Here is a 56370-nt window from a genome sequence, read left to right as displayed (position 1 = left end):
GCAGGCGCGGGCAAAGACCGGCGAGAGGTCCGAAGCGGTGTTCGGGCGGCCGGGAGGCGCCACGTAGTAGGGGCTGCCCCCTTTGTCCACCTTGACTTCGATGGACACCTCGGGCGGGCAGCGCTCCAGCAGCATGGCCTTGACCTTGGCCACGATATCGTCCTCCTCCTGATCCGGCACCAGCCGACAGGTGATTTTGACAAAGGCTTTTGACGGGATCACGGTCTTGCTCCCCTCCCCCTGGTAGCCGCCGCCGATACCATTGAACTCCAGCGTCGGGAAAAAGCGCACCAACTCGAACGGCGTCGCCCCGCCGGGGCTGAGAAAACCGGGCACGCCCAGCAGGTCGCGGTACTGCTCCTCCGTACCGGGCAGGCGGGCCAGTTCCTCGCGTTCCCATTGGAGCGGTTCGCCCACCGCGTCGTAAAAGCCGGGCACATTGACCCGCCCGTCCCCATCGTGCAGCGAGGCGCACAACGTAGCCAACGCCTGAATCGGGTTGAGCACGGGGCCGCCGTTCACGCCCGAGTGCAGGTCCACCGCCGGGCCGGTCAGCGTGACTTCCATCCCGACCATGCCGCGCAGGCCGGTCGTGATCACGATTTGCTCCGTGCCGGGGCTGCCCGTATCCGAGACCAGGATCATGTCCGCCTTCGAGAGGCGATCAGCGTATTTTTCCAGAAAACCGGGGAAACTCGGGCTACCCATCTCCTCCTCGCCTTCGATCAGGAAGGTTATCCGCAGCGGCAGGTCCGGGTGCTTCTCCAGCAGGCGCGAGAGCGCGGTCAACTGCACGGCCTGCGGCCCCTTGTTGTCGGCGGTGCCGCGCCCGTACAAACGCCCGTCGCGCACCTCCGGCTCGAAGGCCGGGCTCTTCCACAACTCAAAGGGATCGGCGGGCTGCACGTCGTAGTGCCCGTAAATGACAATGTGTGGCACGTCGTCGCGATCCGGGCCGCGCTCGGCCAGCATGATCGGGTGCTTCGGCGTGGCGACTTCCTCCACCTCGAAGCCGAGCCCGGCGAGCGCGTGTTTAACGTAGTCGCGCGCGCCCTTCATCCCCGCCGAATAGGCGGAATCGGTCGAGACACTGGGAAAGCTCGCGTACTTGGTCAGAAAGGGAATCGGGTCAATAGCCATGGGAATATTCAGATAAGGCCGCTATCTCAGAATGAATCTGATCAACAGATATATATAGCGGAAGAAGGTTATGCACAGAATCACTGAAACGCCGACAAAAGTCCACAACGATGCCCTTATCACACAGGAAATATAAGCAACGTGAACATCCGTCTGCTCGACCGTCCGGAAGAACAGCTTCAGTTCCTCCTCGGGAGCATCCCATCCCCGAAGCATATACAAACTGACAATGGTCTGGTTCGGCGTAGCGTGAAAACCGACCCAGACCGTCAACAAGTAGAGGCAAAACGTGCAGGTTGCCATCCAGCACAAGCCGGTAATGGCCAAGACATACGGATAAATATCGTCCGTCAGACGTCTCGGCATTGACGTGCCTTTACTTCATCAATGTTTGAAATGCCGTTTACCGGTGAAGACCATGGCCAGGCCGCGTTCGTTGGCGGCCTTGATGACTTCCTCGTCGCGGACGGAGCCGCCCGGCTGGATGGCGGCGGTGGCCCCGGCCTCGGCGGCGGCGATGAGGCCGTCGGCGAAGGGGAAGAACGCGTCGGAGGCGACCACCGAGCCCTTGAGCGACAGTCCGGCCTGACCGGCCTTCCAGACGGCGATCTGGGAGCTGTCCACCCGGCTCATCTGTCCGGCACCGATGCCCAGCGTGCGCTCGGCCCCGGCGTAAACGATGGCGTTGGACTTGACGTGTTTGACGACTTTCCAGCCAAAGCGCATGGCCGCCCATTCCTCTTCCGTGGGCTGGCGTTCGGTCACGACCTTCCAGTCCGAGGGCTTGTCCGGGTACTGGTCGCGGTCCTGCAGGAGCAGGCCACCGACGACGGACTTGACCTCGGTCAGCGAGTCGGCTCTGAGGTAGTCGCGGGCGACCATCAGGCGCAGGTTCTTCTTTTTCCCGAAAACCTCGCGCGCGGCGGGCGTGAACTCGGGCGCGATGATGACTTCGCAGAAAATCCCGGCAATCACCTTGGCCAGATCGGCGTCGATGGTGCGGTTCGAGACGATGATACCGCCGAAGGGAGCCTGCTTGTCCGTCTCGAAGGCCTGTTCCCAGCAGGTGAGCAGGTCCATCTCGCTGGCCACGCCGCAGGGGTTGGTGTGCTTGAGGATGGCGACGGTGGGCTTCTCGAACTCGCCGATCAGGTAAGTGGCGGCGGTGATGTCGATGATGTTGTTGTAGGAAAGTTCCTTCCCCTGAAGCTGCTCGAAGCACTCGTGGAAGCGCCCGTAGAGCGCCGCCTGCTGGTGGGGGTTTTCGCCATAGCGCAGGACCTGGGCGCGGGGGAGCTGAAGGCTCAGGCGCTCGGGCAGGCCGAGGGCCGAGCTTTCGCCCACCTGGCCTTCGAGGTAGGCGGCGATGGCACCGTCGTAGGAGGAGGTGCGCTGGAAGACCTTGAGCGCGAGCTTGCGGCGCAGGAGGGTGAGCGCGTCGCCACCGGCGGCGAGGGCGTCGAGCACGGGCGCGTAGTCGTCCGCGTCACAGACAACGGTCACGCTGGCGTGGTTCTTCGCGGCGGAACGGAGCATGGAGGGGCCGCCGATGTCGATGTTTTCGATGGCTTCCTCAAACGTGCAGTCGCGGCGAGCGACGGTTTCCTCAAAGGGATAAAGGTTCACGCAGACCAGGTCGATCATGTCGATCCCGTGCTCCTTGGCCTGGGCGAGGTGGTCCTCCTTATCGCGGCGGCAGAGCAGGCCGCCGTGGACCTTCGGGTGCAGGGTCTTGATCCGCCCCTCCATCATTTCCGGAAAGCCGGTGTACTCGCTCACGTCGGTGACGGGGAGCCCCTGCTCCCGCAGGAGCTTGGCCGTGCCCCCGGTGGAGAGGATGCCGTAGCCGTGTTGTTCGACGAGGCCCTTCGCGAAATCCACGAGGCCGGTTTTATCGCTGACCGAAATTAGCGCCCATTTACTCATCCGAACTACCCTGCCCCGCCTTCCCTCCGGCGCAAGTCAAAAGCTCATCACTTGCTCACGACCAATCCGCCCTCCATATTAGCAGTGATATAACCAACCATAAGTCGCAAAATTAATGGCACATTCATGCCATTAAAACTCGACACGAAGCCACTCATCTTCTTTTAATCCAAACCATGAAGCGCCGCTGCGGCTCCGAATTCATGATCACCTGCACTTGCCTGCAGAAGATCATGGCGTGGTTAACGGCCGGGCGGAGGGCTTCCCGTCATCTCTCGCAATGCGATAGCCAAAAGTGACCCGGTTCCGCCCCGTCCATGCCTGAGCGGGCGGAACCGGGCCTTGGCTGGCGCGGGCACAGATACCACCCGAAAAATCACCACCACTCGCGCGTTACTGCTAAGCCCCTTTTGCCCCGGAGGATTTATCCCCCCAGCCTCGCCGAAGTGCCCGCTGGTCGATCTTTCCCCGTGCGGTCCGGGGAAGCACCTCCAACCGACGCACCTGCAGACGACGCCCGAGACGAGGAAAAGCCGCCCGCAATCCCGCCAGCACAGCCGCCACCTGCGCGTCTCCCTCATAGGCGAGCAAAAGGCGCTCCCCCTCCGGCTCGTAAAAGGCCACTGCTTGCCGGACCCCGTCCAAGGCGGCAGTCACCTGCTCCAGCCGGGCCAGATCGAGCCGGACGCCCGCGCATTTGACGATCCGGTCGGCCCGCCCGTGGATGACCACCCCGCCGGTTTCGGTAAAGCTCACCCGGTCGGCCAACGTGAACGCAGCGAGGCTTTTTTTGCCAGCCGACGCAGCTTCTCCGGTCAGTGACATTTCCCCACCAACGCTGCCATAAGAGCTGACCGCGGCGGAACACACCCGCAACCGCCCGTCCGGCATGCGCGTCAGACGCACCCCGTCCATCGCCGTGCCGACGCAGTCGCCCTTCAGCCCGGCATGCCCGTCCCGGTCGTAGGCGATGCCCCCGGTCTCGCTGGAACCGTAAAAATTATGCACCAGCAAGCCTGTCGCCTCGTAAAACCGCCGGGCCAGATCCGGGCTGAGCGGAGCCGCCGCCGAGATCACCAGCCGCAGGGGTTTCAGGGAAATCTCCCCACCCCGGCACAAGCCCTCCAACACCGCCGGAACCGTGGGCAACACCGTCGCCCGGTAGCGGGCCACTTCCTCGGCGATGACATGCGGGAAGGCCGCGCTCCCCACCACCAGCGGCACCCCAAAGGCCAGCAGTGGTGCGACAAGATTTCCCAACGCGTAGGAGTGGGCGAAGGGCAGGAGCGCGAAGTTCAGGTCGTCCGGGCCGAAGCCCATCGTCGAAAGAATATTGGCCGCGTCGGCGCACAGTTCGCCGCCAGTGAAGGGAATCGGCTTGGGCGCGCCAGTCGAGCCGGAAGTCAGCTTGACCAAGGCTGTACCCGCTTTCCAATGCCGGGAGCCGGACAGCGTCTCCAGCCCGCCCTCCGTCACCTGCAAGGCAGGCGCAAGCAGCCGCTGGGCGGTCGCCAACTCCTGCGCTGGAGCTCCGGCGTCGAGCGGGATGACCACCGCCCCGGCCCGCCGCAGCGCGATAAACGCCGCCAGCCAGTCGGCGCCGTTTGGCAGGCGAAAAACCACCCCCCGCCGATTGAGCTGATGCGGAGCCAGCCGTGTTTCCCAATCCCGCGCCCGCGCCTCCAGTTCGATAAAGCTCACCGCCGCGCCCGTAGCCGCATCGATCACCGCCAGTCGCTCACCCTGGCGACGCAGGACCGCTTCCCAGCCGCACAACAGGGGGTCGCTCGCCTCGCGTGTCTTTTTCTCCTGCTGGGTGCTCATGAGGTCAGGATGGTCAATTGCCCAGCCGCCAACCGATGACCGGAGGCGGCACTCAGTTGGCCGTCGAAACGAAACAGCCCCGCCTCGCTCCACGTACCCAGTTTTGAATACACAGTTAAAATTTCCCCGCCAGGTAGCGGCTCCGGCGAAAGTTCCCAGCGGACGACTTTAATCAACCGCCCCGAGCGCCAACCGCGCTCCCGGTGATGCCAACCGATGAAGGCCGCCGCGGCCTGCGCCACGATTTCCACCGACCACGCTTGAGATCCGGCAGCCCCGGACAGAACGCCCGCTTCCGGCGGCAGCAGGGCCTCGGCGGTGACTTCGCATCCGTCGAGCGCGACGATCCGCCGCAGCAGGCACATCGGGCCGCGATGCGGGATCAGGTCTTCAATGGGCGGAAACTCGGCAGGCATGGCGTCAATCATCCTCTGCTGTAGAAGCCCCACGTTGCAACCCTATGAACTCGGCCCCCATCCAGGCGAAAAAGACTGTCGCGGCTACCACGATGCCGAGATCGCTGACCGCCTTGATCTCGCTGAACCCGAGCACGGCGAAAGCGCCCGCGCTGGTCAGGGCGGACACGCGAACCGAGACCGGAGCGCGCCCGTGAAAGTGCACCGAAAACGCCCCGTAATCCAGCCCGAGGCAATAGGCCAGCACTGCCCCGATCACGGCGAGCAGGCTCAGGCTCCCGCCCAGCAGCACGGTCACGGCCAGCCCGAGCGTGACCGCCCACACCGGCAGCAGCGCCGCCGCCAACCCGCCCCGCCAGCCGAAGACCCACAGCAACACCGCCCCCACGCAGAGGAAGCCCCAGAGCGCGTTGCGCAGGACGATCTTCCGCGAGAGCGCCAGCGCCCGGTCCAGCGCGACGCGCTCGTCGAGGACGTATGTAGTGGTTTTTAATGACACTGGCACCTCGTCACGGTCTCGCACCCCGAATGTCCCCACCCAGTCAACCCCGTCGCTCATCAGCGCGGCCCGCATCGGGCCGCGCAGGCGCGAGGCCAGTTCGCGGATGGCTTCGTCCGCCGCCGGGTCCGCCACGCGGGCGGGCAGATTTTTCAAACCCGCGGCAAAATCTTCAAACGCTCCCTCGTCAAAACCAAGCGCCTTCAACTCAGCCAGCAGCGCCTCCCCAAACGCCTCCCGCTGCGGCTCGAAGGCCAGCCAAGCCTCGCTGCCCTGCGCCCGCCCCAGCAGGGAGGCGGGGCCGGAGAGTTCCACCCCGGAGGCACGGACATCGTTGAGGTTCTGAAGCAGGCCGACTGGTGACTCCGAAAAGGTGAACCAGCGGCTGCGTACCGTTTCGTCCGACTGCCCCAACACGGTCAGTAACGACTGGTAGCGCTCCATCTCGCCGGGCACCGGGATCTGGTAGCCCGCGATCCGGTCATCGAAGCGCAGCCACCCGGCCAGTACGGCGAGCGCCACCGTCCAGAGAAGCGCTGGCAGCAATAGCCACACACGCGGCAAGGGCCGTTTGCGCAACTGGTAAAGGAAAGCGCGCAGGGCGGGTTTTCCGCCACCCGCGCCCGCATAGGGCATGACCCAACGCACCGCCGCCAGCGCGGCCAGAAGCCCGGCGGGGACCATGACCCCAACCTGCCGAATGGACGGCAACGGGGCCAGCCAGAGGAAAGCCAGTCCGAGGCAGGACGAGAGACAACCGGCCAGTAGTGGTTTTTGGATACGCTTCCACGCGGACAGGAGACCATCCGCCCGGCGGTTGGCCAGCAGGTGCACGGCGTAGTCCACCGCCAGCCCGAGCACCACACTGGCGATGCCGAGGGCGAGCACATGGATGCGCCCGAAAACCAACAACCCAACCCCCGCCGAGCACAGTACAGCCGCCGCCAACGGGATCAGCACCAGCAGCAGGTCGGACAAGCGCCGCATGAGCAGCGCCAGGAAGAAAAAGATCACTGCCCCCATGACGACGTTCAGCAGCGTCACCTCGTGCCGGGTTCGCGTCTCGGTCGCGGCGGCGATTTCATAAACCCCGCCACTGGTGAGATGAGCCTCGGGCCAGCGTACGCGCAGGGAGGCCTTGACCGCTTCGACGGAGGCCCCGATGGCGGCTTGCCCCGCCGGGCTGAGCGAGTCCGCCCCGACCGGCAACCACGCCAGCACTGCGCCGTCCTCACCGGATGCGGCCTCGGGCAGCGCCTCCCGCGCCGTCGGGATGAGCAACAGCGGGTCGTCGGGAATCAGTTGGGCGTAGGCGGTCGCCTCGGAGCGGTCGAGAAAGGCGTCCAGTTCCCCCGCCGCCCGTCGCGCCAGCCAGAGGGTAAAATCCGATTCGGGCTGGCCGGTGCCCCCGAACTCCAACCAGCGCTCCTGCAACCAGCCGGGGAAAAAGAGTGTCTCGCGGTGCTCGTAGATGAAGCGGCCCAGCTCCTTCATCGTATCGGCATCGCCGGGGAAAAAGACTTCGCCAAAAATCGGTTGCGCGGCAGCGGCTTCACGGATGGCCGCGCGAACTTGCTCCGGTTCCGCGCCCGGCGCGTCCACCTTGAGCAGCACGCTGTTGGTGGCCTGCGCCTGAAGGGACTGGCGAATTTCACGCGCCTGGAGCGGTTCCGCCAGCTCGGGAATGGAGGCGCGGATGTCCTCGTTGAGCGCCTGGCTCCAGTCCCGCGTCAGCAGGTAGGCCAGCGGCAGCACTAGCAGGACCGTCAGCGCCAGAGCAGCGGGTCCGAAGCGACGGACAGGACTGGTTTTTTTTCCGCTCATGAGGATTTCGCGGGCTGGCCGAACTGCGCCAGCGGCACCCACTGGAGAGGGCCAAACTTATAACGTCGCACCACCCCGTCGCTGAGAAAGACCTGCACCGTACTCACCCGCCCATCCTCGACGCCGACCTCGACGCGCTTGAGCGTGCGGTCCATCTCGGGCGTTGCCGGATAAAGCGTAAACCCGCCAGACGCCAGTTCGGCCCGCCAGTCGCGGCGCAGCGCGGTCTGGTCACCTCCGATCAGGTCGCGCAGCACGCGCACATAACCGGCCTCGGCGGGGAGTTCACGGCGCTGGCCATCGGAGCCTTCAAAGTAGATCCCGTCGGCGAGGATGAGCAGGCGCTCGCGGCCCGGCTCGGTGTAGCAAAGGACAAGCTCTCCCTGAGGTGAACGATCCAGCGTGCCGCTGAAGCGCTTCGGAAAGCGGCGAAACGGGAACTGCCGCTCCTCGGTGAACGCGACCCGCGCCACCTCCTCGCCCTGCGGCCAGGCCAGCGCCTCCAGCGAGACGCGCGATGCAGTCGGGGCAGACACTTCGGACACTTCAGCCGGAGTGGTCGATGCGGGTTCAGTGCTTGGGCGGGAGGGCGTTTCACCCTCCACGGACAGACACAGGCAGCTCAACAGGAACACAACGGCCCGCCTCCACCGTCCTGCTGACGGCGAAAACGGCGGCTGAGTCGGGCGACGGAAAAGCATCGTGGAACAAATGAAAGCAACAGCCTGACATGGAGCCAGAGCATAAAGGCGTTGTCACGCAGATAGTGAAAGTGGCTCACCCCGCCCTCTTCGGCGGGCACATAGCGCACCGGCACCCGGCAGCGCAGCGGAGGCACCCCGGCCCAGAAAAGCCGAACCGCCACCTCGGGGTCGAAGTCATAGCGCCGCGCGAAGCGCGTTCCCTTAAAAACCTCCCGCAACGGCCCGACCGGGTACACGCGCATCCCGAACAAGGGGTCGGCCAGGCCGCCCCAGAGGGTTTCGAACTGAGTCAGCCCGACACTCAACTGCCGCCCGGCCAGTCGCACCCAGGGCGCGTCCGGGCCGAAATCCGGTTGCCCCATGACACACGCCTCCGGCCTTTGTGCAGAGAGGCTCATCAGTTCCGGCACCCGGTCAGCGGGGTGCTGCCCGTCGGCATCCATCAGCAACAGGTGGGTGAAGCCTGCCCGCGCCGCCTCATCCGCCGCCCAGGCCGCCGTTGCCCCCTTGCCGCGATTGGTTTGGCTGACAAAGACCCGCAGCCCGGGCCACTCCTCCGGTTTTTTCAAAAAGACCTCGTGCGCCCCATCGGTGGAGCCGTCGATAAAGAGCCAGAGCGGACGCCAGTAGCGCAGCGCCTCCCGCACCGTGCGCTCCAGGATGGGGCCGGTGTTGTACGAGGGCAGGACGAGCACGTGGGTCGCGGAATCATTCATGTGGCACCCACAGCATATCGGCATAAGCCCCCTCCGCGTCAACCACCTGCGCACGCCAGCCGCGTTTCTCCCGGCTCAGGCGAAGCTCCACCGTGCAGCCGGGGCGCAGTTCGCGCAGGAATTTCCCCTGACGCATTTCCCAGCGCTTGCCTGCCCCGGCTATGCGTTCGAGCGCGACCAGCGCCCACTGCGCCTGCGCCGCCGCCGGAACGAGGGGGTGACCGGGGAAATGCCCGTCGCAGAAGCCGTTGGCTTCGGTCACGGCGATGCGTTCGACGATCACTTCGGCCACAGGGAAAAATCCTCCTTCGCCAGTTGTTCGCGGTAAAAGTCCTCCATCCGTCGGGCAAAGAGCGGGGGCGGCTCATCGGGGGCGGGACGGAACTCACCCAGGTAGCGGAACTCGCAGGTAAAGGGAAAGGCGTAGCGCCCGAAAAGCCCCCCGCCCTTGCACAGCAGGCCCGAGGGGTTGCGGATGAGCAGGGCGCAGACGGGGACGCCGGTCTCCTTCGCCACCCAGCCGAATCCGGCCTTGAAGCGGTTCAGGGGCGGGACAGCGGTCCGCGTCCCCTCGGGGAAGACCAGCACCTGGCGGCCTTCGCCGAGGGCTTTCTCCATCGCGCGCAGCGACTCCATCCCGTCGCGATTGGCAATAAAGCCGCCCTGCCGGATCATGTAGCGGAAAAACGGGTTGCGGCGCAGGCTGGATTTAAACACGCAGACCATCTGCGGGCGCTCGATCATGAGAAAAAGCGCGTCGAGCAGCCCCGTGTGGTTGGCCACCAGCAGGCAGGGGCCGGCGGGGATTTTATCCAGCCCGGTGAAGCGCACCCGTCCCATTCCCATCATCGCCAGCAGTCGTGTGTAGCGGCGCATGGAGTCGGCCAGGATACGCCGGATGCTCCCCGGCGAACGCCTTTCCAGCCCCAGCGGCAGCAGGAGTGCGCACAGGACGTTGAGCGCGAAGGCCCACAGTCCGAACAGCACGATCATCGCCAGATAGCGCAGGTAAAGTCCGAGCGAGCGGGACGGCTTATAACTGGGGGTGGCAGACATGGCGGATCAGTCGCTAGCGGCCATACCGGCCCCGGACGAAAGCCCGCCGGCGGGTGCGGACGGGTTGAGCGGGAGAAAGTTGAACCACTGGTACGGGTGTCGGAGCAGGAGCTTTTCCAGCCAGTGCAGGACCATCTGGAAATGCGCCACTCCGGCCTGAACATCCTCCTGGCGGTGACGCCCTTCGGGGACGAACGGATCACAGGCATGCACGAGGTAGCCTGCTCCCGCCGGGTCCGGCAGCGCCACCGAGAACTGAACGGGACGCCCATAGAGCGCGGCCAGGTGGTAAATCGTGACCGGGAAAAGCCGACGCTCTCCCAGAAACTCGAAAGCCGCGACTTTCGAGGTGTGCTCCAACCGGTCGCACTGCATGGCCAGAGTCTTGCCCGCATCGAGGGCGTCGCGCAGGCCGAAAATAATGTCCCGCTCGTCATTGACCCAGATGACCTCGACCTGTCCCGCCGCCTGCCGCAGCAACCGGTCAATGTCCTCGGAGTTGCGCACGCGCTGGCGCACCATGCAGATCGAACGCTCGAACTTGTCCAGCCCGAAACCGAGCAGGTCCGAGGCCCCGACATGGAAAGTCCCCACCAGCATCGGCGTACGGCCCCGGATCAGGAGGCCGTTGCGGCTGCTCTCCTCGTCCGCCCACTCCATCGGGACGGGATCGCCGCGCCCGGCCCGCAGCTTGAGCCGGAGCATATCGGCCAGCGCCCGAAAATGCCGGTAGCTCTCCCGCCAGCCGACGGGATGACCCCGCAGTGTTTCCAGATAGGCGCGCGAATGGCGACGCTGCTCCCGCATCAGGGCGAAGGCGATAAATACCCCTGTCCGCATCGCTGCCTCCAGCAGCCAGCCGGGCAGCACGCGGTCGCACAGCGACATGAGCCGGTACCCGCCCCAGGGACCCGGATTTCTGGGTTCACTCAGGCCCATGACAGACGGAAGGTTCCCCGTTCGGGAGTGAAAAATGCCAGTGGCCGGCGCTCCGCCAGCGCGGCGTGAAACTCAGGCAGCGTCGGAGCAGTGGGCGCGTTCGCCAGTTCCTCCCCCGGCGTGAATATGACCTCCCCGAGCACCTGTTCCTGGGCGGCAGAGTCCAACCGCAGGTAAAAGGCAAAAGTTTCCTCCCCGCCCCAGCTATGGGCGGTGCACCAGTGCTCGTACTCGTCCCCACCGACTAGATGGACCGGCGTCTCCGGCGGCGCGATCAGAGCGGCCAACAGCGCGTCGGCCACCAGCGTCTCCAGTCCGCACAGCGGAGAAAACAAGGCCGAGCTTTGCCGCCGGGCGACGCTCACCAGGTCAAGCGCGCCGGGGTGGATCGAGTTCTGAAAATGCAGCGGGCTGGGCGCGGGAAAGCTGGCCAGGTAACGCTCCAGGCTCTGGGTCCCGCCAAAGCGCGAGGCGTAGATCCACTCGTCGTCCGCCCCGGCCTCCAGGCCATCCGTCACCTCGCCGATGAGCAGCGAGAGGTCGCTCATGCGCCGCGCGGCCAGCGGGCCGAAGTTTTTACGCAGGGCCTTGCGCCGTTCCGGGTCGAGTTCCCGGCCCGGTTCGGCCACGGCGAGACGGGTGATGAAGCGCTTAATCACGGGTGACAAGGTGCGCGGCCTGGGCTCCCCCAAAGGCGCTGCTTAAAAGGATGAAGCCACCGTAACCGGCGGCGGAAAAGTTGTCGCGGCTGACATTGCCGGTGAAAAACGGAGCCTCCGCCCCGACAGTGCCGGGGATTTCTCCCGTTCGCATCGCCTCCAACGCCACCGCCAGCTCGACCAGCCCGCAGGAGCCGAGCGTGTGCCCGAGCGAGCCCTTCCACGCGACCAGTGGACTCTCCGGCAACAAGCTGGCAACGGTCTCAGCCTCCAGACGGCCCGCTTCCAGCGTGCCCGTACCGTGGCCCTTGACCCAGACGCGCCCGGCGGGAAGAGCCGGGGCCACCCGCTCCAGCACCCCCCGAAAACCGGCCCCGGTCGGGTCGTTGGCAGTCATGTGGTAATTTTCCGACAGCGCAGCCGAAGCGGCCAACTGGAATCCGCCCGACTCACGGCTGAGCACGGCAAACGCGGCCCCGTCGCCCAGGCCGATAGAGCCGGTTTCCCGGCAGGCATAGGGCTGAGGGAAGTCCGCGTTAAGAATTTTCAGGGCGTGAAAGCCGCCCACAACGAAGTCGCTCAAAAAGTCGAAAGAAAAGACCAGCACCCGCTCGGCCAGCCTGGCTTCCAGCATCCGCTGGGCCTGAATCAACGCCAGTTGGGCCGAAACACAGGCGTTGGACACGATGAAACGGTTCGGCCCCCAGCCGACGGCCTCGGCCAGCATCCGCACCGCGCGGGTCGGGGTCGAGGCGGCATGGTAGCGCTCATCCCCCGTTTGGTAAGCGGCCAGCATCTGATCGATTCCGAAGTTGCTGCTCGACACAATCACCGGGTAGCCCGCCATCCCCCAGGGGGCCTCGGGGACGCGAGCCAGCAGCTCACGACAGGGGGCGAGCCAGCGAGGCGGTGTCTCCACCACACATGGGCCAGTCAGGGCCAGCGGGACGCGCTCCGGGCCTTCGCCCGGCGCGGAGTGAAGCTCCAGCGCGATCTCTCCCTCGCGCAGCCGGGAGCAGGTTGTGACGGCATCACCGAGCGCGGTCAGACAATCACAGGCATCGATACAGACCCGGATGCTCGCTGCGCGGTTTGCCATAACAAGACCAATATAGCCGCAAAGCCCGTCGGCTCAAGCCGAAGCCGCCTGTCGCTCGCGGATGAAGGCCGCCAGCGTGTCAATACTCTGCAAGGCGGCACGGGCCTCTTCGCTGTTCTTGATCTTGATCGAGAATTCCTTTTCCACGCTCACGACCAGTTCGAGCGCGTCAATCGAGTCGAGCCCGAGGCCCGAGTCCATCAGCGGGGTATCGTCGGTCAGTTCGTCCGGATCGACATCCTCCAGAGACAACGCCTCGATGATAAGCGTCTTCAAACGGTCTTTTAAATCGTCTCCCATAAGATAGAGCTAGCAATAGCGAACTGCGGACCAGCCTCAAGTCAAATGCTGTTGCGCTTCCAACGCCGCCAGACCAGCCGCGTTCCGATCAGGGCCACGGCCACAGCCAGCCCGCCCCAGAGGGCCTGGGCTCCGTCCTTGTCCATGACCCCGCGCGTGGTCAGCACCACGCCCGTCAAAAAGACAAACTGGACCGCCCACGAAAGCGCCAGGTACAGCCCGAAAGGCACCGCCAACACGCCCAGCAGATAGTTCTGCGCGGTGAAGGGCACCCCCGGCACGGCCCGCACCAGCAGCGTGACTTGGGCGCAGGCGTTGCGGTCGAGCGCGAACAGCCGGGGCCAGCGCGGCTCCAGACGCCGCCGCAGCGGTTCCCGCCAGACCGTGCGGGCCAGCAGGTAGCCGAGGCTCATGTTCGCGGCCAGCCCGACGCCCCCGGCGGCCAGCGCCACCGGCACGGAAAAAGTCAGCCCCGCGAAAACGTAAAAGGCCGAAATCGGAAACCCAACCAGTGGGAGCACGATCATCAGCCCGCAGAAAACTGCCGCCCCCGCCTCCGGGTGCGCCTCGATAAAGGCCCGCCAGTCCGCCCCCCACAGCACCAGCGCCCAGCACAGGGCCGCCAGCCCGAGCAAGGCGAGCGTCCAGGGCAGCCAGCGGACGGAGGTAGCGGGCGTTTTCATCAACTGCGCAGCTTGAGCGGCGGAGCGATCCGCCAGCGCCGGTTCAGCCGGGCAATGGTCAGGAAAAGCTTGTAGCGCCATTTCAGCCGGAAAGGCATCCGCGTGTATCCGGCGACCACGGCGTTGACCGCCGCGAAGAGGCTGAAACGGTTCGTCGGGCTCATGAAAACCGCGAACGACTTTTCGTCGTAATAAACGTCGATCAGGTCGAGCATAACCCGCATCCGGCCGCGCAGCTCGCGCTCGTAGCGGCCACGGGCGCGCCCGCCCAGCCCCTTGCCGGGGGCGGCACGCAGGATTTCGCCCACTGCGAGGTCGGCGGATTCCAGCGCCAGATAGACCCCGGAGGAAAACACCGGGTCGATGAACCCCGCCGCGTCCCCCAGCATCACCCAACGCTCCCCGGCGAACTGCCGGTTGACAAAGGAATAATCCGCCTCCACCCGGAAGCAGTCCAGCGTCTCGGCCTGAGCCATGCACTTGCGCATCCACGGGTTGGCGGCGACGCGCTGGTGAAAAAGCTCCTCCGGCGGCGTACGGTCCTCGCCGGGGATCAGGACCAGCCCTACTGAGGTGCGTTCGGTATCGAGTGGGATCGACCAGAACCATCCACCCGGGACCCGCGTGATGATGATATTGCCGCCCTCCGGCTCCGGTGCCCGGGCGACTCCGCGAAAGTGGTTGTAGACCGCGAAGCGCTTGGGAAGCGGGATCGGATCGGTCGGGATGCCCAACTGACGCCCCAGCCAACGCCCGCGCCCGGCGGCATCGACCAGCCAGTCCGCCTCGACCGTCTCCGTGCTGCCGTCCACGGCGAGTTCGACTTGCCAGCATCCGCCCGTCCAGCGGGCGGATTTTGCCTCCACCGGCTGGCGCAGCTCGCAACCGGCCTCGACCGCCCGCTCCAGCAGGAGCCGGTCAAAAACCGACCGCTCGACCTGATAGGTGTAGTCGAGTCCGGGGATCAAGCCGTCACGAAAGCGGTTGTGCACGCGCAAGGCCCCGGCCCCGCAGGTGAACTCCGCTCCCTCCTTGCGCACAAAACCGGCCTGCTCGACCCGCTCCCAGGCGTTCATCTTGCGCAGGACGCGGTTCGCCGCCGGGATGAGCGACTCGCCGATGTGAAAACGCGGATACTGCGCCCGCTCCACGATCAGCACCCGCTTGCCCGCCTGGGCCAACAAGGTGCCCGCCGCCGAACCCGCAGGCCCGGCACCGATCACGAGACAGTCATAACGGGTTGCAGACATGGGAAGAAGCTTTGGCCGCATCGCCCCCTCATGGCGAGTTTCAAGTTGATGGCTGAAGCTCCCCGGAGGAACTACGCCGGCATCGTGTCAGCCGACGGATTGAGCACATGCGCGGCCCAGGAAAGCTCGATCTCGACCAGCAGTTCGCGGCGGCAGATGTCGGCCTGCACGATCATGTACTGCCCGGCGTCGAACCACGGCTGTTTTTCTAGCCAGGCCTGCACCACAGGAACATCCTCCGGCCGGCGCAGGTACACTCGGCAGAAGGGAGCTTCCAGCCCGGCCAAGGTCTCCGCTCCGAGCACGCGCCGCCCCTGCGCGAGCATGCGCAGGAGGTTTTCGCCGGTGGAGGCGAGTTGTCCCGGCAAGTCGCCCGGAGCCACGCTGGCCGCTCCCAGCACCGCCGACGTGCCCGAGATATAAAAGACCGGTTCGCTCCCGGCCACGACGCTGGCCCGGCTAAAGCTCGGCGAACGCGGCCCGTACTCCGGCGGGTAATGGTAGGCCGGGCATTGGAAGGGGTTTTCCAGATGCTCGACGGAAAATTCCGTGGCCAGCGCGATCACGCTCAAGCGCGGCTCCACTGTTCCCACCGCCGAGGCCGCACAGAAATGCCGCTCAAACCCGGCTCCGGCGAAGGCGGCAAAAGCCTCGTGCCGCCCGGCGCAAAAGGCCCGGTAATTTTCCAGCCCCTCGGCCTCCTCATTGATGGCGGGGACGTAGTTCCAGATCCGCAGGCTATGGGCCGGGCCGAGCGCGGCCAGCAGGCGGGCATAAGCCGAGCGGGTCGTCTCGCGCATGTCCTGCGTCACCGGAACGCTCAACGCGACACAGCGCCACGGCCCCTCGGAGCCGGTCAGCAGATCGCCGTCCACACGTTCAAGTGTGCCCGGCCAGAGACGTTCGTCGGCGGTCCCGGCAAGCAGCGGGACGGCCAGCTCAATGCCCGCGTCCCCGGGATGCAGACGAGTGCGGCTCGCCCCAAATCGGAGGCTGGTCGGCATGGCGGATTCGTCCCTCGGACCTTAGCTGGCCTGAGCCAGACGGCGGGGGAAGTCCTTCTGGAGATTTTCCAGCCAGCCCAACGGCACCGCCTGGATTTGCTCACCCGTTTTCGGGTCTGTCATGGTCGAGTCGGAGTAGATTTTCACCGTGTCGCCTTCACGCACCATCGAGGCCTTGGCCTCGTAGCCGTTGTGGTTGAGCACCGCGGTCACCTTGTCCGAGGAGGACGAGACCACTGTCCAGTGGCGGCCCTGGAAGGTCGATTTCATCGCGTCTTCCAGCACGCTTCCCGACACGTCGGAGGGGATCGGCATGCTCAGCGGCTGGGCGTTGTACTCGGCCACGTCGGCATCCCCGCGGATCGCGGTATTGCAACCGGCCAGCGTGAAAAGGGCGAACGAGGCAAGGCAGGGAATGAGAGCAGCTTTAGTCATCATGAGAATCAGTTTACAGAATCGTTGCGGCTAGTTCAAGTGTTGCTGTCGGGTTTGTGAGGCGCACGTTTCCGGCGATCAAGGGCCGGATCAAGCGAAAGCCTTCATCCGGGTGAGCACGCGCTCGCGGCCAAGCACGTCCAGCAGCCCAAAGAGAGGAACGCCCCCGCCCTGCCCGCTCACGGCCAGACGCGAGATGGGGAAATACGCAGTCGGCTTCTGCCCGTTGGCCTCGGCCACCGCGCCGTATGCCTGTTCCAGCCCGGCCTCTGTCCAGGCATCGAGGGCTTCGAGGGCGGGCAGCAGCTCGGCCAACCGGGCCGCCGGGTCGCCCTTTTTAAAGATCTTCTCCCGCGCGGCGGCATCGGTCTCGAAGTCGTCCTTGAAAAACGGCACGACCAACTCGGGCATCGTCTCCAGCGAGCGCGCCTTGGGCTGGCACAGCGCCAGCACGCGCTGGAGGTAGTCCTCGTCGGTCGAGGCATCCACCAGCCCGGCGTTTTCCAGCACCGGCGCGGCCATCCAGACAAAGGTTTCCAGCGGCAGGGCGCGCAGGTACTCGGTGTTCACGTGGGCGAGCTTCTGCTCGTCGAAGCGTGCGCCGTCCTTGTTGATCCCGGCAAAGTCGAAGCGCTCGATGATCTCCTCGATGGGCATGATTTCGCGGTCGTCCTTCGGGTTCCAGCCCAGCAGGCAAAGGTAGTTGCGCACGGCCTGCGCCAGGAAGTGCCGGCTGACGTACTCCTCAATCAGCGCGCCGGACTCGCGCTTGCTCATCTTGCCGCGACCGTCGCTTTTGAGAATCAGCGGGATGTGGGCGAAAATCGGCGGCTGCGCCCCGAAGGCCTTGTAAAGTTCGATGTGCCGGGCGGTGTTGGAGAGATGGTCCTCCCCGCGAATGACGTGCGTGATCTTCATCGCCAGGTCGTCCACCACGTTGACGAAGTGGAAGCCAAAGTCGCCGTTGCTGCGGCGGATGACGAAGTCCTGATCGACCACGCGCTCGACGCGCCCGCGCACGGCGTCTTCGACCACAACCGGCTCGCTGCGGACTTTTTCCACCTCCGCGTTCTTGTACTTGTCAAACTCCGTGTAGCGCTCGCCCAGGAGTTTGAAAAAGACAGCGCCGTCCTGCTCGTAGGTGCGCCCGGCGGCGGTCAGGCGGGCGAGGTAGTCCTCGTACACGCCTGTGCGCTCGCTCTGGAAGTACGGCCCAAAGTCGCCGCCTTTTTCCGGGCCTTCATCCCAGTCCAGCCCGAGCCAACGCATCCCCTCCAGCAGCGCCTGCAGCGCCTCCGGGGTGTTGCGGACCGAGTCGGTGTCCTCGATGCGCAGGACAAAGGTGCCGCCGGTGTGCCGGGCGTAGAGCCAGTTGAACAGCGCGGTGCGGGCACTGCCGATATGGAAGAAGCCGGTCGGGCTCGGGGCGAATCGTACGCGGACGTCGGACATGGTCGAAAAGGACTGGATTAGTGGTGGTTGAAAAATGAATGCCGCAACCGGGGCGCGGGGCTCGGGTGAAGCAAAACCGCTGATACTGACGAAAAAAGCCCGCGCTGTAAAGGGCGCTTCGCGTCGAACCATGCGTCCACAAAAAAACCCGCCGGAACCGGTCCGGCGGGTTTGGAAAGAATCAGCGAAGCCTGCGGCGCGCTTACTTGGACAGGGTGGTGTCCAGGTAGGAGAGCTTGCGCAGTTCGGTGCTCACGTCGTTGGCTTCCTCGGGCATCGGCACGCGCATGCCGAAGATGTCTTCAGCCTTGATGCCGGGCACGCCGTAGAGGGCGGAGTTGATCTTCTCGCTGAAGTCAAGGGTGCCGCCGGAGAAGGAGACGCCCAGGGCGAAACCCTTCTTCACGCGATAGACGAGCACATCGGCATCCTTCCACTGCGAAGCAGCAAGGGTGCCACCGACCGGACCAGCCTTGACCGAGAAACCGACACCCCAGCGGATGGAGCTGGTGTAGAGGGCGCGCGTGGCCTTCTTGTTCATGAACAGGGCCACCATGTGGGTTTCGGTCGCGCCGATCTCGATCCCGAGGCTACCACCACCGACGGTGTACACGGCGGGCGGGCTCCAGTTATCGATGTTGTTCATCATGGCGATACCGGCACCGCCGTAACCGCCGACGCCAACCATGGCGGAGTCGAGCTTCACGATGAGGACGGCCTCGGACTCAGCCAGAATCTCCGAGGGGATGGCCGTCTTTTCATCAGCCTGAATGGCAGCCAGCACATCGTCGGACTGAGAGATGATGTCCTTGGCCTGAGCCAGTTCCTTATCGAGTGTAGTTTCAGCATTCAGCAGAAACGGTGCGAGCGAGAGAATAACTAGTGGTGTAAGTTTCATGATCTGTAATAATCAGTCCGACAGGCGTCTCCGTCAATGTCAAACGCAGCGTATATGAGGGATTGAGCGCGATCAGGCTCCGGAGGATTTACGGCGAATTTTCTCCACCAGCCAGGCAGCCAGCACCTGCGAAACCAGCAAGCAGACAAAAAACAGAAGAATCACCCGCATGACCATCCCTTCAAGGGCATCCGACACCGCCTCGGGCTGCTCCAACTCGTCAAGGAGCGGGCTGAGTTTCTTAAGCTCCTGAGCCGTCACGGCCATGCTTGCCAGGCTGCCGTCGATGGACGCGATCCGCTGGCCCAACGGCTGGCCTCCGGCATCATTGATAAGCGCGTCCAAGTCCCGCTCCAGACGCTCAAGCTCCTCGGACAGAGCTGCCGAACGGTTGGCAAAGGCAAGCAGTTCGGCAGGCAGTTGCTTGAACTCGGGCTTGGCCAACTCGTCGGCGAAGGGCTCAAAAAAATCGTTCAGGGTCGAGAAATATTCAGCAGTCTCGTTGAGGCGCATCTGGGTCTCGTCCAGCCCGTCCACGAAGGACATGAAAGACTGCCCGGCCTCGGAGTCCATCAGGTTGTAAACGCCGATCTCCGTCGTCCAGTAGGCGTAAACCGGCATCCAGTCCATCAGGACGTAGAAATTATCCAGCGTGCGGTTGGCCTGCTGAAGCTCGGTGTAGGTGTTGCCGAGGCCCTCCTCCAACCCCCCGAAAAAGAGGCTGCTCTCCAGCTTGACTGACGGCGGCGGAACGAAGCGGTCTCCGGCGAGCACGCCGATGTTCTCGCGCCCCATGAAGGAGGTCATCGGGTTTTCCTCACACCACTTGACCACCTCCGTGCGCAAGAGCGCATATTCCTTGTCGCCGAGCACGTAGTCGGCCAGCCACCAGGCCCACTCGTCAGCGGTTTTCATAACATCGACATAGGCCTGCTGGTACTCGCCCAGAAACTCCTTGCCGCCCTCGCTCGACACGTAGTCAAGAGCACGGGTCGTGTACGTGACAAGGTCGATCAGGGCGACGCGCGGGTTGGGCTGGATGGTGATGCTGTTGACGTTCGAGACGCAGGCATACTGCCAGATCACGGCGTCGCGCTTGAATTTAAAATCTCCACGCTCGCGGCGCAGGGTCACCCCTGCTGCCCCGATCAACCCCGGAAACCGCGTCGAGTACTCGCGCAGCAGTTCGCGCAGGCGCTCCTCGCCCACCGCAGCGCTTTCGCTCGCCACCTCCAGTAATTGCTTGCGTTCCACCTCCGGGATGCGCGGATTCTTCGCGCCCAGCCCAGCGCCGGGCTTAGGCGCGGAGTTGGCGGAGGCAGCAGCTTCCGGAGAGCCGGATGCTCCGCTCTCCTCCCGCGCAAGGAGTTTTTCCTGGGCCCGCAGTTCGCGCCCCTGCAACGGCGTGGCAAAACAGATGCCCAGCGCACACCCCAGAAAAAGAAGACAGCACAGCGGAGGTTTTCTCATGGCAACAACCGGAAGAGAGAGGATTAACGGCTTCAGCTTGCAACTGACAAGGACAGGATTTTCCCTGATGTTCAATCCAGAAAGACACCAGCATGGCCTACACCGGAACCGCCCTCAACCTGACAGCATTCGAAAAGAGCTGGGAACCTGCCGCCAGCGGCGCGGGTTTCCGGACCGGGATATTCGGGCAGGAGGAGGGCTTGAGCCTGCCTTTCGCTGTCCGTGACCCCGCCCCCGGCGCCCCCTGGCTGTACCTCTCCACCGGCATCCACGGCGACGAGCCCGCCGGCCCCCTCGCCCTGCTCGCGGCCTTGCAGGAGAACCTCCTGCCCGCCGGTGCCGGAGTCGTCGCCTTTCCCCTGCTCAACCCGGAGGGCCTCCGCGCCAACACCCGCGAGCATCCGCAGTACGGCGACCTCAACCGCGACTACCTCGCCCTGTCCTCGCCGCATGTGCGCGCCCATCTCGCCTGCCTGAAAAAGCTCGCTCTGCGCTACGACCTGGCCCTGTGCCTGCACGAAGACTGGGAGAGCGCGGGCTACTACGTCTATGAACACGTCGAACGCGGCAAGCCCGGCCTGGGCCGCGCCATCCTTGAAGCGGCGGAGCCCATCTGCGGGCTCGACCTGGCCCCCGTGATCGAAGACCGCCCCGCCGACCGAGGGCTGATCTCCAGCCGCCCCGGCACGGTCAAACCCGAAGACCTCGGCGGCGGCTGGGCCGAAGCCCTTTACCTCGGCGAAGGACTCTGCCCCGCCGTCTATACCGTCGAGGCCCCCAGTGCCCGCGATCTCGACACCCGGGTTAACGCCCATCTCGCCGCGCTCAAGGTCGTGGCCGACGCTTTGACCAAGCCCGCGCCGCCGGGTTGCACCCGGTGGCACTGAGGGGAACAAAGTTCCCCTACGCGTCCATAAAGGCCGCTACCCCTGATTGCTGATCCAGCCGGACCCTGAGGCATCAAAACTGAGTGCATACCCAAATGATGCAGGAACTTGACCAACATGACACGACCGAACCCGTCAATCCGGTTGGGTCTCGTCTTGTCGGGAGTTGTCCCCTGACCAGTCCGCCTTGAAATTCGGACGGCTCGCCTCAGACATCCGCCGGTCAACGTATTCCTGCAAATCCGTGTAGCGGGGGGCGATGATGAGCAACCGCCCATCCGCAGCCTCCACCGGCAGGCGGAATGTCGCGCTCAAGTCCTCAGCCGTCCATCCCAGAGGAGTCCCGTTGCCCTCAAACCAGCGGGCAAACTCGCTCCAGGTAACCGGATGCGCACCTGTGGTATGCACGTAGGCATAGTACTTATCGGGAAACAACTCTATCATCATGGCGTTGTGCCGGTGCGAGCAGCCCCTGATTATACCGAGGGCGGGAATCAGCAGCAGGAGAGAAACCGCGAGGGTGACAAGTAGAACCCGCTTCATTGTCGTGGTGTAATGTTGCCCGACCCGTCGGTCAGCCAGGGCGCTTTCGTTTGAACCTCAGCTCGCCTATTCCTTCTGGTCGCGCTCCAGCTTGGCCTTGTGGAAGGCGGCGACTTCGACGTACTTCTCGGCCCAGTGGCGAATGTCCGCCTGCTGTTCTTCGGAGAGCGTCTTGACCACCTTGGCCGGGGAGCCCAGCACGAGCGAGCCGGGCGGGATGTGCGTGTTTTTCGTCACCAGCGCACCGGCCCCGACGATGGAGCGTGCCCCGATGACGGCCCCGTCGAGAATCGTCGCGTGCATCCCGATCAGGCACTCGTCTTCGATCGTACAGGCGTGGATCATCGCCATGTGGCCGATGGTGACGTACTTGCCGACCTTGACCCCGTAGTCGTCCGCCAGGTGCACGACGGAGCCGTCCTGCACGTTGCTGCCCTCGCCGATCTCGATCGAGTTGATGTCGCCGCGCAGGACCACGCAGGGCCACACACTGCTTTTCGGCGCGAGCGTGACCGCACCCATGATGACGGCGTTCGGATGCGCGAAGGCCGACTCGTCGATCTGCGGTTCCTGGTTGAGGTAATGTTCAAGACGTTCCCGGTGGGTCATGGGCAAAAAGCCTGCACGGCTTCACCTTCCGCGGCAATGCGTTTCTGCGCTCTTCGCCGCCGTACATAGAGTTCCCCACCCCGGTGCAACATCCTCCGGACGAAACGGTTTTGCCAAAATGGGCTTGCCTGTGCGCGGAGAGCGGCGGCATCCTTGGACGGCAAAGGAGGATCGAAGTCCGTTGCCCGGCGCCTGCGCTTCCATCAACCCGCGCAAAGCCTCCCCCGCAACGGCTCCGACAAGCGGCCCAGCCGCCGACCATGAACGCAGCAGCCCACCCACCGCCCGGACGCAAGGAGCCCGGCCTGATTGAATTCATCTGGAGCGAGCGCAAGCGCCTCGGCGGCATTCTCGTGCTGACCATGATCCGCTCGCTGGCTATCGCGCCGATCCCGATGGTAACCAAAGCCATCATCGACCACGCCCTCGCGGGCAAGGACATCGGCCTGGTCTTCCTGCTCAGCGGCGTCATCCTGGCGCTGATCGCGCTGCACATGGTCTTCGCCCGGGGCGGCAACAAACTCGTCTCCATGCGCATCCCGACCATGCTGCTGGACCTGCGGGCGCGGATTTTCCACAAGCTCCAGTTCATGCATTTCGGGTTCCTCGACCGGACCAAGACCGGGCGGCTGCTCTCCAAGTACGCCTTCGACACCCAGCAGGTCGAGGGTGCGCTCATCCCGATCATCAACACCATCCTGCCTGAACTCCTCTACGCCGGAAGCCTGATTGTCATTTTAATCTTCATCAGCCCGCTGCTCTCGGCCGTCATCATCTGCGTGGTGCCGCTGATCTTCGTCATGCGCTGGCTGTTCATGAAGCGCATCATGCAGACCAACCGCAACGTGCGGCTGGCCCGCGAACGCCTCACCGGGGCGGCCAGTGAGTATATCTCGGCCCTGCGGCTGGTGCGCAGTCTGGGTGAAGAACAGGCCGTCCACAGCTATATGGACACACACAGCGAGGGCTTCCGCGAGGGGCGCGAGCGCCAGATCCTGCTCAACCAGAACTTCGGCACCTTCAGCTTCGTCTCGACCGAAGTACTCTCGGTGATCGTCATCGCCCTGAGCGCGATCCTCGTCATCACCGGGCACGCCAGCATCGGCACCCTGGTTGCCTTTCAGGCCTCGCTGCCGATCATCCTGCGCCCGATCAACCAGATCACCGCCTTCAGCCAGCAGTACTACCTGGGGCAGGAAAGCTACCGCAGCATCTGCGAACTGCTCGACAGCGGCTACGTCGAGAAGTGGACCGGCGACTACACCTTTAAGCATCTGCGTGGGGAGATCACCTTTGAGGACGTGAGTTTCGCCTACGAAGAGGGCAAGCCCGACGTGCTGCAGCACTTCTCGCTCACCGTCAAGCCCGGCGAGCATGTGGCCTTCGTCGGCCCCTCCGGCTCGGGCAAGAGCACGCTGGTCAGCCTCATCCTCGGGGTTTACGCCCCGCGCGAGGGCCGTATCCTCATCGACGGCATGCCGCAGGAGCGCATCGCCATGCGCGCCTTCCGCCGCAATTGTGCGATCGTCATGCAGGACAGCCTGCTGCTCTCGGGCACCATCACCGACAACATCCGCTTCGGTCGCCCCGACGCCACCGAGGAGGAGGTCCGCGAAGCCGCCCGTCTGGCCTACGCCGACGGCTTTATCGAGCAACTCGACCAGGGTTATGAAACCAAGGTCGGGGAGCGCGGGGTCAGCCTCTCCGGCGGCCAGCGCCAGCGCATTTCCATCGCCCGCGCCCTGCTGCGCAACCCGCGCATCCTCATCCTCGACGAGGCCACCTCCGCGCTCGACTACGAGAGCGAACGTCAGGTCCAGGCCGCCCTGGCCAACCTGGCCGAGGGCCGCACCGTCATCACCATCGCCCACCGGCTCTCCACCGTGCGGGAGGCGGACCGGATCGTCGTCCTGCACAAGGGCGTGGTCAAGGAAAGCGGCTCCTTCGAGGAACTGGCCAAGCTCGACGGCTTCTTCGCCCACCTGCTCGCCGGGCAGAACAACCCGTAGAAAACAGGCGCGGCACTGCCCGCCTCATCGTCGCTAACGGCGGTTTCTGTTTTTGACCGCAAAGGCGCAAAGACACAAAGGGAACACAAAGTGGCCGTGCCTTTGCTTTTCTTATGATTACGAGCCCCTTAAAAAGCACTGTAGCCATAATGGCTAAATGGTTAAATGGCCAATGGTTGATTGTTGGATGCGAAACGTAGAAAACAACATTTAGCCATTTGACCTTCCAGTGATGGCTGCGGCTTTATTGAAACCGCTCTAACAGGAAGGCCGCAAAGCGAGGAAGATGTCCCAAGACGTCTCCCTTAACAAAAATCTCTGTGTCCTCTGTGGTTAACTAAAAAAAATCCCCCCCGAAAACCTCAGACCGGTTTCTCCGTCACTTCGCGGTAAAGCTCCTCGGTGCGGAAGTGCAGGATGTATTTGCTCTCGAAATACGGATCGGCCAAGCGCTCCTCCAGGCTGATGGTGCGCGTGAGCCGCGAACGCAGCCCGGCGGCTTCGGCCTGCACGTCGCCCCCGCGCCAGTAGAGCAGCCCGTTGGCCAGCGAGTGCTTGCTGCCCCGATTGAGCAAGGGGCGGATCCAGTTGATGAACGCAGCCAGGTCCGTGACCGCGCGGCCCGTCACAAAGTCGAACTTGCTCTTCATCGTCTCGACGCGACAGTTGCGCACTTCGACGTTTTTGAGGTCAAGCCGGGCGGCGATATCCTCGACCACGCGGATTTTCTTGCCCACGGAATCCACCAGCGTAAAGCGCGCCTGCGGGTAGCAGATGGCCATGGGAATGCCGGGCAGACCGCCGCCAGTGCCCACGTCGATTACGCGAGCGCCGTTCATGAGCTTCAGGTCGGTGGTCACGGCCAGACAGGGCGCGAGGTGGTGGATCTCTAGCTGGTCGATATCCTTGCGCGAGACGAGGTTGACGCGTTCGTTCCACTCGCGCATCAGTTCCGCCCAACGGGCAAGTTTCTCCCAGGATTCCGCCGGGACGGCGGGCAGGCGCTCCTGCAATTGCTCCCATACACTCGACATATGGCGCGCAGGCTAGTCGTCTTTGGGCAGCGGACGCGACTCCAAAACCAACCGCCGTTCATCCGGCAACAAGTTTGCCATATCTTCCCCGGCCAGCACCTCGTCGGAGGCCGCCTTGTCATCGAGTAGCCGGTAGGCAAGCGCCTTTACCAGTCGGGCGCGCACGCCGGGTTCCTTCAGGGGCTCCAGGGTTTTCAGGGCGGCAGTCGGGTCTTTGGACAAGCACTGGGCCAGCGCCCAGGTCACCCGAAATTCCGGGTCGGTCGGATCTGAGCTGAAGTTCAGCTTCGCGATCTGCTCGGAGCCGCGCCGGTCCACATTGAGCACGAGCGTGATCCAGGCATATTCGTCCGCGATCTCGCGGTCCTGCGGGAAGTTCGCCCGCTCCTCCTGCAAGAGCTTGAGCATCCCGAGCGAATCCCGTTCCGCCGAGCGCATGGCGTAAAGCTGCCGGTACGCCTCACGATCCCACGGATCGTCACGGATAATTTCCTGCAGGATGGCGGCCCGTTCGGCCGGAAAGTCCAGCCGCTCGGTCACCGGGAGGATCTCCCGCAACTGCGGCAGCGTGGCCACCGCCAGCCAACGGGTGAAGGACGGGTTCGGAAAGTCGCGGGCCTTCTCCCGGTCCAGCGTGCTGACCAACGGCGGGAGCAGCGAAGCGAAACCCTCGGCCCCGGTCCAGGCCACCCCGGCGTTGTAGCGGCGCAGGGCTTTGAGCTGGTCGGTCAGGATCATGGCCTCGACCACGCGGTTGGCCACGGGGGGACGTTTCAGGTTCCCCATGCTCGCCCCCTCCTCCGTCGCCATGCGGATGATCGTGTCGTACTCCTCATGAGCGAGCAGCCAGTCAAAAATCGCGGTCAGACTCTCGTTGTCGCGCTGCTCCCGGTCCAGCAGGAGAGCCAGCTTTTTCTCAAAAAGTTCGCGGTCAATTTGGTAAAACGCGTCCAGCGCCAGCAAGCGCAGTTCAACATCGTCGTAGCCCAGTTCCCAGATGTGCTCGGCAGATGCCTGCAGAGCCGCCTGATCCCCCGCCTGCGCCTCGATCGCCAGCAGGAGAGCCGCCGCCTGCGTCCGGACTTCGGGCCGGTCGAGGAGCTTTGCCAGCCGGGCTTGCGTGGGGGCCAATTCTGCCACCGGGAGCGACTGCGCCTCCGCCAGTGAAAGCCCCAGGCCGGTTTCGACATCCTCCGGGTCACGCTGGTAAGCCTCCCGCAGGTAACGCAGTTGGGCAGCGGTATCGCCCGCCGAACCGGCCAGATTCGCCCCCAGCCGTGAGAACCCGGCAGTCGGGGCCAGCGGACTCTTCCCGCCAGCCATTTGCTCGTAAACTTCGATTGCCTCCGAGGTGCGTTCATAGCGGACCAGCGCTGCCAGCCACGCCGTCAGCGCCTCCTGGTCAGCAGGCTGAAGCTCACTCAGGCGACGATAGGCATTGAGACACGCCGGGTCGTCAACCGCGTCCAGCAACCGGGCCTGCGTCGCCAGTGCCTCCAGATTGTTGGGAGCGAGCGCGAGGGCCTCACGCAACCGGTCAATCATCCAGTCCCTGTGCCCGGCCTCATAATCCACCTGTGCCTGTCGCAGCAAATCGGCCTGCTGTTCCCCTTTATACCAGCCCAGGATCGACCACAGCCCCGCCACAATCACGGCCAGGATCACGATGGTGATGATCAACTTCTTACGCATCCGGCCTTGAACATGGGCACAAGCGGCGCACACTTCAAGCCCACTCGGCATGCACATAAAAATCTCAACTCGGGCTTGCCATGCATCAATCCATCCGGATATGTTGATGCGAACTCAGGCATGAAAACATCTTCTCACGACAAACCGCTGTCGGCGCGTGGCCAACAGCTTCTTGATCTTTTGCAGCAGCGCATCGTCTTCCTCGACGGGGCCATGGGCACCATGATCCAGCAGCACAAGCTCACGGAGGAAGACTTCCGTGGGGACAAGTTCAAGGACGCCGAAAAGCCCCTCAAGGGCAACAACGACCTGCTCGTCTTCACCCGGCCCGACGTCATCGCCGGCATCCACCGCGCCTTCCTGGAGGCAGGCTCCGACATCATCGAGTCGAACACTTTCTCCGCCACCTCCATCGCCCAGGCCGACTACGGGCTCGAGCACATCGTTTACGACCTGAACAAGACCGCAGTCGAGCTGGCCCGCAAAACCATCGACGAGTTTGTGGCCGAGCACCCGGAGCGCACCTGCTTCGTGGCCGGGTCTATCGGCCCGACCAACCGCACCTGCTCGCTCTCGCCCGATGTCGAGCGCCCGGAGTTCCGCAACGTCACCTTCGACGGCCTCGTGGCGACCTACACCGAGCAGATCCGCGGCCTCGTGGACGGCGGGGCCGACCTCCTGCTGGTAGAAACCATCTTCGACACCCTCAACGCCAAGGCCGCCCTCTTTGCCATCGAGCAATTCTTCGACACCCGCGAAGAGCGGCTGCCCGTCATGATCTCGGTCACCATCACCGACCAGTCGGGCCGCACTCTCTCGGGGCAGACGGTGGAGGCGTTCTGGCACTCCATCCGGCACGCCGCGCCGCTCTCGGTCGGCATCAACTGTGCACTCGGGGCCGACCTCATGCGCCCGTACATGAAGGAGCTTTCCTCGCTGGCCGACTGCTACACCTCCTGCTACCCCAACGCCGGTCTGCCCAACCCGCTCGCCCCCACCGGCTACGACGAAACACCCGAGAGCATTTCCGCCGCCCTGGGCGAATACGCCTCCAGCGGTTTCATCAACATCGTGGGCGGCTGCTGCGGAACCACGCCCGCGCACATCGCCGCCGTGGTCAAGGAAGCCTCGAAATACCCGCCGCGCAAGGTCCCGAGCTTCGCCCCGCACCTGCGCCTCTCCGGCCTCGAAGGTCTTACCATCGACTGAGCCCGGCGCTTCCCGCCCGCAATCCGTTAAAATAATTTCCTCCACCACCCGATGAGCACCAGCAACGCCCAGCGTTTTTTCATTATCGGCGAGCGCACCAACGTCACCGGCTCGCCCCGTTTCCGCAAACTCATTAAAGAAGACAAGTTCGACGAGGCCGTCGAAGTCGCCCGCCAGCAGGTCGAGAACGGCGCGAACATCCTCGACGTGAACTTCGACGAGGGCCTGCTCGACAGCGAGGCCTGCATGCAGCGCTTTCTCAATCTCCTGGCCGGCGAGCCCGACATCTCGCGCATCCCGGTCATGATCGACTCCTCCAAGTGGTCCGTCATCGAGACCGGCCTCAAGTGCATCCAGGGCAAGGGCATCGTCAACTCCATCAGCCTGAAGGAAGGCGAAGAGGTTTTCAAGGAGCGCGCCAAGCTCTGCCACCGCTACGGCGCGGCCATCGTCGTGATGGCCTTCGACGAGCAGGGCCAGGCCGCCACGCGTGAGGAAAAAGTCCGCATCTGCCAGCGCGCCTACAAGATACTCACCGAGGATGTCGGCTTCCCGGCTGAGGACATCATTTTCGACCCGAACATCCTCACCGTCGCCACCGGCATGGATGAGCACAACAACTACGCGGTCGATTTCATTGAGGCTGTGCGCGAGATCAAGGCTACCTGCCCCCTCGCCAAAACCAGCGGCGGCGTCAGTAACATTTCCTTCTCCTTCCGGGGTAACAACCGCGTCCGCGAGGCCATGCATGCGGCCTTCCTCTACCACGCGGTCGATGCGGGGCTGGACATGGGCATCGTCAACGCCGGAATGATCGAGGTCTATGACCAGGTGGACAAGGAACTGCTCACCTACGTCGAGGACGTGCTCCTGAACCGACGCTCCGACGCCACCGAGCGTCTCATTGAGTACGCCGAACAATTCAAGGGCCAAAAGGGCAAGGACGACGCCAGCACCCATCAGGCCTGGCGTGACGGCACGGTCGAGGAGCGCCTCTCCCACGCGCTGGTCAAGGGCATCGGCGACTTCGTGGAGGAGGACACCGAGGAGGCCCGTCAGAAGTACGGCCGCCCGCTCCACGTCATCGAGGGGCCGCTCATGGACGGCATGAAGGTCGTCGGCGTGCTCTTCGGCGAGGGCAAGATGTTTCTGCCGCAGGTGGTCAAGAGCGCCCGCGTGATGAAGCGCGCTGTCGCCTACCTGACCCCCTACATGGAGGCTGAGAAGGCCGACGGCGAGTCCAGCTCGGCGGGCACCTTTGTCATCGCCACGGTCAAGGGCGACGTGCACGACATCGGCAAAAACATCGTCAGCGTCGTGCTCGGGTGCAACAGTTGGAAAGTCATCGACCTGGGAGTCATGGTTTCCTGTGACAAGATTCTCGAAGCCGCCAAAAAGGAAAAAGCCGATATCATCGGCATGTCCGGGCTCATCACGCCCTCGCTCGACGAGATGATCCACAACGCGCAGGAAATGCAGCGCCAGGGCTTCACCGTGCCGCTGCTCGTGGGCGGGGCCACCACCAGCAAGGCCCACACCGCGATCAAGATCGCCCCTCACTACGAGAAACCCGTCGTGCAGGTGCCCGACGCCTCGCTCGTGGTCGGCATCTGCAACCAGCTCAAGAGCGCCAAGACCCGCGACACCTTTATCGCCGACCTCAACGCCGAACACGAAAAGCACCGCGCCCGCTTTGCCAAGAGCGCCGAGCGCACGAAGCTGCTTTCCATTGAGGAAGCCCGCGCCCACCCCGAGCAAACCGACTGGGCCACGGTGGACATCCCCCAACCGCCTCGCACCGGGCTGACCACGCACGAGCTTCCGCTGGAGCGCGTGGCCGAGTACATCGACTGGTCCCCCTTCTTCTGGTCCTGGCAGCTCAAAGGCGTCTTCCCCGCCATCCTTGAGCACAAGACCTACGGCGAACAGGCCCGCATCATTTACGCCGAGGCGCAAAAGCTCCTCGCCGACATCATCTCGAACCAGCGCTTCCACTGCCGCGGCGTGACCGGCTTCTGGCCCGCTCAGAGCAACGGAGACGACGTAGTGATTTTCCATGACAGCGACAGCAAGACTCCGCTAAAAACCCTCCACTTCCTGCGCCAGCAGAAGGAAAAAGTCGGCGAAAGCCAGACCTGCCTCTGCCTGTCTGACTTCGTCGCGCCGCAAAGCTCGGGCCGCATGGACAGCGTAGGGGCGTTCGCGGTGACAGCGGGCTTCGAGGTCGAGCAGTACGCGAAGACCTTTCAGGACAAAAAGGACGACTACACCGCTATCATGATCAAGGCCATCGGCGACCGCATCGCCGAAGCCGCCGCCGAGTACCTGCACAAACTCGTCCGCGATGAGCTTGGCTACGGGCTTGAGGAAGGCTTCAGCGCCGCCGACTCGCTGCCTGCCGACCCCGGCACGGTCAATCCCTATGTCGCCTGGATGACCAAGGAACAATACCGGGGCATTCGCCCCGCCGCCGGTTATCCCTCCTGCCCCGATCACACGGAGAAGGACACCCTCTGGGAACTCCTCGACGCCGAGGTCCGCACCGGCATCCAGCTCACCGAAAACAAGGCCATGAACCCGCCCAGTTCGGTCAGCGGCCTGTACTTCTCGCACCCGCAGGCCCGCTACTTCAACGCCGGCCCTATCGGCCGCGACCAACTCGCGGACTACGCCGCCCGTAAGGGCCGCCCTGTCGAAGAGATGGCCAAGTGGCTCGACTACGTGCTGGCGCAGTAGCCCTACCCGATCCGCGCGATGAGCGCCTTCAACTCCTCGGCGTGAGCCTTGGTGTTGATCTTTTCGATCACGCCCAGCACGGTGCCGTCCGCTTCCACGAGCAGCGCGCAGCGGGCCGGGCCAGTGAACTTGCGCCCGTACATCGACTTCTCGACCAGCGCATCCGCCGCTGTGGCGATTTTGTATTCAGGATCGGATACAAGGGCGAAACCGATTCCCTGCTTCTGCGCGTATTTCTGATGCGAACCGCAGGTATCCTTGCTCACCGCGATGATGTCCCAGCCTAGCTGGTCGAAGTCCTCCACCGTCTGTGCCAGCGCGTGCGTTTGCAGGTCGCAGCCGCCGGTGTTGTTTTTCATGTAGATAGAGATGATCGTCCGCCGTTTGAGCAGGTCCGAGAGCTTGCAGGCACGGGTCTCGCCATTGATAACGGCCTGGAGTTCGAGGTCGGTGTCGAGTTTATCGCCGGGTTTAATCATAGGGGGGAAACGAATTCAAAGTTAGGGCGTTTGTGGGTTTGAAAGTCGCCCGCGAGCGTCTATAGTCGAGGCCAATCTTTCTTGCGCTAAACCCTAGCACCGCACCCGCGACGCAGACAAGCCCTCTCCACCCGCTTATGAAAAACCTGGCTCAAGCCCGCGCCAACGCCACCGGCCACGCCTACATGCAGTGGCTCGACGCCCTTTCCGAAGGCCGCAGCCTCCAGGACGAAGCCCGCCTTGGCGAGCGTTCCTTCCGCCAACTGGCCGAAGCCTGCGAAAGCCCCCGGCAGTTTGCCATGCTGGTCGAGGCCCTCGACCAGCACGCCAAGGAAAACCCGGATGACGCCAACGGCTTCACCCGGCTGGCCGAGCAGGTCAACGACTCCCCCTACGATCTGGGCGAATGGGTCGAGGCGCTGGAATACTTCTATGATTGGCTGGAGCAGAACCAGCGCACGGGCGCGTTCAGCACCATGCTCGGTTACCTCGGATGCAGCGTGGAGAGCCTCCCCTCCCTGGCGGAAAAGCCGCCCCTACGCGACCTCGTCTCGGACATGCTCGACGAGTACGGCTTCCAGGGTTAAAGACGTGCGTGATCGTACACACGCACGGTACACAGCTTCTTTACGCAGGCCGGGGATTCGCCCCGGAAACATGTCCCAGGTTAACCGGCCTTCCCGCCGACTGGGCCGCCTGCACCAGCGCGGCTTCCAGCGAGTCCAGATAGGCGATGAATTTTTTTCGCCCGGCAGCAGTCATGATGACCATGGTACGCGCCCGCCCCTCGCCGGTGATTTTTTTCAAGCGCACGATACTCTCCTCTTCCAACACCTTGAGGTGACGGTTGAGGTTACCGTCCGTCAGTTCGCAGCTCTCCTTGAGTTCGGCGAAGCTCACGCCCTCGGGCTCTGAGGCCACGGTAGAGAGGATCGCGAGCCGCTTGGGCTCGTGCATGCTGCGCTCGAGATTGTCGATCGGATTGGTGGATCTAGCCATCGTGACGTTGAGGGGGATTGGGCAGGCCAAAGAAAGCCCACACGCTGTTGGTGCGTTCGTCGAAATGCAGGACAAGCCCGCCGAACCACTCGCCCACGAAAAATACGCCCCCCATCACCAGCGGTTGATGGAAGCCGATGGCGGGGTGCAGCAGGCACACGGCCCCGGCCAGCAGGTAGTACGCGCCGACCCAGACAATGTTGCGCGGGAGAATTCGGCGGGAGGTGAAGTTAACCAGGCCGTAGAGGGTCATCCACAGGCCGAACAAAAGATCTAGCTGCCCCTCACGCACCAGCGCCACCGTAAGCGCCGCCCCGGCTGCGAGGACAGGCATCGCCTCCAGGGCCGGTTTCAACCGGCGCCAGTCGCGCTCGACCTCGGGGTCATAAAGAAACCAGTACACGAGCGCCCCGAAGTTGAGCGCCAACGCCGCCAGCAGGACAAGTCCCCATCCCAACAGGCTGACGCGTGGCGTGTCGGGTAAAAAACCGCCAGCCAGCAGCAGCCCCATCACCAGCGCCACGCAGCCGCCCAGCGCGCGCGCGCGCCCGGAGTAGCCCTTGAAACGCTGCTTCTCCAGGATGCGCTGCCGCAGTTCGCGCACTTCGCGCAGGGCCTGGTGGATCGGGTGTTGCATAGGGTTCATGATGACAACGCGCGCACTTTTCTCAATTCAAATTCTCCTCGCGATACGCCTCTAACAACGATGCGAGTTGAGCGCGGTGCAGTGTCCACGACTGCCAGTCAGCCAGCAGCCACCACGCGTCATAACTTTTAAACTCGTCCCCGAAACGGAGTTCGTTTTGCGCGTCGCTCACGGCCTCGACCTCCAAGCCGCTCTCGGCCACCCGGATCAGCAACGGAATCATCTCCACGCCCAGCACACCTTCCAGGTCGGATTGCACAATGTTTACCTCGGGATTTTCCAACCACTTTCGGTAATCGCAATCCGCCACCAAGCGCGGCACATTGACGAACTGCAAGAGGTAGAACAGGACAAAGACCGCCAGCACGTTGCCAAGCAAGAGTTGTTTCAGGCTCCGTCGGAAGAAAATATGCCGCGTCAACAGCCCGTACCCGGCTACCACCAGTATCAGAAAAACCACTACATAAACACGCCTTGGCGTCAGGTAGGTATAGGCATCGATATAGAGCGCAAGACGCAGCACCACGCCCAGTACGAGAAACAAATTTTGCCCGATCCACACCAGCGCGAGCCCCTTCAGCCACCGCGAATGTGAAACCGAGGCGTCCTGTTGAAAGATCAGAGTCATTACAACCGCCGAAAGCAGTACCGCGAAGATCAGGCTCCACACGCCACTGTGCAGGTAGCTCGCATAACCCACACCTTCTGGCAACCGTCCATCCAGCCACAGCACGAAGACATCGAGGCTGTTAACGAGAAGAAAAATCACGTTCACGGCAGCAAAGGCGAGCAGCGACCTCAGCCGGGCCAGCTGCGGATCCTTCACTTCAAAAGACGGCACCTCCTGTCGGCAGCGCGCGCCCGTCCACTTGCCCGCGCGCGGCAGCAGCAGCACGAGCGCCGCCGTTGCCAGCGCTCCCCAGAAAAGAATCTGCACAAACCCCGGCATTGGAATGTCCCACTCTGCCCGGATAAGCCATGTGTATAATTTTTCGAATACGTTTTTCAGGACGGCGTTCCCCGAGACAAGAAGGCCCCCAAACCCTGCCGCCAGCAAAAGCGCCAGCCATGAGGCGTTCCAGACGCGGGCAACCTGGCCTCCAATCCGTCCACCCCCATCCGCCATACGGCAATAGAGACTGCGGATGAAAACCACCCACGCGGCCACAAACTCCACTGCCGCCACACAAACCCGCAACCACCGCAGCCAAACCGGCTTCAATCCCGGTAAACCTGTATCCCCGGCCAGGACCAGTAGAAGTCCCCAAGAGACAAGCGCGTTGCTCATGCTGGGCCGGATTGCCGTTTGCACAGCGGCGAGCACCAGCAGCGTCAGCATCACCGCGTGGCGCGGCGAGGATTTCAGACCGGGGCGATTAAGCAAAATAGCTCCCCCCAGACACAGCGCGTAGAGGCCGGAGCCAGCCCCAGGCAATTGCTCCCACAGCAGCCAGTTTCCCAGTGCCACAAGCCCGACCAGAAAAAACGCCATACGCGCCGCACCTGCTACCGGCTCGAAGCGTCGCAGCGGCACTTCAGCCAGGAGGGGGAGCGCTGACGGTACCGGCTGTTTGATCGGAGTACGGTTATCCATGACGGTACCCTCCGGGACGACACAGTTGAATCCGGTAAACACAGGACTGCTCCTCGTCGCAGATTAGCAAGTCAGCCCGGGCAATCTCTCCGGCTATTCTCCGCAGTTTGCGCAGACGCCAGCTGATCCGGTCTCCCGGGGTGACATCTCCGAGGCGGAGGAGGAACCGTCCCCACTCGCTCCGACTCCACAGCCCGGCCAATTCAAGCACTTCAGCCGCATCCCCCTCGTAGGGAAATCCGTTTCTCCATTCCGCTCCCTTCGTTGCGATCATCCGCCGAAGGCGAACGCACCGCACCAGCATCCCGCTTGGCGACAAAAAGCGTTCCTCCCATGCGCCGCAGCGGCGCGACTCCCCTACACACAACGTTTTTATAGTCGCCATGCGCAAATACTTTGCATCGCAAACCAAGAAGTCAATACAATAACTTTCTATTGCAAAGTTAGTTTCTCCAATCGCAAATACCAGGCTTCAGGACCGGATCAACTAAACGAAAAAGGCCCTGAAAACAGCGAGGGGCAGGAATCACTCCCTGCCCCTCGGCAATCCTGATCAAACTTACAAGTCAACCAACCGGTTCTAGCGGCGACGACGGCGCTGCAGGAAAACCAGCAACGCAGCCAGCCCGCCGACCATAAGGGCAGTCGAAGCCGGCTCGGGGATTGAAATATTATCAATACGCACCTGCTTCAGAACATCATCAATGACGTAGGTTCCCGTGATACTTCCCCACGTATAGGTCTCGCCGGAAGTGTAGCCGTCAAAGGTACCCGTGATTGTTTGTGAGGTATCGGTCTCAAGCAGGATGATCGAGCTGGGGAGCACGCCTACGCCGCTCAGTACCTCGAGCGCCAGTTCGCCAGCGAGAGTGACATTACCGGTTGCGGTGATTTTAGTGACACCTTCATCGGCCAGCGCATAGGTGATCTTCGAGTTATCCAAAACAATATCTCCGTTCACTGTTACCGTAGCCAACGCACCACTGATCAGGATCTCACCATAGGTAGCTACGGAATAATTGGTCGTAAGCCCCACGCTCAGCACACTGGCAGTCAGCGACCCATCGTATATATTAAGAAACCCTTCACTATAATAGTAATTTCCATTTGATCGCCCCAGCATAAGCGTTCTTGTCGTCACAGTCCCACTATATAGGTTGAGCGTACCGCTTCCACTGTCGGATGAATTACTATTCTGACCAAGCCAGATATCTTTGTTTACGCTAGCACCGCCGGCGTTGATCGTTCCCCCATTTACATTCACAGTACCGATACCACGATTCCCCACGGTAAGATGGGAGCCAACCGTGACGAGCGCTCCTCCAGTATTGACGTTCAATGTACCTACGGTCGAATTATTAGAAGTGGTACCTACGGTGGCACCATTTACCGTCACGGTATAGGACCCGATCGTGGCAGTGAGGTCATTCTTAATAACAGCAGTATCAAGATCGGACGGGAGTACACCGCCAACCCAGTTACCAGGAACTGACCAGTCACCACTGGTCCCCAAGTCGATATTCGCACCATACGCGGGGGCAAGGCTGAGGCTGGCCAGCAGACCGGCGGCCGCAAACCAGGAGCGTGAAACAGAAAAAGGACGTGTGTTAGCAGGGATTTTCATTGGGCATGCGATGGGGTGAGGGTTGTTGGGGCTTCGGGTTTAACACTGAATACAGCGTCAACATTATAGCACGATTCCAGAACTCGGCATGTCACGTATGCACGTGACACGGCCCGGCGAGTGGACACAAAAAAGGCGGCCCTTGCTGAAGGGGCCGCCCGAAGTGTTTCAGTCAGTTTGTCAGTCTGCGTATCTACCTCTGCTTGGGAAAACTGTCCACCACCGGGTGTTACTGGCAGGCTTCGCACTCCTCGCCGTTGCGCATGGCCTCCAGCGAGCAGGCGCGCTTCTCCTCCTCGGAGTAGGTGCGCTTGCCCTCGGCCTGGGTGCCGGTCGCGCCGCGATTTTCCTTCTTCACCGAGACAGTGGACTTCTCGATGTTGGAGGCCTGCTGCGTGCGCAGGTAGTAGGTGGTCTTGAGGCCCTTGTGCCAGGCGTCGCGGTACATGTGCGAGAGGGCCTTCAGGTCGGGCTTGCTCAGGAAGAGGTTCACGCTCTGCGCCTGGTCGATCCACTTCTGACGACGGGCCGCCGCGTCGATGAACCACTGGTAATCGATGCCGAAGGCGGTGGCGTACTTGGCGCGGATGTCCTCGGGGATGCCCTCGATGTTGTCCAGCTCGCCGTCGAAGTACTTGAGCTGATCGATCATATCCTGGTCCCACAGGTTGAGGGCCTTGAGGTCCTTGACCAGCGCCGGATTGAGTACGATGAAGTCGCCGCCCAGGTTGCTCTTGACGTAGAGGTTCTTGTAGTAGGGCTCGATGCAGGGGCTGGTGCCCATGATGTTCGAGATGGTCGCGGTCGGGGCGATGGCGAGGACATTGCTGTTGCGCATGCCCTGCTTCTGGATCTTGGAGCGCAGGGAGTCCCAGTCCATGCGGGCGGTACGGGGCACATCGATGCGCTGGCCACGCTCCTGCTCCAGCAGGTCGAGCGTGTCCTGCGGCATGAGGCCGCGATCCCACTTCGAGCCCTTGAAGGTGGAGTAGCTGCCGCGCTCGGCGGCCAGGTCACTCGACGCCTCATAGGCGTAGTAAGCGATGGCCTCCATGAACTCGTCGTTGAACTCGACCGCCTCCTGGCTGGCGAAGGAAACACCGCGCTTATAGAGGGCGTTTTGCAGGCCCATGACCCCGAGACCGACGGGGCGGTGGCGCGAATTGGCGTTCTTGGCCGGGCCGGTCGGGTAGAAGTTGATGTCGATCACGTTGTCGAGCGCGCGAACGGCGATGCGGACGGTTTCGCGGAGCTTTTCCAGGTCGAGCTGACCGTCGCGGTCGAGGTGCGAGTCGAGGATGACCGAGCCGAGGTTACAGACGGCGGTCTCGTCGGGACCGGTGTTGAGCGTGATCTCGGTGCAGAGGTTGGAGCTGTGAATGACCCCGGCGTGGTCCTGCGGGCTGCGGACATTGCACGGGTCCTTAAAGGTAATCCACGGGTGGCCCGTCTCGAAGAGCATGCGCAGCATGGACTTCCACAGGTCGATGGCCTTGACCTTCTGGCCCCAGATTTCGCCCCGGTCGGCGGCGGCCTCGTAAGCTAGATATTTTTCCTCGAAAGCCTTGCCGTAGGACTCGTGCAGATCGGGGGTCTCATTGGCGCGGAAAAGGGTCCAGTCCTCGCGGGCCTCCATGCGCTTCATGAACAGGTCCGGAATCCAGTTCGCGGTGTTCATGTCGTGCGTGCGGCGGCGGTCGTCACCGGTGTTGCGGCGCAGCTCGAGGAAGTCCGTGATGTCGTTGTGCCACGTTTCCAGGTAGGCGCAGCCGGAGCCCCGGCGCTTGCCGCCCTGATTGACGGCCACGAGCTGGTCATTGTGCAGCTTGAGAAACGGAATCACGCCCTGGGATTCGCCGTTGGTGCCCTTGATGTAGCTGCCGGTGCCGCGGACACTCGTCCAGGAGCCGCCGAGACCGCCCGCCCACTTCGAGAGGAAGGCGTTTTCGGCGATACCGCGCACCATGATGCTTTCGATGCTGTCGCTGACCTGGTACAGGTAGCACGAGGAAAGCTGCGAGTGGAGCGTGCCGGAGTTGAACAGCGTCGGCGTGGAGGAGCAAAAGCGGCGGCTTTTATAGAGATTGTAAAGCTGGAGCACCCAATGCTCGCGGTCGTCCTGCTCCTCCCGGAAGAGGCCCATGCTGACGCGCATCCAGAAAAGCTGCGGCGTCTCCAGACGGCGGGCCGGCTTGGTGGTCTTGTCCACCAGCAGGTAGCGGTCGTACATGGTGGAAATGCCGAGGTAGTCGAAGTCCAGGTCGGCCGAGGGATCGAGCGCAACGGCCAGGCGATCGAGGTCGTACTCAAGCAGATCGGGCGAGAGACGCTCAATCTCGACAGCGCGTTTGAGGTAATTCTTGAAATACTGCTGGTGGGCGCGCTGGAGACCTTCGATCCCGTCCTGCAGGATGTCCCAGCCGAGAACTTCTTCATAGATATAGGAAAGCAGGATGCGACCGGCGAAACGCGCGAAGTCGGCGTCCTTCTCCATCAGGGCCTTGGCGTTGAGGATGATCGTGCGCTTGAGGTCCTCGCGGGTCATCTCGGCGTAGAGCGAACGGCGCAGTTCGGCCTCGGTCTCCTCGCGGGACAGGCACAGGTCCAGCCCGATGGAGGCGAACTCGATGCGCTTGCGCAGCTCGGCCGGGTCCCAGAAATAGGAGGAACCGTCCTCGCCCTTGACCATAATCATGGCGTCCTGACGGGAATCCTCGCCATCGCCGTCGAGGGACTCCAGCTCGCGCAGGCGGCGGCGGTGGGCACGATAAAGAATGTAGGACTCGGCCACCTTGTAGTGCCCGGTCTTCATCAGTATCTCCTGCACGAAGTCCTGCACCTCTTCAATATGAACAAAGGCCTGACCGAGCTTGCGGACGCGGGCGGTCACCTCGCGGGCAATGTCAACGGCGGGCGCGGGATCCATCTGGAGCGCCAGGAAGGACTTGCGCACGGCCACTTCGATCTTGTTCGGATCCCAGGGGACAACCTGGCGGTTACGGCGGATGAGGCGCACGGTCATTTCCGGCTCCTCGTCCTCGGCAGCACCGGAGCCGTGGCGCGAGTAGTTGGCCACGAGGCTGCGGGCCACGTCATGGGCGTCGTGCTGGACGAGCGCCGACTCGATGATCTGGTGGATTTCGCGCTGGGTCAGGCTGATGCCAGTCTCGTCGTTGATCTGGCGGGCCAGGCGGTCGGCCACGACATGGGCGACCTTGGCGACGAAGGACTGGTTCTGCTCGGTGAAGATTTTCTCCTCCTGCTCCTGCCGGGAGAGCATGAGGTCGGTCAGGGCGTTACCGATGATTTCGGCCACCTCGGCCACGTCGAAATCCCGCTCCTCGCCGCCGTGCTCGATCTTGACGGCGGGCTGCTTGACGGAGGAGTCGGCCATGACTTCACGCCAATTAAAGCGCGGTTTCTGCTCGGCCGGGGTGGCGGCAAAACGCTTCAGGGCGAGGTCTTCATCGAATGAGAAGTGACGTATCATATGGCAATTTTACAGATAGAAGTTTCTAGAGAAGTGTTTACAGAATTCAAAAACCGGGAACAGCAGAGGGGAGGCAAAGTCCCCTCGCGGGTATGATTGGTGGGGGCAGAACCGATGTATCGTGTGCGCACCGTCGAAAACGGGCGTATTATCGCCAAACGGCGGGACAAAACAACGGCAAGTTGTTGATACTTATCCCCAAGCCTGTCAGTGAGAGCGAGCACTAGATATGCCAACGGGCTGATGCCTCATACACAATATTTAGTGAACAAATCTGTCAAACCGTTTTTAGTCAAAAATTCTTAACTTTCTGTTCACAACGGCTAATAGCCCACCGCGCACAGATGAGAGAACACTCTCGACAAATGCCAGGCTTTTCCCCTATATAACACGCACTTATGGGGAAATTTGTTGCTGTGCTCACCATTGCCGCCTGTGGGCTGGCCGCCAACGCCAACGCGCAAAACCTGCTCGCGTACTGGAACATGGACGATCCAGACGTCACAACGAAGCTGGCCATCAACGAGGGCAGCCAAAAGGGCACCGAGGAAAATCCGACCACCATCGTCATGGCGATTGATCCGCTTGGCTTCTGGAACACGGTTACCAGCGTCCCCGGCACGACGGAAAACCTCATCCCCCCCGCGAACGTTCCCAACAACGCCATCTCGACCGGGTCGTTTGTCTCCTCCGGGGTCACGAACACGCTCACCATCACCGGCATCAACATGAGCGGCCTGAGCGACCTGACCTTTTCCTTCGCCTCTTATTCCAACGCATTCATCTCCTGGGGTGAGCGCATGCACATCCGCTACTGGGTGGACGACGGAAACGGCTGGCAGGATCTGACTCCGCTTGCTTACGATGGCATCGAAGATTCAACGGCAAACACCTGGACGACCTCGAGCTTTACCCTGCCCGACACGGTGGATAACAAGGCCAGCGTCGGCGTCCAGATCGCCTTCACCAGTATCTTCGAATTCGCCAGCCACGTGGACTTCGACAATATCCAGCTCAACGCCGTCCCCGAACCGGGCACCTGGGCGCTGCTGGCCGGGCTAGGTGCCATCGGGCTGCTGGTTATCCGCCGCCGGCTCCGGTAAGGCCGGGACTTCGCTTAAGAAGTCATCCTTCCCCTCTCCTTTAAAAACAGTCAGGCCGGGCAATTGCCCGGCCTGACTTGTTTATGGCTAGAGTACTTTCGCGCTCGGAAACACCGGCTCCACTGCGGTGCCAGAGAAAGATTGGCATGCTTTCCTATGCTGGACCCGGCGAGTGTTGTCGAGGCCGCGCCTGACGTGTCGGCTCAGAGGTCGTCATCATCGACCGACTCCAGCGCGGAAGCCTTCTGGTACTCGGTCACGCGGCCCTCGAAGAAGTTCTGCTCCTTCTTCATGTCGATGGCTTCGGAGAGCCAGGGGAAGGGGTTGGTCACGCCGGGGTTGAGGATCGGCAGGCGGCAACCTTCGAGACGGCGGTCGGCGATGTAGTCGATATACTGCTCGAACTCGTCGGCGGAGAGGCCCAGCGCGTTGACCGGCAGGCAGTCGCGGATGAATTCCTTTTCCAGGGCAATGGCTTCCTTCATCATGTCCACCAGCTCCTGGCGGAATTCCGGGGTCCACATCTCGGGGTTTTCGTCCACCAGCGCGATGAAGAGATTACGCAGCAGCTCAATGTGGTTGGACTCGTCGCGCAGGGTGTAGCGAAACATCTGCCCGATGCCGGGGAACTTGTTCTGGCGGTAGAGCGAGAGCACCATCCCGAACAGCCCGTAGAACTGCGTCCCCTCCATGCACTGGCCGAAGAGGAACATGTTTTTGGCCAGATCCTGCTTGTTGCGGGTCTGGGTCAGGTCGATGTCACGGCGCATCCCGCGGGAATTGGAAACGACGAAGTGGGTCTTTTTTTCAATCGTGGGGATGTCCGCGAACATTGCCTCGCACTCGTGCGGGTTGATCCCGAGCGAGCTGACCATGTAAACGAGCGAGTCGGCGTGGATATTTTCCTCGTGTGCGTGGCGGCCCAGCACGAGCTTCAGTTCGGAGGCGGTGACAAGCTCGCGTACGACGTGGATAATATTGTCGCCGACGATCCCCTCTGCCGCCGAGAAGTACCCGATGGCCATCTTAATGATCCAGCGGTCAATGTCGGAAATCGCCCCGGAGGTATCCCGCCACTGCTCACAGTCCTTCTGCATCGGCACGTCTTCGGGCTCCCAGTGGTTGGCCTTCATGTTCTTGTAGAGGTCGTAGGCCCACTGGTACTTCAGCGGCAGGATGTTGAAAAACATCGTATCCCGGCCATTGACGACCGCCTTGGCCGCGAGCGCCTTTTCGGCTTTGTCTTTGTCGAGGATGAAGGTCTTGTTTCCGATCGTGATCGTGGTCGTTTCCATGCGTTTTGTTCGTAAAATCCGGGTTGGCAGGTGAGAGGAGCAGAGTTATTCGCAACAGCCACAAGGCCGTAACACTGCCCGCGAAGCAATCGGGAAACACCTTGAACAGCCTTACGCGGACTGTCAACAGTCGCCCCTAGATATAGTCTGTTATTAGAAAATTCTTACTAAATATAGATCGTTTCATCGAAATCTCATAACAGCCGCCCACCCCGCCAAGCTCCCTCACACCGGCACGGAATCTCCGGCCAACTTCCCACAAGGGTAAATTATTTTTTCTTATCCACGAGTTATTCACACCCCGTCGAGAGCGGCAGGGGTAAGAACCTTTCTCGCTCCGTAGGGGTGATTGCTGGTCCAGCCGGCCCCCTCAATATCCAGTGCGGCCACGCACCGGGGCCTGCAACTTTTGAGTGAGGCAGGGGTTATATGCAGTGTGAACAATGCAATCGCCAGTCCGCTTCCGGCTTGGCTGCCCGCCCAGACAATGCCTAGTGTATCCGCAATGCCCGCCCACAACGAGCACTGTGACGATCCCGACGCCTCCCTCATGCTGGAAGCCGCCGGCGGGAGCGAGCAGGCCCTGCGCATGCTCATCGAAAAATGGCAGACGCCGCTCATCAATTTCTTTTACCGCTCGCTCGGCTCGGCGGAACAGGCCGAGGACCTGGCTCAAATGGTCTTCATCCGGGTGCACCGGGCGGCGGCCGGCTACGAGCCGAAGGCGAAATTCTCCACCTACCTTTTTCACATCGCCCGCCGGCTGCTGATTAACGAATACCGTCGCCAGTCGCGCAAGCCGCTGGAAGCCGTCGATCCGGCCGACCTCCCGGCCGAGACGCCGGGCCGAGACCGCCTGGCCATGCTTGAGATCGAGGAAGCCTTTGAAAAAGCCCTCGAAACCCTGCCCGAAAACCAGCGCACCGCCATTCTCCTGCTCAAACAGCAGGAGCTCAGTTACGAAGAAATCGCCGCCGCCATGGACGCCACCGAAACCGCCGTCAAAAGCTGGATTCACCGCGCCCGGCAGCGCCTCAAAACCGAACTGAAAGACTTTTACCACGCCTCATGAACGCAGACCACACAGGCAAAGACCCGCTTGAGCGGCTGCTGGGCAGTCAGCCCCTGCGCCCCTCGGCCAATTTTACCGAGAAAACCCTCGCCCGCCTCCGCGCCAGGGACACCGGAACGCTGGCCGAGGACGAGTTCGACCGTCGACTCGACGCCTGGCTGGCCGGGATGCCGCTCAGCCCAACCGATGACTTCACGGAAAAAGTCCTCGCCTCCAGCCCCCGTCCCGCCGCCCGGCGCTTCCTCGGCCTTCCGGCCTGGGCCACGGCCATGGTCGCCGCGCTGGTTATCGGCGGCTTCACCACCGTCGCGCTCCGGCAGGACAACCCGCAGACACCCGCGGTCAAACTGGCGATGGCTGAAAATATCGCCCCGGCCACCAGCACACTCGGCATCGTAAGCAAAACGCCCGCCGCCACTGACAGCCAGACCAGCTCTCCGGTTGACGCGGGCCTGAACGCACCGGACGAATCACCTGATTTCCTTTTCGTGGCGGAGTCCACCAGCACCCCCGGCGACCTCTCGGACCTGATCATGATGCAGGACGCGCTGCTCTCAGTAGCCGTCTTCAGTGACGCCAACATGCTGGCGACCGTCGATATCCTGGTCAACTGACCCCGCCACCGCTCCTTTTCCAAGCACACACCCGAATAAAACTCACCTCCATGAAGCCGACACCACTCATCCAAGTCCTGCGCCTCAGCCTCCCGGCAAGCGCGCTGTTGCTGTTCGGCTCCCCTGCCCTCCCAGCCGCTGACGTCAGCGCCAGCGCCCCACCAACCGTCTCTGCCACCGCCAATAACAGCGAGCAGAGCCCGCCACCCCCGCCCGAAGAATGCGCTCCCGGCCGGTTCGGCCCGCGTGGCCACTCTGACTCCGAACGCCGCCCCGAAGGCATGTCCGACGAAATGGCGGCAGTGGAAAAGTTCCTCAACATGTCGCCCGAACAGCTCGCCATGATCCGCAACCTCATCAGCCGGATCGAGCAGATGAGCGACGAGGAAAAAGAGGAACTGCGCGCCAGCATCCGCAACATCCGCGACATGGACGCCGAGCGCCGCCAGCAGCTCATGCAGCAGCACCGCCAGATCCCCTGGGAGGAGCGCATGATCGTTCACCAGTACTGGCGCAGCCTTTCCGACGAGGAGCGCAAGCAACTCTGGGAGGAGATGAAAAGCCTCAGCCCCGAAGAACGCCTGCAACACCAGCAGCAACTGCTCGAACGGGCGCGCGCGGCCGGTTTTGACGAAAGCACCCTGCCTCCGCCTCCCTCCCGGCCCCCATATCCGGGCAAGCAACGCCGCGGCGACGGACCGCCCGACGCGCCTCCGCCCCCCGACAATGCCACCAGGGAATCCACCCCTCAAACCGGCGAAACCACCGACACAGCCCAGTAAGACCAGCTCCATTGCCGTTCAAACAGGTGTGGTTGTAAAAAAAACTGTTTTTTGCATGCGCACAGTGGATTTTTACGCGAGTTGAGCTATATTGTGATCATAACTTCAGTTCGTCCGTTAAACTTTTTTTGAAACAAAAACCATCTTTGAGCGTCTAAGTTATCAGAACACTTTTGCCCAATCCCATACGGGAAAACGGCAGATAGTAGCGTAGCATAGCAACCGAAGTAGCGAGACAGATTCCATAGCAGAGATTCTGTCAAATTAGTGGAGCCACCTTCCCGCCCCCCGGGAAGGTGGTTTTACTTTTGGGATATTGAAATTGACGGCAAAAAAGTCCCCGCCTCTTTCATCCGCCGTATTTTTAATGATCGACCCGTCCGCTGCGAACGGCGATAGTAGCGGCTTTGTGGCTAAGCCCCACCCGCGTCACCGACCTCCCCATGTCTGAGCGATATATCCTGTTTGTCTGCACCGGCAATTACTACCGAAGCCGCTTCGCTGAGGCCGTCTTCAACCACGGTGCGCAGGCCGAGGGTCTGCCCTGGCGGGCATTTTCCCGTGGGCTCTTCCCCGGCTGGGTCGAGGACAACAGCGACCTCTCCCCACACACCCGCGCCGCGCTGGCCACCCGTGGCATACCGCTGCACCACACCGGCAGCAAGCGTACCCAACTGACACGGGAAGATATGGAACGCGCCGCCCATACGATTGTCCTCAAAAAGACAGAGCATCACCCGATGATGCGGAAGGCCTTCCCCGAACTGGCCGACCAGGTCGAATACTGGGAGGTACACGACATCGATTTCGCCGACCCGGCGGAGGCCCTGCCGGAAATCGAACAACTCGTGCAAAACCTGATCGAACAACTTAAACGGAACCCGGAAGGGAATTTTCTTCGCACCGGCCCTTCAAAAGCTTAATATTACACGCTTTCACCCTCGATAACACACAACCACGTCATGAGATTGTACATCGGAAAAACCCTAACTACTCTGGCCGCTGCCAGCCTTATCGCCCTGAGCGCCAGCGCCCAGACCAACGACGAAGCGCCGAAGGCCACCAGCGGCTCCAACACTGAGCTGCTCAAGAACTACGGCTGGATCGTCACCCCGGACCCCGACCGCCTCGGCATCTCCGACGAGGAAAAGGCCGCCTTCCTCGCTGGCGTGCAAGCCCACCTCGACGGCGAATCCGGCCCCGCCGACCCGCAGGCCGCCTGGCAGGAAATCCAGCAGTACCTGACCCAGCGCTTCGTCGAAATGAACAAGGAAAAGGGCAAGGAATTTCTCAACGACCTGAAGTCCAACCCGAAGGTCAAGAAGTCCGCCTCCGGCCTCTACTACGAAATCATCGCCGAAGGCGAAGGCCCCAAGGCCGGCCCGAATGACACCGTCAAGGTGGACTACGTCGGCACCCTGGTGGACGGCACCGAGTTCGACAGCTCGTACAAGCGCGGCCAGCCCGCCACCTTCCCGGTCTCGGGCGTCGTGCCCGGCTTCGGCGAAGGCGTCCAGCTCGTCGGCAAGGGCGGCAAGGTCAAGCTCTACATCCCGTCCGAGCTCGGCTACGGCGACCGCGCCCAGCCCGGCAGCCCGATCCCTCCGGGCTCCACCCTCGTCTTCGAGGTTGAAATGGTCGAAGTGAACCCGCAGTAACCGCGGCGCTCACGCTTATTTCTCCAGCCGGAGTTCCCTCGCGGGACTCCGGCTTTTTTCATGCCCCAAGCGGGTAGCCGGGGTTCAGTCCTTTTTTAAGGAATTAAAAAGAGTGATTCGAAGAATCACAGGTGCAGGACTCTGTCCTGCCGCAGGCTTGGGGCGCGCAGCCCCAAAAACAGAAACAGCGTATTTCAGCAGACTTCGCGTGGCTTCGCGGGCAAAAAATTCTTCCCACCCCGCCGGGACGAAACACTCAGACCGCGTCCTGAAAGCAGCTTCCGCCGGGAACTCCGTGCGCGAACAGTCGGGCGCAGATTTCGCCCACCAGATAGATCGAACCCGCCACCACCAGCGTATCGCCCCCAGCGCCCGCGGTGCAAACGCCCGGCTCGGGAAAAAGCTCCGCCACTGTACTTGCGCCGACTGTTCCCGAAAACGCCGCCGGGATCAAGGCCCGCAGACGCTCCGGGGCAAGGGCGCGGGGCTGGTCCGGCTGGAGCAGCACAAACCCGCTCGCGTGGCGGGCCATAACCGGGAGCAGCGCAGCCGCCCGCTCCTCACCGAGGATGCCGGTCAGGATGATCGGCTTACGTCCTGTGGCAGCGATGAGTCGCGAAAGATTATCCTCCAGCGCACCGGCCCCTTCGGGGTTGTGCGAACTGTCGAGGATCAGCAGGCGTCCGTCGTTGAGGCGGACCCGCTGCCAGCGTCCGGCCCAATCCACCTCGTGCAGAGCGGCTTCCACCACCGCCTGTGTGACCCGGAAGCGCCCTTGAAGCAGACGCACGACAAGCGAGGCCACCGCCGCGTTGTGCCGCTGGAAATTGCCCTCGAGGTTGGTCGAGGGGAAATTCTCCGCCCCGCCGAAAGTCTCCCGCACACTGTGGACCACGCAGCCGCGGGTCGCGGCCACTTCGCGGATGACGGCCTCGGCCTCCGGGGGCAGGCAGCCGATCACCACCGGGCGGCCCGGTTTGATGATGCCCGCTTTTTCCCCGGCAATAACCGCCAGCGTGTCGCCCAGAATATCCGTGTGGTCGAGGCTGATCGAAGTGATGACCGAGACCTCCGGATCGACGACATTGGTCGCGTCGAGCCGCCCGCCGAGGCCGGTTTCAAGGATGGCCACATCCACCCGCTCCTCGGCGAAGTGCTCCATCCCCATGCCCGCCATGAATTCGAAAAACGTGGGATGGTTAAGCGGATCTTTGGCCGCGAGGGCCTCGCCCGCCACGCGGAGCCGGGCAACATAGGTGTCGATCTGGGCGTCGCTCAGCGGCTGGCGGTTGACCTGTACCCGCTCGCCCAGGCGGACGAGGTGCGGAGAGGTGAATAGCCCGGTCCGGTACCCCGCACGGCGGTAAACCGCCTCCAGCATGGCGCAGACAGAGCCCTTGCCGTTGGTCCCGGCCACGTGGATCACCGGGTAGCGCCGCTCGGGGTGCCCGAGAGCTTCAGCGAAAACCCGCATGCGCTCGATCCCGTACTTGGAGCCGCGGTTGCGCAGGCCGTAAAGGTAGCGTTCGGTCTCGGTCATGGCAGTCCCCGGCAGGCAGGCCGGGACGCTGGGATTTTTATCGGCCAAACCGCTTAGACCGCCGCGCTCTGGCCGCCAAAGGCGCGCAGGAGCGAGCCGATCCGGCCCTTCATCTGGTGACGGTGTACGATCTGGTCGATCAACCCGTGCTCCAACAGAAACTCCGAGGTCTGGAAGCCCGCCGGCAGGTCCTGCTGGGTAGTTTCCTTAATCACGCGCGGCCCGGCAAAGCCAATCAGCGCCTTGGGCTCGGCGATGATGACATCCCCGAGCGAAGCGAAGCTGGCCATGACCCCGGCCATGGTCGGATTGGTCAGGACGGCGATGTAGGGCAGCCCGGCATCGGAAAGGCGCTTGAGCGCGGCGCTGGTCTTGGCCATCTGCATCAGGCTGAGAATCCCCTCCTGCATGCGGGCCCCACCGGAGGCGCACACGATGATGACCGGGCACTTGTTTTGCAGCCCCCGCTCGATGGCGCGGGTGATTTTTTCACCAACGACCGAGCCCATGCTCGCCCCGATAAAGCTGAAATCCATCACCGCGAGGCTGACCGGCAGGCCCTCAAGCTCACCCGTGCCACAGATGACGGCGTCATTTTCGCCCGTCTTTTGCTGGGCCTGGGCCAGGCGCTGCGGATAGGGCTTACTGTCCTTGAACTCCAGCGGGTCGCCGGAGACGAGCCCGGCGTCGTACTCCTCGAAGGTGCCGTCGTCGATCAGCAGTTCGATCCGGCGGCGAGCCTTGAGCGGGAAATGATAACCGCTCTTGGGCACAACCATCCAGTTCTGCTCCAGCTCCTTGTTGAAGATGATCTCGCCAGTCTCGGGACATTTCGTCCAGAGACCGGTCGGTATGTCCTTCTTTTTGACGCGGACGGTGGAGTACTTCGGCTTACCGAAAATCGACATAGCGCCCGATATTGGACCAAGGGGGAGGAAAAATAAAGTGTGAAAATCCGGGAGTTTAAGAGTTTCATACCACTTTCCAGCAGCCTTGATAAAGGCTGAGATTTAACAGGAAGGCCGGAAAGAACGATAAGTCTGCTCGGAGGTGCCGCCTTCTTCACTTCCCGTTCTTCCTGTAAAAAAGCAATCAGGACAGGATATTTCCCGATTTTATCATTCAAGTTTTCAAACGAGATGAAGGTTTGAGGATTCGGAGGTTGGCGGAAAATCCCGTCAACCGTGGGCCAGCGTTGCCACGTCCAGTCGTTCCACCCCGGCCCGGCGCAAGACGCGGGCACAGGCGTTGAGCGTGGCCCCGGTCGTAAACACATCGTCCACAAGGACATGACGGCGACTCACATCCGGACGCGAACCCGGTTTCAGGCCAAAGGCGCCCCGCATGTTGACCTCGCGCTGGGCGCGGTCGAAGTTCGTCTGCGAAGGGGTGTCTCGGATGCGCGTCAGCAAGTCGGCCACTTGGCAGCGTTCCCCCGGCGTCTGTTCAAAATCCCCCGCCACGCCCGCGAAGACCTCTGCCAGCCAGCGGCTCTGGTTGTAGCCGCGCTGGCGTTCCCGGCGCGGGTACAGCGGGACCGGCACCAGCACCGCCCCGGCCAGATGCTGGCAAAAGCCGGACGAGCCTGCCGCCAGGGTGGCGATGTCAGGCAGCAAGTAGCGGCCCCGGTGGTATTTTAACTCGTGCACGAGCACCCGCCCAGCGTCGCGCGCCAGAAAGAGCGGGCGCCCGCGACCGAAGGCAGGCTCCAGCTCCCGGCAATGCGGGCAGACGCGACTGGCCAGCAGTTCCCCGAAAAAGGGGAAACCGCAGGTCGGGCAGCACGGCTCTTTGACAAAAAACACCTGCTCCAGCCCCTTTCGCGAGAGGTAGCGGCAGGGGGAGTCCTCCTCCACCGGCTCGCCCGTGACCACGCAGTCGCGCGGAAAAATCAGGTCCAGCCCCGTCCGCACAAGCGTACGCAACAGCGGGGAGCGTTGGACGGACGTGGGCATTTTTCAGCGATAAATCGTAAGATCTGCTCAGAACCCGAGCCCGAGCAACCAGCGCTCGGCCAGGCCGCGCCACTGGCCCACCACCGGGTGGCGGCGATCGGCAAAGGTCCCAAGCCCGCGCCCGTGCGCCCCGTCAGGGAAGACGTGCAGCTCGTGCGGGGTCTTATTGGCCTGAAGCGCCAGGGCCATCAGGTAGCTGTTGTTGACCGGGACCGTCTCGTCCGCGGCCGTGTGCCAGAGAAACGTCGGCGGACACTGCGGGTGGGCGTGCTTTTCCCAGCTCATGAAGTCAGCCTGCTCCTCGGTCACATCGGGGCCGAGGAGGTTTTTATAACTGCTGACATGCGCGTAGAACCCCGAAGAGGTGACCGCGTAGCACAGCATGGAGGCGTCCGGGCGGGCGCTGATCCCGGCCAGCTCGCCGTCCGGGTCGAGCAGCCAGTCTTCGCGGTCGAAGCCGTGCGATACGCAGGCCGCCAGGTGCCCCCCGGCGGAAAAGCCGATCACGCCGATGCGGGCCGGATCGATCCCGTGCTCGCGGGCTTGGGCGCGCAGGAGCCGCATGGCGTAGAGCGCTTGCTGCTGAGGCTTCGGGTAGATGGGCGCGCCATCCCAGGTCGTGTACTCAAGGACCGCGGCGGAAATCCCCAGCGAGTTGAACCACCCCGCGACCGGCCCTCCTTCGTGCCCGGCGATGCGGCTGTACCCGCCTCCGGGCAGGACGAGCATGCAGGCAAAATCCTCCCCGTCCTCCAGAAAGTACGGGGTCAGGCGGGCCTTGGACAAAACGGCATCACTCGGATGCAGCGGAGACGACACTTTATTCAACATGACTGCGGCCCAGCAAAAACCTTTCTTCTGCCAACGGCAAGCTCCCCCACGTGGTCAAACGCGGATAAAAAAGCCCGCCGGGCACAAACCCCGGCAGGCTGGAAAATGCGTGTCTGAGTCAGGCCAAAGCGGGGCCGTCCCGGTCTCGCAGTCCGACCGTCGCCGCTTAGCTGCGGGCGGTGACTTCGATCAGGTGGTAGCCGAAGTCGGTCTTGATCGGGCCCTGCACCTCACCCACCGGCGCGGAGAAGACCACGGTTTCAAATTCCTTGACCATCTGGCCCTTGCCGAAGGTGCCCAGCTCGCCGCCGCGCTTGCCCGAGGGGCATTTGCTGTGCTTGGCAGCCAAGTCGGCGAAATCGGCCCCACTGGCGATCTGCTGCTTGAGGTCTTCGCAATCCTTTTCGCTGGCGACGAGGATGTGGCGTGCCGAGGCCTGGCCGGGGGGAGGCGGCAGCGGCTTGCCCGGCTCGCTGCGGGCGGTGACTTCGATCAGGTGGTAGCCGAAGTCGGTCTTGACCGGGCCCTGCACCTCGCTCACCGGCGCCGAGAAGACCACGGTTTCAAATTCCTTGACCATCTGGCCCTTGCCGAAGGTGCCCAGTTCGCCGCCGCGCTTGCCCGAGGGGCATTTGCTGTGCTTGGCAGCCAGGTCGGCGAAGTCGGCTCCGCCGGCGATTTGCTGTTTGAGGTCGTTGCACTCCTTTTCGGTAGCAACGAGGATGTGGCGTGCGGATGCTTGCTCTGACATAAGGAGCCGACGTTTTCAGCTTTTCACGCCGCTGGCCATGTAAAAAACCGCCCGGAACCAAAAAACATCCCCCCGTTCCCGCCCGTTCGCTCACTCTGAAGCGGCCCCGCAACCCGCTCCCGGCGCTGCCTCCAAACTACGCTTAAACCGGTCCGCACCCGTTTTTCTTGCTGGCGTGCAGAGCGATGCCCCGGCAGGATGAATCCGATATGGCCGAGCCTTTTATCTACCGCCGCCGGGTGGACTTCGCCGAGACCGACATGGCCGGTATCGCGCACTTTTCCAACTATTTCCGCTGGATGGAGGCGGCCGAATCCGCCCTGCTGCGCGAAATCGGCGTCGAGCTGACGGCCAGCGACGGCACCACCGACTATGGCTGGCCCCGCGTGCGGGCCTCGTGCTCCTACCACGAACCGCTGCGCTACGGCGACGAATTGGAGATCCAGCTCTTCGTCAAGGCGATCAAGCTCAAGGCCGTCGAATACGTGGCCAAGTGCTATACCGGCACGGGCGAGCAGCGCCGCCACGTCGCCACCGGCAAGATGACCACGGTCTATGTCTGTAAACCGACTGCGGGCGGGCCGATGCGCTCCCTCGCCCTCCCCCCGGCCATCCTGGAAAAGCTCTCCCCGCTGGCCGAGGAAGTCCTCGCCTGAACGGGCGAACCAGCATCGTCTCGCCAGCTTAGCACTGATCGGGCTACGCCACCGGCGTTTTTTCGCGCTGCTCGGTCACAGTTTCCAGAAAGACCAGCGTCGAACCGAGGCGTGGCTTGATCCGGGTCTTCGCGCTGAAAATCCGCACCCGCCCGTCCTCGTCGATGCAGAACAGCAGCAGGGCGTTCTTGCCGTAGCTCTCCTCGAACTCGGGGAACTCGAAATTCTCGCGCAGGGTGACGTGGTTGAGCTTCGCCCCGCGCTCGAACTCGCGCTTGAGATAGGAAAAGGTCACGTCCTGGCCAAAGGGCGGGTTCACGACCTTGGAGGAGGCCGAAGCGTCGATCTCGCGCTCGGCCTTGAGCGGGTAGATGTCCCCCTTTTCGATGTAGTGGGCCAGCGTCGTCTCGGCGAAACTGTTGACCTCGTCGTTGGCGGTCAAGGCCACGGCATGACCGATGCCCGAGAGATCGAGGTTTTCCAGAAAAGCTTCCGAAAAGACGTTGCCGCAGTCGGCATTGATGCCCTCATGCACGGCCTTGCCGACCTGGTAGCGGTTCGAGTCGATCATGCGCACCGTGACCTGTAGCGATTTCAACTCGCTTGCGATGGCCCGCGCCCACTCGTGCGCCCCGATAAAAAGCACCCCTTGCGGGTCGAGGTTAGAAAGCCCCAGGCGCGAGGAAACCGGCCCGGCCAGCAAGCCGTAAACCAACACCGTCAAAACAATCACCAACAGCATGACGGCGAGCATGTTTGCCCCCACTGCCGGGTCTCCCTGCTGCTCGATCCGCAGCGCGAAGACCGAAGTCAAGACCATCGCCACCATCCCACGCGGGGCCAGCAGCATGAGCAGGACCCGGTCCCGCCAGCTCGTCTGCTTCGAGCCGATGGTGGCCAGCACGACCGCCAGCGGGCGCACCACCACGATCAGCGCCGCGATAAAAAGTGCGCTTTTCCAGCCCAGCCCGGCGAAAACGGAAAAATCCACCCGAGCCGCCAGCACCACAAAGAGCGACGAAATCAGCAACACCTGGAGGTTTTCCTTAAAGTCGATGATGTGGCGGACGTTGAAGACGGACTGGTTGGCCAGGATGATCCCGAAGAGCGTCACCGTGAGCAGGCCGGACTCCTCCAGGATGGCATTGGACGCGCCAAAAATCCCCAGCACCAGCGCCAGCACAAACAGGTTGTGCAGAAACTCGGGCATCAGCTTCGCCCGCACCAGCAGCAGCAGGAAGCCCGCTGCCGCGCCCGCCAGCACAACGCTCGTGAGCAGGGTCTCCCCCAGCCCGAGCAAAATGACCGCCGGGGCATCGTCGTAGTGCTGGGACAGATAAACCTCGAAGACCAACACCGCCAGCAGCACGCCGAGCGGATCGTTCAGGATGCCCTCCCACTTCGCGATGGCCTTGACCTTGCCCTTCGGCCGGATGGCCCGGAGCATGGGGCCGATCACCGTCGGGCCGGTCACCGTCAACAGCGCCCCGAAGAGGATGGACAGGATGGGCGAAAAATCCAGCAACGCCCAGGACAACCACCCGGCCAGCGCCCAGGTCACCGCCCCGCCAATCGTCACCAGCCGGAGGATCGAAGTCCCGCCCTTGGCCAGATCGCGCAGTTTCAGGCTGAGCCCGCCTTCAAACAGGATGATCGCGACCGAGACCGAGACCAGCGGGAACAGCACGTCCCCGAAAACTTCATCCGGCTGAATCAGCCCGGTCACGGGACCAGCGGCCAGACCGGCCCCCAAAAGCAGAAGGATCGCGGGTATTTTCAACCGCCATCCCACCCACTGGGCGACAGCGCCAACGGCTAAAACGAGAACAAATGTGCCAAAAAGAGAGATTTCCATGGGGAAAAGCTGGGATCGGATTGCAGATGGCGTGCCATTCGCTATCCCTTTTGGGCACAGCATCCGAAACCTTGCCGCGCTGGCTACAAAAAAAACGTGCCCGCGGCGCGAAATCGGTCAGCACCTTATCCTATCCCACAGCCCTCCAGCAACTTAGCAACCAACCTTTTCTCCATGCTTATCATCGCACACCGCGGCGCCTCCGGCCTGGCCCCTGAAAACACCCTGGCCGCCATTCGCCGGGCTTGGCAGATCGGGGCCGACGGCGTGGAGATCGATATCCACCTGACCCGCGACGGCGTCCCCGTCTGTAGCCACGACGCCCGCACTGGCCGCCTTTCCGACGAGGATCACTCCATCGCCGACCTCACCCTGGAGGAGCTCAAACGCATCGATGTCGGCGACTGGAAAGACCCCGCCTACGCCGGTGAAACCATCCCCACGCTGGAGGAAGTCCTGGCCACGGTCCCACCCCGCAAGACCCTGCTCATTGAGGTCAAGGACGTGCCCGCGCACGACCTGGCCCGCGCCCTCACCCCCATTCTCAAGCGGCATCAGGAATTCATCGCCTCGCGCCAGGTTTATTTCATGAGCTTTTTCCCGGACCTGCTCTGGTCGCTCCAGGGCCACTTCCCGGACCTGACCCTGCTCCTGCTCGCAGACAAGCTCAACCGCATCCCCCCGAAAATCCCGCCGCGCGTCCCCTCCGATGCCCTGCCCGTCCACGGGATCGGCTTCTCGCACAAGCTCGACATCCCCGCCGCCACCCTCGACGCCCTCTCCGGGGCTGGAGCCATTCTGGCCGTGTGGACCGAGAACGACCCCGCCCGCCGCCAGTTTTGGGAAAAATCCGGCTTCGACTTTCTCATCACCGACCATCCTGAGCGCTTCGTGCCCCCGCCGGCGGGGTAAGTCTCCCCCGCGCACAGGAAGAAAAATGCATTCACATCGGCATTGCCAGTCCGTAGCTTTTTCTGCTTCACTGGCTTCCGGGCAAAGCCTGAAGCTGAGAAACAGCCCAGGCGACCTTACCAACCTAATCCACTCGCAACTATGGACTTCAAACAGCTCTATCTCTCTATCGACGGGCGCATCAACCGCTCCACCTTCTGGCTCAAATTCGTGCTCCCGGTCGTCATCGTCAGCATTGTGATCAATATCATCGCCGGTGTGATGATGGGTTCCGATCCGAATAACCCCAACATGGCCGGGTTCGCGATCCTCGGTATCTGGCAGTTGATTCTCATCTATCCGAGCATCTGCGTGTACGGCAAACGCTGGCACGACCGCGACAAGTCGGCCTGGTGGATCCTCATCGGCCTCATTCCGCTGGTCGGCCCGATCTGGGTGCTCGTCGAGTGCGGCTTCCTCAAAGGCACCGAAGGCCCGAACCGCTTCGGTGAAGATCCGTTGGCCGGGGCCTAAGCCCTTAACCGAAGCTACCATCAACGCTTTCCATAAAAAACGCGCCTGTCGACAGGCGCGTTTTTTTTATGGCCAGGTTCAGGCTGACAGACACAGGAACATCTGCCCGAACACTCAATAGCCTTTTTCCAGTAGCCAAAGCCGGAAAAACGGATCAGTAAAACATTGCTCTCCGTCGCGCTCAATGAGGATTTCCAAATCGTTGAGCCGATCCAGCGCCCGGAGCACCGTCGGGCCATGAGCGACATCACTCGCCCGCAGGAAGTCCTTACCCGTCAACTGCTTGCCACCCACCCGAGCCACCGTCCGCAGCACCCGCTGCTGGATTCCGGTCAGGCTGGCCCAGTCGCGCTCGAACTGCGCACGCTGCATGGCGAAAATCAACTCATAGCCCTCGCGCAGGTTGTCCAGAGTGACCCGGTGGGTGTCCATATTCCCCATCCACAGTGCGCTGCACAGCTTCTGGGTCTCATTGGGATGCCCGCGAGTTATATCAAAAATGACCGGCCAAACCGCCTCATCCACCGTAAAATCACTCTCGGCAAATTTCTTTTCCAAAAAACGCTGGAACTTATCCCAGGGAAGATAGCCGACCTCCATCAGCACGGCCGAATCCTTAAACGGACTCTCGTAATCGGTGAAAAGCAGGCGCATTTCCTGCCGGATACTACCAAGAAATACGAAAGCGCCGCTTTGCTGCTGGATTTTGCCGCGCATGATGGCCTGAACTTCGCGAGAATCGGGCAGATTCAGAATCGACTGGAACTCGTCAAAAACGACCACCGTTTCCGGTGAGGAATAATCCGAGCACAAAAAATCCAGGATCGGCTCCAGCCCGGAAGGTGTTTTTACCGCCTGGGCGTCCAGCCCAATGACCGGCGCGCCCTCGGTGTTGAGCGTCAATGTGGGCCGCAGCGATGTAATCGACTGGATAAAAGCCTGCAAAAGTTTCTGGTTGCCCTTCCGGGAAACCGCGCTGGCGATCCGC

Annotated in this window: 50 protein-coding genes and 2 pseudogenes (2 of these 52 running past the window's edge); 13 read left to right on the top strand and 39 right to left on the bottom strand. The window is 62.7% G+C overall.

The window, feature by feature from the left end; all coding sequences use genetic code 11:
* From H5P28_RS08975 to H5P28_RS08880, 20 genes are all read right to left on the bottom strand, one after another.
* Nucleotides 1-1140, bottom strand: the 5' portion of a protein-coding gene (locus tag H5P28_RS08975) for a M20/M25/M40 family metallo-hydrolase (protein ID WP_185675372.1). The gene continues 246 nt to the left of window position 1, outside the view; the window shows 1140 of its 1386 coding nt (coding positions 1-1140); its start codon is at nt 1138-1140; its stop codon lies off the left edge, out of view.
* 384 nt (nt 1141-1524) lie between these two features.
* Nucleotides 1525-3066, bottom strand: coding sequence for a bifunctional phosphoribosylaminoimidazolecarboxamide formyltransferase/IMP cyclohydrolase (gene purH / locus H5P28_RS08970; RefSeq protein WP_185675371.1), 1542 nt, complete (start codon nt 3064-3066; stop codon nt 1525-1527).
* 399 nt (nt 3067-3465) lie between these two features.
* Nucleotides 3466-4890, bottom strand: coding sequence for a class I adenylate-forming enzyme family protein (locus H5P28_RS08965; protein ID WP_185675370.1), 1425 nt, complete (start codon nt 4888-4890; stop codon nt 3466-3468).
* On the bottom strand, nt 4887-5306 hold the full coding sequence (locus H5P28_RS08960; RefSeq protein WP_185675369.1) for an ApeP family dehydratase: 420 nt from the start codon (nt 5304-5306) through the stop codon (nt 4887-4889). Before H5P28_RS08960 ends, H5P28_RS08965 begins: the two co-directional genes overlap by 4 nt.
* A gap of 4 nt (nt 5307-5310) precedes the next feature.
* Nucleotides 5311-7629, bottom strand: a complete 2319-nt coding sequence (locus H5P28_RS08955; protein ID WP_185675368.1) for an MMPL family transporter — start codon at nt 7627-7629, stop codon at nt 5311-5313.
* Nucleotides 7626-8174, bottom strand: a complete 549-nt coding sequence (locus tag H5P28_RS08950) for a condensation domain-containing protein (protein WP_185675367.1) — start codon at nt 8172-8174, stop codon at nt 7626-7628. Before H5P28_RS08950 ends, H5P28_RS08955 begins: the two co-directional genes overlap by 4 nt.
* Nucleotides 8175-8251: 77 nt before the next feature.
* Nucleotides 8252-9049 carry a glycosyltransferase gene (locus H5P28_RS08945; protein ID WP_185675366.1) on the bottom strand — a complete coding sequence of 266 codons (798 nt, stop codon included), beginning with the start codon at nt 9047-9049 and terminating at the stop codon, nt 8252-8254.
* Nucleotides 9042-9341: an ApeI family dehydratase gene (locus H5P28_RS08940; protein WP_185675365.1), complete on the bottom strand. Its 300-nt coding sequence runs from the start codon at nt 9339-9341 to the stop codon at nt 9042-9044. Before H5P28_RS08940 ends, H5P28_RS08945 begins: the two co-directional genes overlap by 8 nt.
* Nucleotides 9329-10105 (bottom strand): lysophospholipid acyltransferase family protein, encoded by a 777-nt coding sequence (locus tag H5P28_RS08935; protein ID WP_185675364.1) that lies wholly within the window; start codon nt 10103-10105, stop codon nt 9329-9331. Before H5P28_RS08935 ends, H5P28_RS08940 begins: the two co-directional genes overlap by 13 nt.
* A 6-nt stretch (nt 10106-10111) precedes the next feature.
* The gene (locus tag H5P28_RS08930; RefSeq protein WP_185675363.1) at nt 10112-11044 is read right to left on the bottom strand and encodes a hypothetical protein; all 933 of its coding nucleotides are present in this window, start codon (nt 11042-11044) and stop codon (nt 10112-10114) included.
* The gene (locus H5P28_RS08925) at nt 11035-11703 is read right to left on the bottom strand and encodes a beta-ketoacyl synthase chain length factor (protein WP_185675362.1); all 669 of its coding nucleotides are present in this window, start codon (nt 11701-11703) and stop codon (nt 11035-11037) included. The genes H5P28_RS08930 and H5P28_RS08925 overlap by 10 nt, the downstream gene beginning before the upstream one ends.
* Nucleotides 11696-12802, bottom strand: a complete 1107-nt coding sequence (locus H5P28_RS08920) for a beta-ketoacyl-[acyl-carrier-protein] synthase family protein (protein ID WP_185675361.1) — start codon at nt 12800-12802, stop codon at nt 11696-11698. Before H5P28_RS08920 ends, H5P28_RS08925 begins: the two co-directional genes overlap by 8 nt.
* Before the next feature lie 33 nt (nt 12803-12835).
* Nucleotides 12836-13102, bottom strand: coding sequence for a phosphopantetheine-binding protein (locus H5P28_RS08915; protein ID WP_185675360.1), 267 nt, complete (start codon nt 13100-13102; stop codon nt 12836-12838).
* A 41-nt stretch (nt 13103-13143) separates the two neighbouring features.
* A complete protein-coding gene (locus H5P28_RS08910; RefSeq protein WP_185675359.1) occupies nt 13144-13785 on the bottom strand; it encodes a TVP38/TMEM64 family protein in 642 nt (213 codons plus the stop codon).
* Nucleotides 13785-15035, bottom strand: coding sequence for an NAD(P)/FAD-dependent oxidoreductase (locus tag H5P28_RS08905; protein WP_185675358.1), 1251 nt, complete (start codon nt 15033-15035; stop codon nt 13785-13787). The genes H5P28_RS08910 and H5P28_RS08905 overlap by 1 nt, the downstream gene beginning before the upstream one ends.
* A 71-nt stretch (nt 15036-15106) precedes the next feature.
* The gene (locus tag H5P28_RS08900) at nt 15107-16039 is read right to left on the bottom strand and encodes a chorismate transformation FkbO/Hyg5 family protein (RefSeq protein ID WP_185675357.1); all 933 of its coding nucleotides are present in this window, start codon (nt 16037-16039) and stop codon (nt 15107-15109) included.
* 21 nt (nt 16040-16060) lie between these two features.
* Nucleotides 16061-16477, bottom strand: a complete 417-nt coding sequence (locus H5P28_RS08895) for a hypothetical protein (RefSeq protein ID WP_185675356.1) — start codon at nt 16475-16477, stop codon at nt 16061-16063.
* Between the two features lie 87 nt (nt 16478-16564).
* A complete protein-coding gene (locus H5P28_RS08890) occupies nt 16565-17926 on the bottom strand; it encodes a glutamate--tRNA ligase (protein ID WP_185675355.1) in 1362 nt (453 codons plus the stop codon).
* Nucleotides 17927-18128: 202 nt separating this feature from the next.
* Nucleotides 18129-18824: a lipid-binding SYLF domain-containing protein gene (locus H5P28_RS08885; RefSeq protein ID WP_185675354.1), complete on the bottom strand. Its 696-nt coding sequence runs from the start codon at nt 18822-18824 to the stop codon at nt 18129-18131.
* 72 nt (nt 18825-18896) lie between these two features.
* On the bottom strand, nt 18897-20294 hold the full coding sequence (locus H5P28_RS08880; protein ID WP_185675353.1) for a hypothetical protein: 1398 nt from the start codon (nt 20292-20294) through the stop codon (nt 18897-18899).
* Between the two features lie 92 nt (nt 20295-20386).
* Here H5P28_RS08880 and H5P28_RS08875 point away from each other — a divergent pair, with 92 nt between their 5' ends.
* Nucleotides 20387-21181 (top strand): M14 family metallopeptidase, encoded by a 795-nt coding sequence (locus H5P28_RS08875; RefSeq protein ID WP_185675352.1) that lies wholly within the window; start codon nt 20387-20389, stop codon nt 21179-21181.
* Nucleotides 21182-21316: 135 nt separating this feature from the next.
* Here the strand turns inward: H5P28_RS08875 and H5P28_RS08870 are convergent, their stop codons facing one another.
* Together H5P28_RS08870 and H5P28_RS08865 are read right to left on the bottom strand one after the other, a co-directional pair.
* A complete protein-coding gene (locus tag H5P28_RS08870; protein WP_185675351.1) occupies nt 21317-21724 on the bottom strand; it encodes a hypothetical protein in 408 nt (135 codons plus the stop codon).
* 66 nt (nt 21725-21790) lie between these two features.
* Nucleotides 21791-22333: a gamma carbonic anhydrase family protein gene (locus tag H5P28_RS08865; protein WP_185675350.1), complete on the bottom strand. Its 543-nt coding sequence runs from the start codon at nt 22331-22333 to the stop codon at nt 21791-21793.
* A gap of 260 nt (nt 22334-22593) precedes the next feature.
* Here H5P28_RS08865 and H5P28_RS08860 point away from each other — a divergent pair, with 260 nt between their 5' ends.
* Nucleotides 22594-24342, top strand: coding sequence for an ABC transporter ATP-binding protein (locus H5P28_RS08860; protein ID WP_185675349.1), 1749 nt, complete (start codon nt 22594-22596; stop codon nt 24340-24342).
* Nucleotides 24343-24704: 362 nt separating this feature from the next.
* On the opposite strand, the gene rsmG is transcribed toward H5P28_RS08860, so the two are convergent.
* Together rsmG and H5P28_RS08850 are read right to left on the bottom strand one after the other, a co-directional pair.
* A complete protein-coding gene (gene rsmG, locus H5P28_RS08855; RefSeq protein WP_185675348.1) occupies nt 24705-25376 on the bottom strand; it encodes a 16S rRNA (guanine(527)-N(7))-methyltransferase RsmG in 672 nt (223 codons plus the stop codon).
* A 12-nt stretch (nt 25377-25388) separates the two neighbouring features.
* A complete protein-coding gene (locus tag H5P28_RS08850) occupies nt 25389-27068 on the bottom strand; it encodes a tetratricopeptide repeat protein (RefSeq protein ID WP_185675347.1) in 1680 nt (559 codons plus the stop codon).
* A 120-nt stretch (nt 27069-27188) separates the two neighbouring features.
* On the opposite strand from H5P28_RS08850, the pseudogene metH reads away from it, so the two are divergent.
* A pseudogene (gene metH, locus H5P28_RS08845) lies at nt 27189-31013 on the top strand (methionine synthase).
* A gap of 2 nt (nt 31014-31015) precedes the next feature.
* Here the strand turns inward: metH and H5P28_RS08840 are convergent.
* A complete protein-coding gene (locus H5P28_RS08840; protein ID WP_185675346.1) occupies nt 31016-31492 on the bottom strand; it encodes a peroxiredoxin in 477 nt (158 codons plus the stop codon).
* 137 nt (nt 31493-31629) lie between these two features.
* Here H5P28_RS08840 and H5P28_RS08835 point away from each other — a divergent pair, with 137 nt between their 5' ends.
* Nucleotides 31630-32079 (top strand): hypothetical protein, encoded by a 450-nt coding sequence (locus H5P28_RS08835; protein WP_185675345.1) that lies wholly within the window; start codon nt 31630-31632, stop codon nt 32077-32079.
* A gap of 40 nt (nt 32080-32119) precedes the next feature.
* Here the strand turns inward: H5P28_RS08835 and H5P28_RS08830 are convergent, their stop codons facing one another.
* From H5P28_RS08830 to H5P28_RS08810, 5 genes are all read right to left on the bottom strand, one after another.
* On the bottom strand, nt 32120-32491 hold the full coding sequence (locus H5P28_RS08830) for a transcriptional regulator (RefSeq protein WP_185675344.1): 372 nt from the start codon (nt 32489-32491) through the stop codon (nt 32120-32122).
* Nucleotides 32484-33137 carry a hypothetical protein gene (locus tag H5P28_RS08825; protein ID WP_185675343.1) on the bottom strand — a complete coding sequence of 218 codons (654 nt, stop codon included), beginning with the start codon at nt 33135-33137 and terminating at the stop codon, nt 32484-32486. Before H5P28_RS08825 ends, H5P28_RS08830 begins: the two co-directional genes overlap by 8 nt.
* 22 nt (nt 33138-33159) lie before the next feature.
* Entirely contained in the window at nt 33160-34731 is a 1572-nt protein-coding gene (locus H5P28_RS08820; RefSeq protein WP_185675342.1) for a DUF4153 domain-containing protein, read from the bottom strand.
* Between the two features lie 580 nt (nt 34732-35311).
* Entirely contained in the window at nt 35312-36355 is a 1044-nt protein-coding gene (locus H5P28_RS08815; protein ID WP_185675341.1) for a PEP-CTERM sorting domain-containing protein, read from the bottom strand.
* Nucleotides 36356-36584: 229 nt separating this feature from the next.
* Entirely contained in the window at nt 36585-39845 is a 3261-nt protein-coding gene (locus H5P28_RS08810) for a ribonucleoside-diphosphate reductase subunit alpha (RefSeq protein WP_185675340.1), read from the bottom strand.
* A 398-nt stretch (nt 39846-40243) separates the two neighbouring features.
* On the opposite strand from H5P28_RS08810, the gene H5P28_RS08805 reads away from it, so the two are divergent.
* Nucleotides 40244-40948 (top strand): PEP-CTERM sorting domain-containing protein, encoded by a 705-nt coding sequence (locus H5P28_RS08805; RefSeq protein WP_185675339.1) that lies wholly within the window; start codon nt 40244-40246, stop codon nt 40946-40948.
* A 203-nt stretch (nt 40949-41151) separates the two neighbouring features.
* On the opposite strand, the gene H5P28_RS08800 is transcribed toward H5P28_RS08805, so the two are convergent.
* Nucleotides 41152-42243, bottom strand: a complete 1092-nt coding sequence (locus H5P28_RS08800; RefSeq protein ID WP_185675338.1) for a ribonucleotide-diphosphate reductase subunit beta — start codon at nt 42241-42243, stop codon at nt 41152-41154.
* Nucleotides 42244-42748: 505 nt separating this feature from the next.
* Between H5P28_RS08800 and H5P28_RS08795 the strand changes: the two genes are divergently transcribed.
* The 5 genes from H5P28_RS08795 to H5P28_RS19580 all read left to right on the top strand — a co-directional run bounded on the left by H5P28_RS08795 (nt 42749) and on the right by H5P28_RS19580 (nt 46369).
* Entirely contained in the window at nt 42749-43315 is a 567-nt protein-coding gene (locus H5P28_RS08795) for an RNA polymerase sigma factor (RefSeq protein ID WP_185675337.1), read from the top strand.
* Entirely contained in the window at nt 43312-43929 is a 618-nt protein-coding gene (locus tag H5P28_RS08790) for a hypothetical protein (RefSeq protein WP_185675336.1), read from the top strand. The genes H5P28_RS08795 and H5P28_RS08790 overlap by 4 nt, the downstream gene beginning before the upstream one ends.
* A 50-nt stretch (nt 43930-43979) precedes the next feature.
* Nucleotides 43980-44711, top strand: a complete 732-nt coding sequence (locus H5P28_RS08785; RefSeq protein WP_185675335.1) for a DUF3106 domain-containing protein — start codon at nt 43980-43982, stop codon at nt 44709-44711.
* Nucleotides 44712-45154: 443 nt separating this feature from the next.
* Nucleotides 45155-45634 (top strand): arsenate reductase/protein-tyrosine-phosphatase family protein, encoded by a 480-nt coding sequence (locus H5P28_RS08780; RefSeq protein WP_185675334.1) that lies wholly within the window; start codon nt 45155-45157, stop codon nt 45632-45634.
* 39 nt (nt 45635-45673) lie between these two features.
* A complete protein-coding gene (locus H5P28_RS19580) occupies nt 45674-46369 on the top strand; it encodes an FKBP-type peptidyl-prolyl cis-trans isomerase (protein WP_221773389.1) in 696 nt (231 codons plus the stop codon).
* A gap of 256 nt (nt 46370-46625) precedes the next feature.
* On the opposite strand, the gene H5P28_RS08770 is transcribed toward H5P28_RS19580, so the two are convergent.
* The 6 genes and pseudogenes from H5P28_RS08770 to H5P28_RS08745 all read right to left on the bottom strand — a co-directional run.
* A complete protein-coding gene (locus H5P28_RS08770) occupies nt 46626-47909 on the bottom strand; it encodes a bifunctional folylpolyglutamate synthase/dihydrofolate synthase (protein ID WP_185675333.1) in 1284 nt (427 codons plus the stop codon).
* Between the two features lie 53 nt (nt 47910-47962).
* Nucleotides 47963-48817 (bottom strand): acetyl-CoA carboxylase, carboxyltransferase subunit beta, encoded by an 855-nt coding sequence (gene accD, locus H5P28_RS08765; RefSeq protein WP_185675332.1) that lies wholly within the window; start codon nt 48815-48817, stop codon nt 47963-47965.
* Between the two features lie 270 nt (nt 48818-49087).
* A complete protein-coding gene (locus tag H5P28_RS08760; RefSeq protein WP_185675331.1) occupies nt 49088-49864 on the bottom strand; it encodes a ComF family protein in 777 nt (258 codons plus the stop codon).
* A gap of 27 nt (nt 49865-49891) precedes the next feature.
* The gene (locus tag H5P28_RS08755; RefSeq protein ID WP_185675330.1) at nt 49892-50695 is read right to left on the bottom strand and encodes an alpha/beta hydrolase; all 804 of its coding nucleotides are present in this window, start codon (nt 50693-50695) and stop codon (nt 49892-49894) included.
* A gap of 166 nt (nt 50696-50861) precedes the next feature.
* A complete protein-coding gene (locus H5P28_RS08750; RefSeq protein ID WP_185675418.1) occupies nt 50862-51152 on the bottom strand; it encodes a peptidylprolyl isomerase in 291 nt (96 codons plus the stop codon).
* A gap of 6 nt (nt 51153-51158) precedes the next feature.
* Nucleotides 51159-51446: pseudogene (locus tag H5P28_RS08745) on the bottom strand (peptidylprolyl isomerase); the annotation flags it as partial.
* Nucleotides 51447-51655: 209 nt separating this feature from the next.
* On the opposite strand from H5P28_RS08745, the gene H5P28_RS08740 reads away from it, so the two are divergent.
* Nucleotides 51656-52102 (top strand): acyl-CoA thioesterase, encoded by a 447-nt coding sequence (locus H5P28_RS08740; protein WP_185675329.1) that lies wholly within the window; start codon nt 51656-51658, stop codon nt 52100-52102.
* A 43-nt stretch (nt 52103-52145) separates the two neighbouring features.
* On the opposite strand, the gene H5P28_RS08735 is transcribed toward H5P28_RS08740, so the two are convergent.
* Nucleotides 52146-53957, bottom strand: coding sequence for a cation:proton antiporter (locus H5P28_RS08735; protein ID WP_185675328.1), 1812 nt, complete (start codon nt 53955-53957; stop codon nt 52146-52148).
* Between the two features lie 174 nt (nt 53958-54131).
* Here H5P28_RS08735 and H5P28_RS08730 point away from each other — a divergent pair, with 174 nt between their 5' ends.
* Both H5P28_RS08730 and H5P28_RS08725 read left to right on the top strand, forming a co-directional pair.
* Nucleotides 54132-54869, top strand: a complete 738-nt coding sequence (locus H5P28_RS08730) for a glycerophosphodiester phosphodiesterase (RefSeq protein ID WP_185675327.1) — start codon at nt 54132-54134, stop codon at nt 54867-54869.
* A 141-nt stretch (nt 54870-55010) separates the two neighbouring features.
* On the top strand, nt 55011-55382 hold the full coding sequence (locus tag H5P28_RS08725) for a DUF805 domain-containing protein (protein ID WP_185675326.1): 372 nt from the start codon (nt 55011-55013) through the stop codon (nt 55380-55382).
* Between the two features lie 114 nt (nt 55383-55496).
* On the opposite strand, the gene H5P28_RS08720 is transcribed toward H5P28_RS08725, so the two are convergent.
* Nucleotides 55497-56370, bottom strand: the 3' portion of a protein-coding gene (locus tag H5P28_RS08720) for an AAA family ATPase (protein ID WP_185675325.1). Its footprint extends 167 nt past the window's final position; the window shows 874 of its 1041 coding nt (coding positions 168-1041); its start codon lies off the right edge, out of view; it ends in the stop codon at nt 55497-55499.

Source organism: Ruficoccus amylovorans (genome assembly GCF_014230085.1).
Classification (GTDB): Bacteria; Verrucomicrobiota; Verrucomicrobiia; order Opitutales; family Cerasicoccaceae; genus Ruficoccus; species Ruficoccus amylovorans.
The sequence above is the reverse complement of the archived record's forward strand: the minus strand, read 5'-3'. Positions and strand labels throughout refer to the sequence as shown.

Bases quoted from the DNA above. Each gene is read 5' to 3' on its own strand.
- purH (WP_185675371.1), bottom strand. From the start codon at position 3,066: ATGAGTAAATGGGCGCTAATTTCGGTCAGCGATAAAACCGGCCTCGTG.
- H5P28_RS08965 (WP_185675370.1), bottom strand. From the start codon at position 4,890: ATGAGCACCCAGCAGGAGAAAAAGACACGCGAGGCGAGCGACCCCCTG.
- H5P28_RS08960 (WP_185675369.1), bottom strand. From the start codon at position 5,306: ATGCCTGCCGAGTTTCCGCCCATTGAAGACCTGATCCCGCATCGCGGC.
- H5P28_RS08955 (WP_185675368.1), bottom strand. From the start codon at position 7,629: ATGAGCGGAAAAAAAACCAGTCCTGTCCGTCGCTTCGGACCCGCTGCT.
- H5P28_RS08945 (WP_185675366.1), bottom strand. From the start codon at position 9,049: ATGAATGATTCCGCGACCCACGTGCTCGTCCTGCCCTCGTACAACACC.
- H5P28_RS08935 (WP_185675364.1), bottom strand. From the start codon at position 10,105: ATGTCTGCCACCCCCAGTTATAAGCCGTCCCGCTCGCTCGGACTTTAC.
- H5P28_RS08930 (WP_185675363.1), bottom strand. From the start codon at position 11,044: ATGGGCCTGAGTGAACCCAGAAATCCGGGTCCCTGGGGCGGGTACCGG.
- H5P28_RS08920 (WP_185675361.1), bottom strand. From the start codon at position 12,802: ATGGCAAACCGCGCAGCGAGCATCCGGGTCTGTATCGATGCCTGTGAT.
- H5P28_RS08915 (WP_185675360.1), bottom strand. From the start codon at position 13,102: ATGGGAGACGATTTAAAAGACCGTTTGAAGACGCTTATCATCGAGGCG.
- H5P28_RS08910 (WP_185675359.1), bottom strand. From the start codon at position 13,785: ATGAAAACGCCCGCTACCTCCGTCCGCTGGCTGCCCTGGACGCTCGCC.
- H5P28_RS08905 (WP_185675358.1), bottom strand. From the start codon at position 15,035: ATGTCTGCAACCCGTTATGACTGTCTCGTGATCGGTGCCGGGCCTGCG.
- H5P28_RS08900 (WP_185675357.1), bottom strand. From the start codon at position 16,039: ATGCCGACCAGCCTCCGATTTGGGGCGAGCCGCACTCGTCTGCATCCC.
- H5P28_RS08895 (WP_185675356.1), bottom strand. From the start codon at position 16,477: ATGATGACTAAAGCTGCTCTCATTCCCTGCCTTGCCTCGTTCGCCCTT.
- H5P28_RS08890 (WP_185675355.1), bottom strand. From the start codon at position 17,926: ATGTCCGACGTCCGCGTACGATTCGCCCCGAGCCCGACCGGCTTCTTC.
- H5P28_RS08885 (WP_185675354.1), bottom strand. From the start codon at position 18,824: ATGAAACTTACACCACTAGTTATTCTCTCGCTCGCACCGTTTCTGCTG.
- H5P28_RS08880 (WP_185675353.1), bottom strand. From the start codon at position 20,294: ATGAGAAAACCTCCGCTGTGCTGTCTTCTTTTTCTGGGGTGTGCGCTG.
- H5P28_RS08875 (WP_185675352.1), top strand. From the start codon at position 20,387: ATGGCCTACACCGGAACCGCCCTCAACCTGACAGCATTCGAAAAGAGC.
- H5P28_RS08870 (WP_185675351.1), bottom strand. From the start codon at position 21,724: ATGAAGCGGGTTCTACTTGTCACCCTCGCGGTTTCTCTCCTGCTGCTG.
- H5P28_RS08865 (WP_185675350.1), bottom strand. From the start codon at position 22,333: ATGACCCACCGGGAACGTCTTGAACATTACCTCAACCAGGAACCGCAG.
- H5P28_RS08860 (WP_185675349.1), top strand. From the start codon at position 22,594: ATGAACGCAGCAGCCCACCCACCGCCCGGACGCAAGGAGCCCGGCCTG.
- rsmG (WP_185675348.1), bottom strand. From the start codon at position 25,376: ATGTCGAGTGTATGGGAGCAATTGCAGGAGCGCCTGCCCGCCGTCCCG.
- H5P28_RS08850 (WP_185675347.1), bottom strand. From the start codon at position 27,068: ATGCGTAAGAAGTTGATCATCACCATCGTGATCCTGGCCGTGATTGTG.
- H5P28_RS08840 (WP_185675346.1), bottom strand. From the start codon at position 31,492: ATGATTAAACCCGGCGATAAACTCGACACCGACCTCGAACTCCAGGCC.
- H5P28_RS08835 (WP_185675345.1), top strand. From the start codon at position 31,630: ATGAAAAACCTGGCTCAAGCCCGCGCCAACGCCACCGGCCACGCCTAC.
- H5P28_RS08830 (WP_185675344.1), bottom strand. From the start codon at position 32,491: ATGGCTAGATCCACCAATCCGATCGACAATCTCGAGCGCAGCATGCAC.
- H5P28_RS08825 (WP_185675343.1), bottom strand. From the start codon at position 33,137: ATGAACCCTATGCAACACCCGATCCACCAGGCCCTGCGCGAAGTGCGC.
- H5P28_RS08820 (WP_185675342.1), bottom strand. From the start codon at position 34,731: ATGGATAACCGTACTCCGATCAAACAGCCGGTACCGTCAGCGCTCCCC.
- H5P28_RS08815 (WP_185675341.1), bottom strand. From the start codon at position 36,355: ATGAAAATCCCTGCTAACACACGTCCTTTTTCTGTTTCACGCTCCTGG.
- H5P28_RS08810 (WP_185675340.1), bottom strand. From the start codon at position 39,845: ATGATACGTCACTTCTCATTCGATGAAGACCTCGCCCTGAAGCGTTTT.
- H5P28_RS08805 (WP_185675339.1), top strand. From the start codon at position 40,244: ATGGGGAAATTTGTTGCTGTGCTCACCATTGCCGCCTGTGGGCTGGCC.
- H5P28_RS08800 (WP_185675338.1), bottom strand. From the start codon at position 42,243: ATGGAAACGACCACGATCACGATCGGAAACAAGACCTTCATCCTCGAC.
- H5P28_RS08795 (WP_185675337.1), top strand. From the start codon at position 42,749: ATGCCCGCCCACAACGAGCACTGTGACGATCCCGACGCCTCCCTCATG.
- H5P28_RS08790 (WP_185675336.1), top strand. From the start codon at position 43,312: ATGAACGCAGACCACACAGGCAAAGACCCGCTTGAGCGGCTGCTGGGC.
- H5P28_RS08785 (WP_185675335.1), top strand. From the start codon at position 43,980: ATGAAGCCGACACCACTCATCCAAGTCCTGCGCCTCAGCCTCCCGGCA.
- H5P28_RS08780 (WP_185675334.1), top strand. From the start codon at position 45,155: ATGTCTGAGCGATATATCCTGTTTGTCTGCACCGGCAATTACTACCGA.
- H5P28_RS19580 (WP_221773389.1), top strand. From the start codon at position 45,674: ATGAGATTGTACATCGGAAAAACCCTAACTACTCTGGCCGCTGCCAGC.
- H5P28_RS08770 (WP_185675333.1), bottom strand. From the start codon at position 47,909: ATGACCGAGACCGAACGCTACCTTTACGGCCTGCGCAACCGCGGCTCC.
- accD (WP_185675332.1), bottom strand. From the start codon at position 48,817: ATGTCGATTTTCGGTAAGCCGAAGTACTCCACCGTCCGCGTCAAAAAG.
- H5P28_RS08760 (WP_185675331.1), bottom strand. From the start codon at position 49,864: ATGCCCACGTCCGTCCAACGCTCCCCGCTGTTGCGTACGCTTGTGCGG.
- H5P28_RS08755 (WP_185675330.1), bottom strand. From the start codon at position 50,695: ATGTTGAATAAAGTGTCGTCTCCGCTGCATCCGAGTGATGCCGTTTTG.
- H5P28_RS08740 (WP_185675329.1), top strand. From the start codon at position 51,656: ATGGCCGAGCCTTTTATCTACCGCCGCCGGGTGGACTTCGCCGAGACC.
- H5P28_RS08735 (WP_185675328.1), bottom strand. From the start codon at position 53,957: ATGGAAATCTCTCTTTTTGGCACATTTGTTCTCGTTTTAGCCGTTGGC.
- H5P28_RS08730 (WP_185675327.1), top strand. From the start codon at position 54,132: ATGCTTATCATCGCACACCGCGGCGCCTCCGGCCTGGCCCCTGAAAAC.
- H5P28_RS08725 (WP_185675326.1), top strand. From the start codon at position 55,011: ATGGACTTCAAACAGCTCTATCTCTCTATCGACGGGCGCATCAACCGC.